At 72.3% G+C, this 57,083-nt stretch carries 47 protein-coding genes (1 of these 47 running past the window's edge); 27 read left to right on the top strand and 20 right to left on the bottom strand.

The features are described from left to right. Window positions 1-615: the 3' portion of a LacI family DNA-binding transcriptional regulator gene (locus tag ACGFNV_RS39940; protein WP_393629675.1), read on the top strand. 417 nt of this gene lie to the left of the window's left edge; 615 of the gene's 1,032 nt are visible here — the last part of the coding sequence; its start codon lies off the left edge, out of view; the stop codon is at window positions 613-615. 53 nt (window positions 616-668) lie between these two features. Here ACGFNV_RS39940 and ACGFNV_RS39935 read toward each other — a convergent pair whose 3' ends face one another. Then, on the bottom strand, window positions 669-1,460 hold the full coding sequence (locus ACGFNV_RS39935; RefSeq protein WP_393629673.1) for a VOC family protein: 792 nt from the start codon (window positions 1,458-1,460) through the stop codon (window positions 669-671). A gap of 271 nt (window positions 1,461-1,731) precedes the next feature. On the opposite strand from ACGFNV_RS39935, the gene ACGFNV_RS39930 reads away from it, so the two are divergent. Further along, window positions 1,732-2,256, top strand: a complete 525-nt coding sequence (locus ACGFNV_RS39930; RefSeq protein WP_393629671.1) for a hypothetical protein — start codon at window positions 1,732-1,734, stop codon at window positions 2,254-2,256. Window positions 2,257-2,301: 45 nt separating this feature from the next. On the opposite strand, the gene ACGFNV_RS39925 is transcribed toward ACGFNV_RS39930, so the two are convergent. Genes ACGFNV_RS39925 through ACGFNV_RS39910 form a run of 4 tightly spaced genes read right to left on the bottom strand, consistent with a single transcriptional unit; the run spans window position 2,302 to window position 7,206 of the window. Beyond that, a complete protein-coding gene (locus tag ACGFNV_RS39925) occupies window positions 2,302-3,855 on the bottom strand; it encodes an ABC transporter ATP-binding protein (protein ID WP_393629669.1) in 1,554 nt (517 codons plus the stop codon). Beyond that, window positions 3,852-4,691 (bottom strand): ABC transporter permease, encoded by an 840-nt coding sequence (locus ACGFNV_RS39920; RefSeq protein ID WP_393629667.1) that lies wholly within the window; start codon window positions 4,689-4,691, stop codon window positions 3,852-3,854. The genes ACGFNV_RS39925 and ACGFNV_RS39920 overlap by 4 nt, the downstream gene beginning before the upstream one ends. After that, entirely contained in the window at window positions 4,688-5,707 is a 1,020-nt protein-coding gene (locus ACGFNV_RS39915; RefSeq protein ID WP_393629665.1) for an ABC transporter permease, read from the bottom strand. The genes ACGFNV_RS39920 and ACGFNV_RS39915 overlap by 4 nt, the downstream gene beginning before the upstream one ends. Further along, window positions 5,692-7,206, bottom strand: a complete 1,515-nt coding sequence (locus ACGFNV_RS39910; protein WP_393629663.1) for an ABC transporter substrate-binding protein — start codon at window positions 7,204-7,206, stop codon at window positions 5,692-5,694. The genes ACGFNV_RS39915 and ACGFNV_RS39910 overlap by 16 nt, the downstream gene beginning before the upstream one ends. A gap of 304 nt (window positions 7,207-7,510) precedes the next feature. Here ACGFNV_RS39910 and ACGFNV_RS39905 point away from each other — a divergent pair, with 304 nt between their 5' ends. The 8 genes from ACGFNV_RS39905 to ACGFNV_RS39870 all read left to right on the top strand — a co-directional run bounded on the left by ACGFNV_RS39905 (window position 7,511) and on the right by ACGFNV_RS39870 (window position 17,066). Next, window positions 7,511-8,455 (top strand): TauD/TfdA family dioxygenase, encoded by a 945-nt coding sequence (locus ACGFNV_RS39905; RefSeq protein ID WP_393629661.1) that lies wholly within the window; start codon window positions 7,511-7,513, stop codon window positions 8,453-8,455. Further along, window positions 8,452-9,471 carry an ornithine cyclodeaminase family protein gene (locus ACGFNV_RS39900; RefSeq protein ID WP_393629659.1) on the top strand — a complete coding sequence of 340 codons (1,020 nt, stop codon included), beginning with the start codon at window positions 8,452-8,454 and terminating at the stop codon, window positions 9,469-9,471. Before ACGFNV_RS39905 ends, ACGFNV_RS39900 begins: the two co-directional genes overlap by 4 nt. After that, the gene (locus ACGFNV_RS39895; protein ID WP_393629657.1) at window positions 9,468-10,844 is read left to right on the top strand and encodes an alanine racemase; all 1,377 of its coding nucleotides are present in this window, start codon (window positions 9,468-9,470) and stop codon (window positions 10,842-10,844) included. Before ACGFNV_RS39900 ends, ACGFNV_RS39895 begins: the two co-directional genes overlap by 4 nt. A gap of 17 nt (window positions 10,845-10,861) precedes the next feature. Next, entirely contained in the window at window positions 10,862-11,920 is a 1,059-nt protein-coding gene (locus tag ACGFNV_RS39890) for a cysteine synthase family protein (RefSeq protein WP_393629655.1), read from the top strand. Next, on the top strand, window positions 11,920-13,314 hold the full coding sequence (locus tag ACGFNV_RS39885; protein ID WP_393629654.1) for an MATE family efflux transporter: 1,395 nt from the start codon (window positions 11,920-11,922) through the stop codon (window positions 13,312-13,314). The genes ACGFNV_RS39890 and ACGFNV_RS39885 overlap by 1 nt, the downstream gene beginning before the upstream one ends. 107 nt (window positions 13,315-13,421) lie before the next feature. After that, window positions 13,422-14,774, top strand: coding sequence for an MFS transporter (locus ACGFNV_RS39880; protein ID WP_393629653.1), 1,353 nt, complete (start codon window positions 13,422-13,424; stop codon window positions 14,772-14,774). Beyond that, a complete protein-coding gene (locus ACGFNV_RS39875; protein ID WP_393629651.1) occupies window positions 14,771-16,171 on the top strand; it encodes an alpha/beta hydrolase family protein in 1,401 nt (466 codons plus the stop codon). Before ACGFNV_RS39880 ends, ACGFNV_RS39875 begins: the two co-directional genes overlap by 4 nt. 112 nt (window positions 16,172-16,283) lie before the next feature. Continuing rightward, complete coding sequence (locus tag ACGFNV_RS39870; RefSeq protein ID WP_393629764.1) at window positions 16,284-17,066, top strand: PaaX family transcriptional regulator C-terminal domain-containing protein; 783 nt, start codon at window positions 16,284-16,286, stop codon at window positions 17,064-17,066. Between the two features lie 206 nt (window positions 17,067-17,272). Here ACGFNV_RS39870 and ACGFNV_RS39865 read toward each other — a convergent pair whose 3' ends face one another. Beyond that, window positions 17,273-18,448: a pyridoxal phosphate-dependent aminotransferase gene (locus ACGFNV_RS39865; protein ID WP_393629649.1), complete on the bottom strand. Its 1,176-nt coding sequence runs from the start codon at window positions 18,446-18,448 to the stop codon at window positions 17,273-17,275. 412 nt (window positions 18,449-18,860) lie between these two features. On the opposite strand from ACGFNV_RS39865, the gene ACGFNV_RS39860 reads away from it, so the two are divergent. From ACGFNV_RS39860 to ACGFNV_RS39850, 3 genes are all read left to right on the top strand, one after another. Next, complete coding sequence (locus tag ACGFNV_RS39860) at window positions 18,861-20,762, top strand: BTAD domain-containing putative transcriptional regulator (protein ID WP_393629647.1); 1,902 nt, start codon at window positions 18,861-18,863, stop codon at window positions 20,760-20,762. A 124-nt stretch (window positions 20,763-20,886) separates the two neighbouring features. Continuing rightward, entirely contained in the window at window positions 20,887-21,783 is an 897-nt protein-coding gene (locus ACGFNV_RS39855) for a helix-turn-helix domain-containing protein (protein ID WP_393629645.1), read from the top strand. After that, entirely contained in the window at window positions 21,755-25,549 is a 3,795-nt protein-coding gene (locus ACGFNV_RS39850; protein WP_393629643.1) for a CHAT domain-containing protein, read from the top strand. The genes ACGFNV_RS39855 and ACGFNV_RS39850 overlap by 29 nt, the downstream gene beginning before the upstream one ends. A gap of 18 nt (window positions 25,550-25,567) precedes the next feature. On the opposite strand, the gene ACGFNV_RS39845 is transcribed toward ACGFNV_RS39850, so the two are convergent. Genes ACGFNV_RS39845 through ACGFNV_RS39830 form a run of 4 tightly spaced genes read right to left on the bottom strand, consistent with a single transcriptional unit; the run spans window position 25,568 to window position 29,437 of the window. Next, the gene (locus tag ACGFNV_RS39845) at window positions 25,568-26,311 is read right to left on the bottom strand and encodes a YoaK family protein (protein WP_393629641.1); all 744 of its coding nucleotides are present in this window, start codon (window positions 26,309-26,311) and stop codon (window positions 25,568-25,570) included. Next, entirely contained in the window at window positions 26,292-26,816 is a 525-nt protein-coding gene (locus ACGFNV_RS39840) for a DoxX family protein (RefSeq protein ID WP_393629640.1), read from the bottom strand. The genes ACGFNV_RS39845 and ACGFNV_RS39840 overlap by 20 nt, the downstream gene beginning before the upstream one ends. Window positions 26,817-26,862: 46 nt before the next feature. Further along, window positions 26,863-27,525 carry a hydrolase gene (locus tag ACGFNV_RS39835; protein WP_393629638.1) on the bottom strand — a complete coding sequence of 221 codons (663 nt, stop codon included), beginning with the start codon at window positions 27,523-27,525 and terminating at the stop codon, window positions 26,863-26,865. 31 nt (window positions 27,526-27,556) lie between these two features. Beyond that, window positions 27,557-29,437: an amidohydrolase gene (locus tag ACGFNV_RS39830; protein WP_393629762.1), complete on the bottom strand. Its 1,881-nt coding sequence runs from the start codon at window positions 29,435-29,437 to the stop codon at window positions 27,557-27,559. A gap of 267 nt (window positions 29,438-29,704) precedes the next feature. On the opposite strand from ACGFNV_RS39830, the gene ACGFNV_RS39825 reads away from it, so the two are divergent. From ACGFNV_RS39825 to ACGFNV_RS39815, 3 genes are all read left to right on the top strand, one after another. After that, entirely contained in the window at window positions 29,705-30,685 is a 981-nt protein-coding gene (locus ACGFNV_RS39825) for an alpha/beta hydrolase (RefSeq protein ID WP_393629637.1), read from the top strand. 37 nt (window positions 30,686-30,722) lie between these two features. Beyond that, window positions 30,723-31,439, top strand: coding sequence for an alpha/beta fold hydrolase (locus tag ACGFNV_RS39820; RefSeq protein WP_393629635.1), 717 nt, complete (start codon window positions 30,723-30,725; stop codon window positions 31,437-31,439). Window positions 31,440-31,630: 191 nt separating this feature from the next. Then, window positions 31,631-32,209 (top strand): DNA starvation/stationary phase protection protein, encoded by a 579-nt coding sequence (locus ACGFNV_RS39815; protein ID WP_133932367.1) that lies wholly within the window; start codon window positions 31,631-31,633, stop codon window positions 32,207-32,209. 27 nt (window positions 32,210-32,236) lie between these two features. Here ACGFNV_RS39815 and ACGFNV_RS39810 read toward each other — a convergent pair whose 3' ends face one another. Then, complete coding sequence (locus ACGFNV_RS39810; protein WP_393629633.1) at window positions 32,237-33,754, bottom strand: hypothetical protein; 1,518 nt, start codon at window positions 33,752-33,754, stop codon at window positions 32,237-32,239. A gap of 201 nt (window positions 33,755-33,955) precedes the next feature. Between ACGFNV_RS39810 and ACGFNV_RS39805 the strand changes: the two genes are divergently transcribed. Continuing rightward, on the top strand, window positions 33,956-35,464 hold the full coding sequence (locus ACGFNV_RS39805; protein WP_393629760.1) for a family 43 glycosylhydrolase: 1,509 nt from the start codon (window positions 33,956-33,958) through the stop codon (window positions 35,462-35,464). 56 nt (window positions 35,465-35,520) lie between these two features. Further along, window positions 35,521-36,942 (top strand): family 43 glycosylhydrolase, encoded by a 1,422-nt coding sequence (locus ACGFNV_RS39800; RefSeq protein ID WP_393629758.1) that lies wholly within the window; start codon window positions 35,521-35,523, stop codon window positions 36,940-36,942. A gap of 51 nt (window positions 36,943-36,993) precedes the next feature. Here ACGFNV_RS39800 and ACGFNV_RS39795 read toward each other — a convergent pair whose 3' ends face one another. The 4 genes from ACGFNV_RS39795 to ACGFNV_RS39780 are packed head-to-tail and all read right to left on the bottom strand — an operon-like array spanning window position 36,994 to window position 40,043. After that, complete coding sequence (locus ACGFNV_RS39795) at window positions 36,994-38,211, bottom strand: glycosyltransferase (protein WP_393629631.1); 1,218 nt, start codon at window positions 38,209-38,211, stop codon at window positions 36,994-36,996. A 28-nt stretch (window positions 38,212-38,239) separates the two neighbouring features. Beyond that, the gene (locus tag ACGFNV_RS39790) at window positions 38,240-38,845 is read right to left on the bottom strand and encodes an HAD-IIIA family hydrolase (protein WP_393629629.1); all 606 of its coding nucleotides are present in this window, start codon (window positions 38,843-38,845) and stop codon (window positions 38,240-38,242) included. Then, window positions 38,842-39,843, bottom strand: coding sequence for a glycosyltransferase family 2 protein (locus ACGFNV_RS39785; protein WP_393629627.1), 1,002 nt, complete (start codon window positions 39,841-39,843; stop codon window positions 38,842-38,844). The genes ACGFNV_RS39790 and ACGFNV_RS39785 overlap by 4 nt, the downstream gene beginning before the upstream one ends. After that, a complete protein-coding gene (locus ACGFNV_RS39780) occupies window positions 39,840-40,043 on the bottom strand; it encodes a hypothetical protein (RefSeq protein WP_393629767.1) in 204 nt (67 codons plus the stop codon). The genes ACGFNV_RS39785 and ACGFNV_RS39780 overlap by 4 nt, the downstream gene beginning before the upstream one ends. Window positions 40,044-40,148: 105 nt before the next feature. On the opposite strand from ACGFNV_RS39780, the gene ACGFNV_RS39775 reads away from it, so the two are divergent. From ACGFNV_RS39775 to ACGFNV_RS39765, 3 genes are all read left to right on the top strand, one after another. Then, a complete protein-coding gene (locus ACGFNV_RS39775; protein ID WP_393629625.1) occupies window positions 40,149-40,928 on the top strand; it encodes a polysaccharide deacetylase family protein in 780 nt (259 codons plus the stop codon). Window positions 40,929-41,001: 73 nt separating this feature from the next. Then, window positions 41,002-41,442 (top strand): SRPBCC family protein, encoded by a 441-nt coding sequence (locus tag ACGFNV_RS39770; RefSeq protein WP_393629623.1) that lies wholly within the window; start codon window positions 41,002-41,004, stop codon window positions 41,440-41,442. Beyond that, window positions 41,442-42,032, top strand: a complete 591-nt coding sequence (locus ACGFNV_RS39765) for a class I SAM-dependent methyltransferase (protein ID WP_393629621.1) — start codon at window positions 41,442-41,444, stop codon at window positions 42,030-42,032. The genes ACGFNV_RS39770 and ACGFNV_RS39765 overlap by 1 nt, the downstream gene beginning before the upstream one ends. A gap of 10 nt (window positions 42,033-42,042) precedes the next feature. Here ACGFNV_RS39765 and ACGFNV_RS39760 read toward each other — a convergent pair whose 3' ends face one another. From ACGFNV_RS39760 to ACGFNV_RS39745, 4 genes are all read right to left on the bottom strand, one after another. Further along, complete coding sequence (locus ACGFNV_RS39760) at window positions 42,043-44,160, bottom strand: MMPL family transporter (protein ID WP_393629620.1); 2,118 nt, start codon at window positions 44,158-44,160, stop codon at window positions 42,043-42,045. A 28-nt stretch (window positions 44,161-44,188) separates the two neighbouring features. Continuing rightward, complete coding sequence (sigJ, locus tag ACGFNV_RS39755; RefSeq protein WP_393629618.1) at window positions 44,189-45,112, bottom strand: RNA polymerase sigma factor SigJ; 924 nt, start codon at window positions 45,110-45,112, stop codon at window positions 44,189-44,191. 113 nt (window positions 45,113-45,225) lie between these two features. After that, entirely contained in the window at window positions 45,226-45,999 is a 774-nt protein-coding gene (locus ACGFNV_RS39750) for a hypothetical protein (protein ID WP_393629617.1), read from the bottom strand. Between the two features lie 126 nt (window positions 46,000-46,125). Next, a complete protein-coding gene (locus tag ACGFNV_RS39745) occupies window positions 46,126-47,808 on the bottom strand; it encodes a PucR family transcriptional regulator (protein WP_393629615.1) in 1,683 nt (560 codons plus the stop codon). A gap of 292 nt (window positions 47,809-48,100) precedes the next feature. Between ACGFNV_RS39745 and ACGFNV_RS39740 the strand changes: the two genes are divergently transcribed. The 5 genes from ACGFNV_RS39740 (at window position 48,101) to ACGFNV_RS39720 (ending at window position 54,866) form a co-directional block, all read left to right on the top strand. Further along, entirely contained in the window at window positions 48,101-48,991 is an 891-nt protein-coding gene (locus ACGFNV_RS39740) for an FAD binding domain-containing protein (RefSeq protein WP_393629613.1), read from the top strand. Further along, window positions 48,991-49,545: a (2Fe-2S)-binding protein gene (locus ACGFNV_RS39735; RefSeq protein ID WP_393629612.1), complete on the top strand. Its 555-nt coding sequence runs from the start codon at window positions 48,991-48,993 to the stop codon at window positions 49,543-49,545. Before ACGFNV_RS39740 ends, ACGFNV_RS39735 begins: the two co-directional genes overlap by 1 nt. A 2-nt stretch (window positions 49,546-49,547) precedes the next feature. Continuing rightward, a complete protein-coding gene (locus tag ACGFNV_RS39730) occupies window positions 49,548-51,938 on the top strand; it encodes a xanthine dehydrogenase family protein molybdopterin-binding subunit (RefSeq protein ID WP_393629610.1) in 2,391 nt (796 codons plus the stop codon). 264 nt (window positions 51,939-52,202) lie between these two features. Then, on the top strand, window positions 52,203-53,666 hold the full coding sequence (locus ACGFNV_RS39725) for an NCS2 family permease (RefSeq protein WP_393629608.1): 1,464 nt from the start codon (window positions 52,203-52,205) through the stop codon (window positions 53,664-53,666). 48 nt (window positions 53,667-53,714) lie between these two features. Then, window positions 53,715-54,866 carry an XdhC family protein gene (locus tag ACGFNV_RS39720; RefSeq protein WP_393629606.1) on the top strand — a complete coding sequence of 384 codons (1,152 nt, stop codon included), beginning with the start codon at window positions 53,715-53,717 and terminating at the stop codon, window positions 54,864-54,866. A gap of 277 nt (window positions 54,867-55,143) precedes the next feature. On the opposite strand, the gene ACGFNV_RS39715 is transcribed toward ACGFNV_RS39720, so the two are convergent. Then, complete coding sequence (locus ACGFNV_RS39715) at window positions 55,144-55,965, bottom strand: GntR family transcriptional regulator (protein ID WP_393629604.1); 822 nt, start codon at window positions 55,963-55,965, stop codon at window positions 55,144-55,146. A gap of 167 nt (window positions 55,966-56,132) precedes the next feature. Between ACGFNV_RS39715 and ACGFNV_RS39710 the strand changes: the two genes are divergently transcribed. Continuing rightward, entirely contained in the window at window positions 56,133-56,972 is an 840-nt protein-coding gene (locus tag ACGFNV_RS39710) for a (2Fe-2S)-binding protein (RefSeq protein ID WP_393629603.1), read from the top strand. Window positions 56,973-57,083 lie beyond the last annotated feature (111 nt).

The raw sequence follows: 57,083 nt of genomic DNA, 5'->3' as shown, positions 1-57,083 counted from the left end.
ACGCATCGCGGCGCGGGCCTGCCCATCGTCTTCCTCGACCGTCCGGCGGTGGGCCTGGCCACGGACAGCGTCGTCAGCTCCAACCGCACGGGCGCGCACGACGGCGTCGCCCACCTGATCGCCCACGGACACCGACGCATCGGCTTCGTCGGCGACCTTCCCACCAGGCTGTACACGCGCCGCGAGCGCCTGGCCGGCTACCGCGCGGCCCTGCAGGAAGCGGGCCTGCCCCACGACCGCTCGCTGGTCACCAACGCCCATGACCAGCACGGGGCTTCGGCCGCCACCTCCCAGCTCCTGGGCCTGGCGGATCCGCCCACCGCCCTGTTCGCCGGCAACAACATCGTCGCGTTGGGCATCGTCACCGAGCTCGCCCGCAGCGACCGCAAGGACGTCGCGGTCGTCGCCTTCGACGACGTGGCGCTCGCCGAGGCACTCGAACCGGCCCTGACCGTCGTCGCCCAGGACCCCGAGGAGATCGGCAGGACGGCGGCCACCATTGCCCTGGCCCGCCTGGACGGCGACCGCTCCCGCACCCGCACGGTCACCGTCCCGACGCGGCTGATCGTTCGGGGCTCGGGCGAGCGCCCTGCTCCGGTTCTGCAGGAAGCCTGATCCGGCGTCCCCCGGAAGCCTGATCCGGCCTCCCCGTGGAACGCGGCGGGGCGTCAGCGCTGGGCCGGTGTGAGCACCACGAAGTCCGCGTTCGACGGGTCGAGACAGACAGCCAGCCGGCCCACGCCCTCCGCGTCCGCCGGTCCCATCTGCACGCTGCCGCCGTTCTCGGTGACCTTGGCGACCGCGGCGTCAGAGTCGGCGACGGCGAAGACCGGGTGCCAGTAGGGCCGCCCGTTCGTCAGGGAGAGGTCCTCCGCGCGGAGCTCCATGAGGCCGCCCTGCATGCGCTCCTCGGGAAGCCCGGCGGGGGTGATGAGGGTGTACGTGCCCCCGCCGCCCGGCAGGTCCATGTCGTTGAACTGCCAGCCGAAGACATCCCCGTAGAACTCCCTCGCGCCCGCGGCGTCGCTGGTGTACAGCTCGGTCCAGGACAGCGAGCCGGGCTCGTCCGCCAGTTCGAAGCCCGCGTTCTGCCCCGGCTGCCAGGCGGCGAACTGGGCCCCCGCCGGGTCGTTGTACTGCGCCATCCGGCCCCACTCGCCGAGGTCTCTCGGCGCCACCCGCACCGTGCCGCCCGCGCGCTCCACGGCCTGGGTGGTGGCGTCCGCGTCGGTGACGGTGTAGTAGATCATCCAGGCCGAGCGCGCGCCCTCCTCGGTGAGCTTGCCGAGGCCGGCGACGATCTTGCCGTCCTTCCGGAACATCCCGCCGTCCATGCCCTCGCCCATGGACTCGTACTCCCAGCCCAGCACCGCGGCGTAGAAGGCCGCGGCGGCCTGGACGTCAGGGGCTCCCAGGTCCAGCCAACAGGGGGTGCCGGGGGTGAGGTCAGTGGTGATCACGACGATGCCCTTTCGCAGATCCTGTGTTCGAGATCAGCTCTGTGACAACAGCGTGACACCCGGCACTGACAATCGCGCGTCGGCCGGCGCGCGGTGCGACCCGGTCAGGAGCCGTACGTGCCGGTGCGGCGCGGGAGGCGGCCGGAGAGGCGGTGGTGGGCGGCGCAGAGTATCGCCGCCTGGAACAGGGCGCCGATGACGACCCGGGCGGCCTGAGCAGCCGTACCCGAGTCCGCACGCGCGGCTGACCGGGCGAGGCTGCATTCGTGCTGTGGGCCATCCCGGTGTCCAGCAGTCGGTCCTCCAGGCCATCGGCGACACCCCCTGGTGCGGCTGCGTGACGTCGTACCGGACGGGGCCGCGCAGGTGCTGGTCACCCCTGTCGCTCGTGTCGTCGGACGCGTTCGCCCCCGCGCTCACCGGCTACGAGGAGCTGGGCCGGGAGATCCTGCGGCAGACGCGGAGCAGCGGTGTGACCGTGGACGTCTTCTGCGCGGGCGTCGGCACCGGCGGGATGCTCGCCGGGGTCTCCGGGGCACTGCGCGGGGACGGCGGCGGTACGCGTGTCGTCGATCTCGAGCCGGCCTCCTCTCCCATGCTGACCGCCGGCACGGCCGGTCCTCGCGTCGAGGGCCTCGCCACCCGGCGCGAGGGGGTCTTCACCGGCACGTCCGGTGCCCTCAACGTGGTCGGCGCGGTCCGGCTGGCCGGCGAGACAGGTGGAGGGCACACGGTCGTGACGGTCGCCCCGGACACCGGGCTCAAGTACCTCATGGGTGATCTGTTCGGCGGCTGAAGCCGTCGCTCGGGGAGGGGCGGTCACCGGCCGACGCGGTCGCTCTCAGGGGCGCGCCACCGGAGTGGGCGTGCCCAACAGGGCTCGGGTGGCCGCGTGTTGGGGTGCTGCGAAGAGGTCGGCGGTGGGGCCGGACTCCACGGCCCGGCCGGCGTGCAGGACGGTGACGGTGTCGGTGCGGTCGGCGATCAGGGGGAGGTCGTGGCTGATGAGGACGAGGGTGGTGCCGCGCCGCTCACGCAGGTCGGTGAGGAGGTCCATGAGGGAGCGGCCCGTCTCGGGGTCGAGGGCGGATGTGATCTCGTCGCAGATGAGGACGTCGGGCTCGGCGGCCAGCGCTCGCGCGACGGCGACCCGCTGGCGCTGTCCGCCGGACAGCTCGTGCGGGTAGCGGTCGGCGAACTCGGGCGGCAGACCCACCTGTTCGAGGAGGTCGGCCACCCGGTCCCGGACCTCCCCCGAGGCGCAACGGCGATGCAGACGCAGCGGCCGGCCCACGGCGGCGCCGACCGTTCGGCTGGGGTTCAGCGCGCCCAGCGGGTTCTGCGTGACGAGTTGCAGCCCGCGCCGCTGCTCACGGGTGCGGCCCCGCAGACCGGTGCTGAGGGCGGTGCCGGCCAGGTGCACCGTGCCGGAGGTGCCGCGTTGGAGTCCTACGACGGTACGGACGAGGGTGGTCTTGCCCGACCCGGAGACCCCGACGATGCCGACCGCGGAGCCCGCGGCGACGGTGAGCCCGACGCCGGTGAGGGCGGGTGTGCCGCGGAAGTGCACGTGCAGGTCCCGGACCTCGAGGATGGGTGAACCTGCCTCGGTGTTCGGGGCGTTGGTATTCAGGACTGTGGACGCGCGGCGCGGTACGGGCACCCCCTCCCCTTGCGGCCCGCCCCCGCCCCCGAGTTCCACCACCTCGTCCGCCACCCGTTCCACCACCGCCGGGTCGTGGCAGGAGAAGGCGACGGCGAGGTGGTGTTCGTGGGTGAGGTGGCGGAGCAAGTCTGCTATTTCGTCGCGGAGTTCGGGGTGGAGGCCGGCGGTCGGTTCGTCGAGGAGGAGGACGTCGGGGCGGCGGGCGAGGGCGCGGGCGAGGGCGACGCGGCGTTGCTGGCCTCCGGAGAGGGCGCCGGGGCGGCGGGCGGTGAGGCCTGCGTCGGTCGGGAGGCGGACTTCGGAGAGGAGTGCGGCGACGGCCTCCGGGCTGCGGTCGGCGGAGAGTTCGCGGACGAGGCTGCGGACCCGCATCCGGGGGTTGAGGCCGGATCCGGGGTCCTGTCCGACGTAGGCGAGGCGGGTGCCGCGCAGGGTGCGCAGGTCGCCCTCGGTGAGGGCGAAGACGTCGTGGCCCAGGACATCGACGTGGCCCGCGGTGCGGGTCGTGCCGGGCGGCAGGATGCCGGTCACGGCGCGCAGGAGTGTCGTCTTGCCGGCGCCGGAGGGTCCGGTCAGGGCGACCAGTCGGCCCGGGCGGACGGTCAGGGAGGCGTCCCGCAGCAGCAACCGGCCGTCCGGCGCGGTCACCGCGAGGTCCGTGACCCGTACGGCGGGTGTGTCGCCGGGCGGGCCCTCGGGCCTCGCGTACCGGTCGGGCACATGGCTCACAGGACGGTCACCGCCTTCCGGCCGGTCTGGGGGGCGAGGGCGGCGGCCGCGAGATTGACGCTCAGGGCGAGCAGGCCGATGGCGATGCTGGGTGCGACGACGGACCAGGGGTTGAGGAGGATGCCGGGAGAGTTCTCGCGGATCATCAACGCCCAGTCGGCGGCGGGGGGTTGGGGGCCGACCTGGAGGAATCCGGCGGTGGCGACGAGGTACACGGCGGCGACGAAGCGCAGGCCGAACAGGGCGAGCAGGGTGGCGCGCAGGTTGGGCAGGATCTCGCGGACGACCAGGTACCAGAGGCGTTCGCCGCCGGCGGCGGCCGCTTCGACGTAGCCCGCCTCGGCGACCGGGGCCGCCGCGCTCGCCGCGAGCCGGACGGCGTACGGCACTCCGAGGACGACGGCGGCGGCGATGACGGCGAGTCGGCCGCCGCCGGGCCAGGAGAGGGTGACCAGCAGGATCCCGAGGACGGCGGGGAGCAGCATCAGCACGTCGGCGGTCCGTTCCACGATCCGCCCGACGAACGGCCGTAGGGCGCCGATCGCGCCGAGGATCGCGGCGGCCGCCGTGACGAGCACCGCGACGAGCAACGAGGACAACACGAGTTCGCGCCCGCCGGCCAGCAGCCGGCTGAGCACGTCCCGGCCGAGCTGGTCGCCGCCGAGCAGGGCTTGGTCCGCCCCGGCCTCGGCGTACGGCGCGGCCACCGGGACGTCCACGGCGTGCGGCGCGATCCAGGGCCCGACCAGGGCGAGGCCGGTCAGGAGCAGGGCGGGCAGGACGCGCAGGACGACGCCCCTGCGACCGACCCCGGCGCGGGCGGTCTTCTCCCTCATCGTCGGCCTCCGGTCACCGTGTCGCGTACGAGGTCGGCCAGGAGCAGCACGCCGGTGATGACCGCGCCGGACAGCGCCGTGACCCCGGCGATGACCGGGCTGTCGCGGTCGGTGACCGCTGAGGTCAACACCGTACCGACGCCGGGGTAGTTGAAGATGGTCTCCACGACGACCGCGCCGCCCAGGAGCATGCCGGTGGAGGTTGCGAGGCCCGCGGCGACGGCGGGCAGGGCGCCGGGCAGCACGTGGTGGGTGAGGACGCGGCGGGGCGGGAGTCCGTCGAGGACGGCGGTCTCGACGTGCGGGGCGCGGGCCTCGTCGGCGAGGGCGGCCCGCACGATCCGGGTGTTCCAGCCGACCTGCGGAACGGTCAGGGCGAGGACGGGCAGCACGAGCATCTCCCAGGACGCGGGGGATCCGTCGGCGTCGGTGAGGGTCACCGCGGGCAGCCAGCCGGTCCACAGCGACAGCACCAGGACCAGGGCCACCGCGACGACGAACTCCGGCAGGGCGAGGATCGCGGTCGCGGTTCCTGACACTCCCCGGTCCAGGCGCCCGCCGGGCCGCAGGGCGGCCCAGCAGCCGAGGGCGAGGGAGAGCACAGCCGTGAGCAGCAGGGCGATGCCGCCGAGCAGCAGGGTGTTGGGGAACGCGGTGGAGAGCAGGTCGGTGACCTTCTCGCCGCGCGCCGAGGTGCCGAGGTCGCCCGTGGGCAGGCCGGTCATCCAGTCCCAGAAGCGTTCCAGGACGGGGCGGTTCAGCCCGAGCAGCTCTCGGCGTGCCGCGAGGTCGGCAGCGCTCTCGCCGCGTTCGGAGGTCGCCTTGGCGGCGTCGCCCGGGAGCAGTTCGACGGTGACGAAGACCAGCGCGAGCAGCAGCGCCAGGAAGGCGACCCGCTGGGCCAGTGTGGTGGCGACGCGGGCCAGGAGCAGGGCGGGGCCGCGGCCCGGCCTCCGCTCCGCGGGGAGCGGGGAGGAGGCCGGGGTGGCGGTGTCGGGTGTCAACTGGCCAGCCATGCGCCTTCGAGCTGGACCCTTCCGTATCCGGGCAGCGTGGGCAGTCCGCGTACCTTGGCGCCCGCGAGGTCGATGCCGTCGGCCATGCCCCACAGGAGGTAGCCGGAGCTGTCGTACTCGATCTGCTGGAGCTGCTTGAGGAGTTGGGTGCGCCGGGCAGCGTCGGCGGTGCCGATGGCCTTCTGGTAGGCCGCGTCGAACTCCTTGGACTTCCAGCCGGCTTCGTTCTGGCCGCTCTCGGAGACCATGGTCTTGCTGGCGAAGAAGACCACGGAGTCGTTGGTGCCCCAGTAGCTGGTGTAGAGGTCGCCCTTGAGCCAGGTCCTGTCCCAGAAGACGGCCGACTCCTGCTTGACGACCTTCACCTTCACACCGGCCTCGCGGACCTGGGTGGCGAAGAGGGTGGCCGACTCGGCGAGGCCGGATATGTCCTCGGTGGTGAGGAGTTCGTACGTCCTGGAGGTGTCGAACCCGGCCTCCTTCAGCAGCTTCTTGGCCTGCGCGAGGTCGCGGGTGCGCTGCGGGACGCCCTTGTCGTAGGCGGGGTCGCCGGTGCCGAGGATGTCGTTGGCGACGGTGCCGTAGCCGGAGAGGACCTGGTCGACCATGGCCTTGCGGTCGACGGCGAGGCGGAGCGCCTCACGCACCTTCGGGTCGGCGAACGGGCCGTCGGCGGTGCGCATGACGATCGGCATCGCCATGTCGTTGGGGCGGCGGACGGTCTGAACGTCCGTGCGGGCCTTGGCCGTTCGGGCGGCCACGGCGCCGACGTTGGAGGCGAGGTCGATCTGGCCGGCCAGCAGCGCATTGGCCATGGCCTGCGGGCTTTCGAAGATCTTCACCTCGATGGCGTCGAGGTGCACCTCGTCGCCGTACCAGTCGTCGTTGCGGACCAGGCGGGCGTTGCCGGAGCGGAACCAGTCGAGTTTGAAGGGGCCGGTGCCGGGGGCCTTCGCGATGTCCTTGTCGGTGGTGCCGTCGGGGACGACGAAGGTGGTGAGGCGGGTGAGCAGGGGCAGTTCGGCGTTGGCGTAGTCGGAGACCAGGACGACGGTGTCGGTGCCCTCGGCGGTGATGTTCTTCGCCTGGATGCCGGGCAGCCGGGAGGCACCGGACGGGGTGGCACGCAGGCGCTTGAGCGAGAAGACGACGTCTTTGGCGGTCACCGGGGAGCCGTCGTGGAACTTCGCCCCCGGGGCGATCTTGAACTTCCAGGTCTTCAGGTCCGCGGACGGCTGCCAACCGGCCGCGAGCCGGGGCTCGGTGTTCGGCTTGGCGCCGGGCACGGTGAGCGTGTCGTACACCAGGCTGATGATGAGGTAGTCGCTCTCGTTGGCCTGGGAGCCGTGCGGGTCGCGGGTGATGGCGCCGGGCCTGCCGAGGGCGCCGACGCGCAGGGTGCCGCCCTTGCGGGGCTTTTCGGACCCGCCGGTGGCGGACCCGGCCGGCTCGGCGTCATCGCCGCCGCCACAGGCGGCCAGCAGGGCGGTCGCGCCCATGGCGCCACCTGCCCACAGGAGTTGACGTCTGGTCAGGTCCACTTCGTCCTCGATTTCACACGCGGCTCGATTGCTTAGGTTTGCCTACCCTGATTCACACCGTGTGCACAAGGGGGCGCGCGGCGTGATCTAGATCAAACTTAGGTAAGCCTTGCCTACTACCTGTGGACTGGCTATGTTTCCGTCCGGTCCATGCGGCTTCCCTCTCCGGAAGCCCCACCGCCCGCACCCCCACCCGCACCGGAACGGACGGTTCACCATGCCGACGGCAGCCATGCCTGTACGTCAGCTTCACCCGCAGGCCGTGACCGAACTGCTCAGCACGGCCCGTACTCTGCTCGACGCCTTCGACGGCGTCTCCACCCACCCGGGGCTGCTCGCCCAAGTCCCCTCAGCCGCAGCAGCGTTGAGCGAAGAAGTCCGCCACGCCTGCCGCCCCGTCGACACCGCCGACGGCCTCTTCGTCCTGCGTGGCCTGCCGGTCGACGACGAGGCGATCGGCCCCACCCCGGACCACTGGTCGACCGCCCGGAACGCCGGCGCGCTCCACGACGTGGTCCTGCTCCTGCTCTCCACGGTGATGGGCACGCCGCTCGCCTGGGAGGGGCAGCAGGACGGCCGGTTCGTGCACAACATCGTGCCCTCGCCCGGCCACGAGGAGGAACAGACCGGCGCCAGCAGCAGCGTGCTGCTCAGCCCGCACACCGAGGACGCCTTCCACCCGGGCCGCGCCCATCTGCTGGTCCTGGGCTGCCTGCGCAACCCGGACGCCGTCGCCACCACGGCGGCCAGCGTTCGGCAGATCCAACTCGACTCCGCCGACCTGGAGTTGCTGGGCCGCCCGGTGCTGCCCATCCTGCCCGACGACGCCTACGCCGAGGCGCAGGGCTACCAGGGCGCCCCGCCGCGCGTGCCGACCGTGTGGCAGTCGCCGGACGGACCGACCCTGCGCTTCGACCCCGCCTACACCCCGCTGGACGAGGCGCCCGAGGAGCACCGCGCGGCCTACGGCCGGCTCGAGGCCGAACTCTCCCGGGTCTCCGTGGCGGTGGCCCTGACCCCGGGTGACGTCCTGGTCGTCGACAACGACCTCGTCGTCCACGGCCGGGTCCCCTTCAAGGCCCGCTACGACGGCACGGACCGCTGGCTGAAACGTTCCTCCGTGCGGGTGTCCGGCCGTCGTAGCCGCCCGCAGGCCGAGCGGTTCGAGCACGGCTACGGCCAGGCGGCCGTGGAGGCGTTCGCATGACCCACAACGACAGGACGGGGAGCACCACGGTGACCGACGACACGACCCTGCGCATCCTCAGCACCAGCGACGTGGCGGGTATCGACATCACGCTGTCCGACGTCGTCTCCGTGGTGGAGCAGGCGTACCGCACCCTGGCCGAGGGCAGGTCGGACAACCCGCGCAAGCTCACCGTCAAGCCGGAGGACGGCCACTCCGTCGCGTACGCGATGCTCGGCCGCGACGGGGTGCGGGGCGTGGTCGCGGTGAAGACGTCGTACAAGTACGGGCTGCACGAGGACCGCGACAAGCAGCACTACTACACGACGCTGACCCTGTACGACGACGAGACCGGGCTGCCCGTCGCGATGCTGGACTGCGGCCGCGTCGGCGCGCTGCGCACCCCGGCGGTCTCGGCGCTGCTGGCCCGTGAGCTGGCAGCACCGGACGCCCGCAGCGCGCTCGTCATAGGCACCGGTACCCAGGGGCGGCTCGCGCTGCCGTTCCTGCTGACCACGCTGCCGGACCTGGAGCGGCTGATGCTGTTCGGCACGCATCCGGACGGCATACGGGCGGTCCGCGAGCAGTTGCACGCCCACTTCCCCGACCGTGAGCTGGAGGTCGTGACCGACCTGCGCGCGGCCGCCGGGGACGCGGATGTCGTCCTCGCCACCGCCGGCCCCAACACCCCGGCCTCCGTGGACGCGGAGTGGCTCAAGCCCGCCGCGCTGTCCGTCCTCATCGGCTACGGCATCGCCCCCTCGACCCTGCACCGGGCCGACCGCGTGATCGCCACCAGCGCCGCCCAGATGCGCGTCACCGGCACCGACATGGCCGACGCCGACGGCCGACTGCGGGACGTGGACGCCGAGTTCCCCGAGGTGCTGGCCGGACGGGCCGCCGGGCGCACGGACGCGGGCCAGCGGATCTTCGCGTACAACAGCGGGCTGGTCGTCACCGACATCGCGCTCGGCCACCGGTTCGCCCAACTCGCCCTCGCCCAGGGGCTGGGCACGGCGGTCCCGCTGTGGAAGTGACGACGGCGCTCCCCTCGCACACCACGCCCGAGGTGCGCTCGCTCCTCGCCGGGACGTTGCCGCACGAGCTGAGCCACGGGCTCGGCGGCCCGTACCACGTGCTGTTCCCGGGGCGCTTCGACGCCAACGCGGCCGCGTTCCGCGCGGTGTTCACCGAGGCCGGCGTCGACGGCCGGGTGTACTTCGCGAAGAAGGCCAACAAGGCGGCCGTCTACGCCGAACGGGCCGCCGTGGCGGGCCTGGGCGTGGACGTGGCGAGCCAGGGGGAGCTGCGCGAGGCCCTGGCGGCCGGGGTGCGCGGCGAGGACCTGGTGGTGACCGGTCCCGCCAAGGGCGACGACCTGCTGCGCGTCGCCGTGCTCCAGGGCGCGCTGATCGCAGTGGACGGGCTCGACGAGCTCGACCGCCTGCTCACGCTGGCGACCGAACTCGACCGTACGCCACGGGTGTTGTTGCGCCGCCTGCCCCCGGAGCAGCCGCACAGCCGCTTCGGTCTGGACGAGGACGAGGTGCGGCGCGCCCTGCGGCGGTGCGCCGACGGGCGGGTCGACATGGAGGGCTTCAGCTTCCACCTCTCCGGCTACGACACCCGCCAACGCGCCGACTTGGCAGCCGAGTTGCTCAGTCTGTGCGCGGACGCCCGCACACTGGGCCTGCGCGCCGACCGGATCAGCATCGGCGGCGGCTTCGCCGTCGACTACGTGGATGCCGAGGACTGGCGGCGGTTCGAGGAGAGCAGGCGCCCCGAACACTTCCACGCGGGCAAGTCCTTCGGGGGCTTCTACCCGTACCACTCCCCCGTCGCGGGCGCCGACGCCCTGCGTACGATCCTGGCGGCCACCCCGGCCGGTGAGAGTACGGACCTCGCCGGGCTGTTGCGGGCGGCCGGTGTCGCCCTGCTCGTCGAGCCGGGCCGGGCCCTGCTGGACCAGGCCGGGTTCACGGTGTTCCGGGTGCGGGGCGTGAAGGAGCGCGACGGGTACGCGATCCTCACCGTGGACGGCAGCAGCCTCAGCCTGTCCGAGCAGTGGTTCGACAGCGAGTTCCTGCCGGACCCGGTGCTTGTGCCGGCCGGGTCCGGTCCGGTCGCCGACGCGGGCCCGTACCCGGCGTGCGTGGGCGCGGCCACCTGTCTGGAGTCGGACCTGCTGACCTGGCGCAAGATCCCCTTCCCCGTCCGGCCGGCCGTCGGCGACCTGCTGGTGTACCTCAACACGGCGGGCTACCAGATGGACTCCAACGAGTCGCCGTTCCACGAGCTTCCGCTGCCGCCGAAGGTCGTCGTGGAGCCCTCGGTCCCGGCCGGGGCCTCGCCCTCGGCCTCGTCTTCTTCGTCCGCCTTCCGCTGGCGCCTCGACCGCCGCCCCGTCTGAACCTTCCTGGAGCCTCCATGGACGACCCCCTGCACCGGCCGCCCGTCGTGCGGCAGGTCTCCGAACTCATCGGCGCCACCCCGCTGTTCGAGCTGTGCCGTACGGAGAGCGATGCCCGGCTGCTGCTGAAGCTGGAGCAGTTCAACCCCACCGGCACCGCCAAGATCCGGATGGCCCGGCAGATGGTCATCGACGCCGAGGAGCGCGGTCTGCTGCGCCCGGGCGGGCGGATCATCGAGTCGACCTCCGGCAACACCGGGCTCGGTCTGGCCGTCGTGGCCGCCGAGCGCGGCTACACCTTCACCGCCGTGGTCGACCACCACGCGGCCGTCGACAAGCTGCGCGCGATGAAGGCGCTCGGCGCCGAGCTGGTCTACGTCGCCGCGGGCGGGGACGAGGAACTGGCCACCGCCGCCCGCGAGGAGCTCGCGGAGAAGATGGCCGCCGAGTCCGACAACGCCTACTTCACCGAGCAGCACAACAACCCGGCGAACGGGGTGGGTTACCACCCGGTGGCCCGCGAGCTCGACGCCGCCCTGGACGGCCGTGTCGACATCCTGATCGGCGCCGTCGGCACCGGCGGCGGACTGTTCGGGACCGGGAGCGTGCTGCGCGAGACCGTGCCCGGGGTGCGGATCGTCGGGGTCGAGCCGAAGGGCTCGATCGCCTTCGGGCCGCCCGCGCACGACTACTACCAGTCCGGCACCGGCACGCCCGAGGGCGCGACGATCGGGGCGATGGTCGACTACTCGCTGCTGGACGAGGGGGCGAAGGTCGGGGACGTGGAGGCGTTCGCCACCGCCCGGGCCGTCGCCCGCCGCACCGGCCTGCTCCTGGGCGGCTCGGCGGGCGGGGTGGTGTACGAGGCCCTGGCCCGGATGTCCGCCCTGGCGCCGGGCACGACTATGGTCGCGTTGGTCAACGACGGCGGGGAGAAGTACATGGACACCGTCTTCGACGACGACTGGATGGCCGCACACGATCTCCTCTCTCCCCAAGTGGAGCGCGAGGTCGACGAGTTGCTGACCAAACTCCGCCGCACCACCGCGCCCGACTCCCCGCAGGCAACGAACTGATGCCGCCCGCCCTGACCCGCCTCCTCGTCGACGGCCGCGCCCTGGCCACGCTCGCCGTCCCGCTCGCGCTCACCCAGCTCGCCCAGGTCGCGCTCACCACCACCGACACGGTCATGATGGGCCTCATCGGCACCGAGGCCCTGGCCGCCGGCGGTCTCGCCATGGTCGTCTTCAACCAGCTGCGCACCATGGGCGTCGGCCTGGTCACCGCCGTCGGCAACCAGGTCGCCGCGGCGGACGCGCGCGCCGAGAAGGAGGGCGCCGACGCCGGGAGCGCCCACGAGGAGGTCCGGGACCTGGTCCGGGCGAGTCTGCTGCTGTCCACGCTCGCCGGTCTCGCGGGCGCGGTGCTGATGGTGCTGATCGGGCACGCCCTGGTGTTCCTCGGCCAGGACCCCGACGTCGTCGACGCGGCGAAGCCGGTGCTGTACGCGATGGCTCCGGGCCTGGTGCCCTGCCTGTGGTTCCAGGCGATCCGCCAGTTCACCGTCGGCATGCGCCGCCCGCAGGCCCTGCTGCGCATCACGATCGCCTCGATCGCGGTCAACGCGGGCCTCAACTTGGTTTTCATCCATGGCACTTGGGGGCTGCCCAAGCTGGGCCTGCCCGGCGTCGGACTGGCCACGACCTCGGTCCACGCGCTGTCGTTCCTGGCGTTGTACGTCTCCGCGCGCCGCGACCCCACGCTGGCACCGGTGCTGTCGCTGAGCATCTGGAGGACCCGCCCGGCGACCCTGCGCCGTCTCGCCGGTCTGGGCGCGCCGATCGCCGCGACCTACGGCTCGGAGGCGGGCTTCTTCTCCGTGGTCGCGCTGCTGGTGGGCAGCTTCGGCACGGCCGCGCTGGCCGCGCACACGGCCGTCAACCAGCTCGTGTACATCGTGTTCCAGATCGCGGTCGGCCTCTCCCACGCCGCCTCCCTCGGCGTCAGCCGCGAACTCGCCCTCGGCAACACGGCGGCGGCCCAGCGGCTGAAGTCGACCGCGCTGGCGTGCGCCGCCGCGGTGATGGCGGTGGTGGCCCTGATCTACGTCACCGTGCCGGACCTCGTACTGGCGCCGTTCTTCGAGAGCGAGAACAAGTCGGCCACCGACCTCGCCGCCCAACTCCTGCTGGTCGCCGCGGTGATGCAGTTCTTCGACTGCACCCAGAACATCGGCGTCGGTCTGCTGCGCGGCCTCGACGACACCAAGGGCGGCTTCCGGGTGACACTGGTCGGCTACTGGCTCGTCGGCCTGCCCGCCGCCGCGCTGCTCGGCTTCGCGGCCGGCTGGGACACCGTGGGCATCTGGCTGGGGCTGCTCATCGGACTGGCCACGACCGCGGTGCTTCTGCTGCGCCGGTTCGGGCGGGGGGTGGAGCGACGGCAGGAGGCCGCCGCCGTGGCGCTGTGAGGCGTGGCGGGCCCGCCCTCCCACCAGCCAATGTTGTGCACTTTCTTGACGCCGGTAGAAAGAGAGCCTAATTTCGCGGTGTCCTTCCCCCGTCAAGGGAGACCGCGATGCCCCCGTCCCCCCTCGCATCACCGCCCCCCGACCGCGAACGAAACCGGCAGTTGCGCCGAGTGGCCCTCTCCGGACTGCTCGGCACCGCCGTGGAGTTCTACGACTTCCTCGTCTACGGCACCGTCGCCGCCCTCGTCTTCGGCGAGCTGTTCTTCCCCGGCGCCGACCCCGCCGTGGGCACCGTCGCCGCGTTCGGCACCTTCGCCGCCGGCTATGTCGCCCGCCCGCTCGGCGGCATCCTCTTCGGTCACTTCGGCGACCGGCTCGGTCGCAAGTCCATGCTGCTGCTCACCATGGGCCTGATGGGCGGCGCCAGTTTCCTCATCGGCCTGCTGCCCACGTACGACACGATCGGCGTGTGGGCGCCGGTCCTGCTGATCACTTTGCGCGTCGTCCAGGGCGTCGCCATCGGCGGCGAGTGGGGCGGTGCCACCCTCATGGTCGTCGAGCACGCCGGAGAGCGGCGGCGCGGACTGTGGTCCAGCTTCACGCAGATGGGAGCACCGCTCGGCTCCCTGCTGTCCACCGCCGTCGTCACCTTCGTCGTCACCCTGCCCAAGGACGAGTTCGCGGCCTGGGGCTGGCGCGTGCCGTTCCTGCTGAGCGTGGTGCTGCTCGGCGTCGGGCTCTTCGTACGGCTGAAGGTGGTGGAGAGCCCGCTGTTCGCCGAGGTGAAGCAGGACCGCGCCGAGTCCCGGCTGCCGATCCTCGACGTGCTGCGCCACCCGCGTCCCGTGCTGCTCGCCTGCTGCGTCGGCATCGGCGCCTTCACCGCCCAGTCCCTGCTGACCAGTTACCTGATCGCGTACGCCACCGGCATCGGCTACGCCCGCCCGCAGGTGCTCACCGCGCTCACCGTCTCCGCCTGCGTCGCCCTCGTCGTCCTGCCCTGCGCCTCCGCGCTCTCCGACCGGGTCGGCCGCCGCCCGGTCGTCCTCGTCGGCGCCCTCGCCTCGGCCGCGCTCGCCTTCCCCGTGCTCGCGCTGGTCGACTCGAAGTCACCCGGTCTGCTGATCCTCGCCGTCGTCCTCGGCCACGGCATCGCCCAGTCGACGATGTACGGCCCGCTGGGCGCCCTGCTCACCGAGATGTTCGGCACCCGGGTCCGCTACACCGGCGCCTCGCTCGGCTACCAGGGCGCCACCCTCATCGGCGCCGGATTCTCCCCCATGATCGCCGGAAGCCTGGTGGCCGAGAGCGGCGGCGGCACGCCCGTCGCCCTGCTGGTGTGCGGGGGCTCCCTCGTCACCGCGCTGACGGTCTGCTTCGTACGCGAGACCAGCCGGACCTCCCTGGCCGGCACCGCCGAACGCCCCGCCTCCCCCCACTCCCAGGAGATCTCCGCATGACGCCCCGCACCCGCACCCGTACCGCACGACGCACCGCCTGCACGGCGGCCCTGCTGCTCGCCGTCACCGCCGTACCCACGTCGGCCGCGGCGGCCCCCTCCGACCCGAGCCACGTCGAGGGCCGACTCGCCTCGGGCGCCACGTACATGATGGACGTGCCCGCGGCCTGGAACGGCACCGTCCTGCTCTTCAGCCACGGCTACACCCAGGCCGGCGCGCCCAACCCCGCCCAGGACGCCCCGGACGACGCCACGAAGGCGCTCCTGCTCGCGCGGGGCTACGCGCTCGTCGGCTCCTCGTACGCCACCACGGGCTGGGCGGTGACGGACGCGGTCCCCGACCAGCTCGCCACACTGTCCGCCTTCACCGACCGCTTCGGCGCGGCCCGTCGCACCATCGCCTGGGGGAGGTCGTACGGCGGACTGGTCACCACCGCCATCGCCGAGCGCCACCCGGAGCGGATCGACGGCTCCCTCTCCCTGTGCGGGCTCGTGCACGGCGGTGTCGCCAACTGGAACAACACCCTCGACCCCGCCTTCGCCCTCAAGACGCTGCTCGCACCCGACTCCGACATCCCCCTGACCGGCCTGCCCGACCAGACGGCCGCCACCGACGCGGCCAACGCCCTGACATCCGTGGTCGACTCGGCGCAGTCGACGCCCGCCGGGCGGGCCCGCGTCGCCCTGGCCGCGGCCCTGCACAACATCCCGGTCTGGAACCAGCCGACACAGACCCGGCCCGCCGCGACCGACTGGGACGCTCAGCAGGCCAACCAGTACGACGCCGTCAAGGGCCTGCTCAAGATCGCCGCCTTCAACCGGCGGCAGGAGGCGGAGGTCCGGGCGGGCGGCAACATGTCCTGGAACACCGGGGTCGACTACGCGCAGCTGCTCGGCCGGTCGTCGGTCCGCAAGGAGGTCACCGAGCTGTACAAGAAGGCCGGGCTGTCCCTGAAGGCCGACCTCGCCACCCTCAACCGCGCTCCGCGCATCAGCGCCGACCCGGCCGCCGTCGCGTGGATGAGCCGCACCAGCTCCTTCACCGGCAGGCTGACCAAGCCGCAGTTCAGCGTCCACACCATCGGCGACGCCCTGGTCCCGGTCCAGACCGAGAGCGCCCTGCGCCGGGCCGTCACCGCCGCCGGTTCGGCACCCCTGCTGCGTCAGGCGTACACCGACAACGCCGGCCACTGCACCTTCAGCCCCGCCGAGCAGCTCGCCGCCCTGCACACCCTGGAGGACCGCCTCACCACCGGCAGGTGGCAGGGCACCGACCCCGAGTCCCTCAACGCCCGTGCCACGGCAGCTGATCCCTCCACCCCCACCCGCTACACCGCCTACCGCCCCACCCCGTACCTGCGGCCGTACGACCTTGCGCACCCCGCCGACGGCCAGTGACGGCGTACGGCCGCCCGCCGCGGTGTCGGTGGGCGGCCGTACTCTTGCCGTCGTGGAGAACGACGACATCCTGGACACCTCGGACGGCCCGCAGTCGCGTCCGCAGTCGCTCATGCTCGCCTTCTTCGGCAACCACGTCCTGGAGGAGGGGGACCTGTGCGTCTACTCCGGCAGCATCATCGACGTCCTCGGCCGCGCCGGGGTGGGTGAGCAGGCCGTACGGTCCACGCTGACCCGCATGGTCAACCGGGGGTTGCTGCGGCGCCAGCGCGAGGGCCGCAGGATGTACTTCGGCCTCACGCCTCAGGCGACCCGCGTCCTGGAGGACGGCCGTACGCGCATCTGGAGACAGGGCGCCGTCAACGACGACTGGGACGGCTCTTGGACCCTGCTGGGCTTCTCCCTCCCCGACTCCTGGAAGCGCCAGCGCCACGACCTGCGCTCACGGCTCACCTGGTCCGGATTCGGCGCGCTCTACAGCGGGCTGTGGATCGCCCCGGGCACCGTCGACGCCGCCGCCATCGTCTCCGAACTCGACCTCGCCGACCACGTCAAGATCTTCCACGCCCGGGCCGACGAGGCCACGAACATCGAGCTGATGGTTCGCGACACCTGGGACCTGGAGAGCATCGCCGCCCGCTACGTCACCTTCGACAAGCGCTGGACCACCCACCTGGGTGCGGGCTCCGGGGACGACCCGATCGGCACCCGGCTGCGCCTGGTCAGCGAATGGCTCTGGACCATCCGCACGGACCCTCGGCTCCCGGCCCGCCACCTCCCTCCGGCCTGGCCGGCCCGCCCCGCGCAGGACACCTTCCGCCGCGTCGCGGAGCAGACCGAGGCACCCGCGCGGGACATGGCCCGCGCACTGTTGGAAACCGCGCCGGTGCGCTAGGGCCGTGACCGAAAAGGTTCACCGGCTCGCGGCGCCCGGCACGGCTCCCCCACGCTCGGCTTCGCTCGCGCGGGAGGGGCCCCCACCGCCGCGTTGTCGCATCACCCGAGTACGTCCAGTACTCGGGCGATGCTCCGCCTTGCGATGCACCGCACCGGACGCCGCGAGCTTCCCGGCAAACCTTTCCGGTCACGGCACTAGCGCGGTCAGCGCAGGGTGGCCACGAACTTCCCCAGCCGGGTGATGCCCTCGCGCAGGTCGTCCGAAGAGGCCGCGTACGAGAGGCGGACGTGGGTGTCGGCCGTGGCCGTGCCGAAGTCGCGGCCCGGGGTGAGGGCGACGTGGGCCTCCTGGAGTGCTCGTTCGCAGAACTGCCAGGAGGTGAGGCCGGTGTCGCTGACGTCGAAGTAGACGTAGAACGCGCCGTCGGGCGGGACGGGGACCGGCAGGCCGATCGACGCGAGGCCGTCGAGGACGAGCGCGCGCCGCTCGGCGAACTCGGCGCGGCGGGCCTCGCAGACGGCGAGGGACTCGGGGGTGAAGCAGCTGAGGGCGGCGTGCTGGGCGGGAGCGGACGCGCAGAGGAAGTAGTTCTGGGCGAGGCGCTCCATCGCCGGCACGAGGGGCTCGGGGACGACGCACCAGCCGAGCCGCCAGCCGGTCATGCCGAAGTACTTCGAGAAGCTGTTGATGACGACGGCGTCGGGGTCCAGGGAGAGCGCGCTGCGCGGCGGTCGGCCGGCGGCGTCGTGGTCGCTGAGGTCGAGGTAGATCTCGTCGACGATGCGCCACGCGTCGCGGGCGCGGGCGAGGTCGCAGATCGCGGCGAGTTCGTCGGCCGGGACCGAGGTGCCCGTCGGGTTCGACGGGGTGGCGATCATGATGCCGCGCGTGGAGTCCGTCCAGTGCGCGCGCACGGATGCCGCGTCCAGCTGGTGGCGCGAGGCCGCGGTGGTGGGGACGAGGGTGACGCGGGCGCCGAAGCTCTCGACGATCTGCCGGTTGCAGGGGTAGGAGGGGTCACCGATGAGCACCTCGTCGCCGGGGTCGACCAGGGCGGCGGTGGCCAGGACCAGGGCGGCCGAGGCTCCCGCGGTCACGACGATGCGGGACGCGTCGACGTCGACGTCGTGCTGGACCTCGTAGAACCGCGCTATCGCCTGCCGCAGCGCGGGCAGTCCGAGGGCTGCGGTGTAGGCCATGGGCCGTCCGTCCATGGCCTCGCGCATCGCGTCGAGGACGGCCGGGGGTGCGCCGAAGTCCGGTTCGCCCAGGCTGAGTTTGACGACGTGGTGCCCCTGCGACTCCAGTGTCGCGGCATGCTTGCCGAACTCCATGGCGTAGAACGGGGCGACGGCCCCGGCGCGCTGCGAGATCCTCACGCGGCGACCTCCGACTCGATGGCACTGATCAGTGGGTTCATGGCGTCCTCGTCGTCCCCGGGTCTCACTCTTCGGGCCGGTCCACCCGGATCAGCGTCTGCCCTCCAGCCGGCACACGGCCCGGATGCGCTCCCGCACATCGAGGGTACGTCGGGTCAGGCCGGCCCGGCCGTGGTGCCGCGGCCGACGAGGTGGGGGGTGAGGACGACCTCGCGGGGGTCGGTGCGGTTCTGGCCCTGGCCGCCAAGAACCTGCACGGCGCCGCGGCAGCGCTGTAGCGCCTTCCCGTACGGGGATCCGACCCCGGTTCGGTTCACCGGTGGGCGGAGGCGTACGGGGCGCGGCGGGTCGTTCCGTCGGCCGGGCTCATTACCCTGCTGTCAGGGGGTCGACGGCAGGGGGTTGCGAACAGTTGACGCGGTTCGAGGTGCTGGGTCCGCTGCGGGTCTGCGAGGGGGAGCGGGAGCTCGATCTCGGGTTCCCCCAGCAGCGGGCCCTGCTGGGGCTGCTGCTGGTGGGGGCGGGGCGGCCCGTGCCGGTCGGCGAGATCGTGGAGGTGCTCTGGCCCGAGCGGCCGCCGGCCAGCGCGCTGAACGTGGTGCGCCGGTATGTCGGCGCGCTGCGGCGGCTGCTCGAACCCGATCTGCCGCCCCGGGCGCCCGGCCGTCGGTTGCTGCGCCGGGCGGGCGGCTATCTGCTGGAGGCGGACGAGGACGACGTCGACCTGCTGCGGTTCCGCGGTCTGACCAAGCGGGGCAAGCGGGCGGCCGCCACGGGCAGACCCGAGGTGGCGCTGCGGCACTTCGTGGAGGCGCTGAGCGAGTGGCGGGGCCCGGTGGCGATGGGGATCCCCTCCTCGGTGCGGGGGCATGCCGTGTTCGCCGCGGTGGAGCGCGAGCTGGTGCACACCACGGTGATGGCGGCGGACGCGGCCCTGCTGTGCGGCGGAACCGAGCCCGTGCTGCCCCGGCTGCGCCAGGCCGTGGAACTCGATCCGCTGAACGAGTCGCTGCACGCCCGCCTCGTCATGGCCCTCGCCGCCTGCGGGCTGCAGGCGGAGGCGCTGGCGGCGTACGAGGGCGTACGACGGCTGCTGGCCAAGGAGTTGGGGGTGTCGCCCGGCGCGGAGCTGGCCGCCGCCCACGGCCGGGTGCTGCGTCAGGAGCTGCGGCCGGGCGGACTGCCTTCCTGGCGGGGGACGTCGGCGGCAGGGTCGGTGGTGTCCGAGCCGGTGCGGCCTGCCCAACTGCCGCCGGATCTGGAGGTGTTCTCCGGCCGGAGGGCCGAACTGGGAAACCTGCGGGAGATCACGGAGGCGGCGGCCGGTGCCACCGGGGCGCCCGCGACGGTGCTGATCGGCGGGATGGCGGGCATCGGCAAGACCACGCTCGCGGTGCGCTGGGCGCACGAGGTCGCCGACCGGTTCCCGGACGGTCAGCTCTTCGTCGAGCTGCGGGGGTTCGCCCCGTCCCGGACGCCCCTGGAACCGGCCGAGGCGCTGCGCGGGATGCTCGGCGCGCTCGGGGTGCCCGCCGGTCGGCTCCCGGGGAGCCTGGACGCCCTCGCGGGGCTGTACCGGAGCGTGCTGCCCGGGCGCCGTGTGCTCGTCCTGCTGGACGACGCCTTCGACACCGACCAGGTACGGCCGCTGCTGCCCGCGTCGCCGGGCTGTCTGACGCTGGTGACCAGCCGCAACGGCCTGCCCGGACTGGTCGCCTCCGGTGCCCGTCCGCTGCGTCTGGACCTGCCGTCGGCCGCGGACGCGCGGGCCGTGCTGGCCCTGCGGACCGGGCCCGAGCGGCCGGCCGCGGAGCCCGCGGCGGCGGACGAGATCGTGGCGCGCTGCGGCCGGCTGCCGCTGGCCCTGGCCATCGTGGCCGCCCGGGTCGCGGGGCGCACGGGCTTGCCGCTCGCGGCGATCGCCGCGGAGCTGCGCGAGTCCCGGGGCAGTCTCGACGCGTTCGCGGGACCGGCGGGCGCCCCTGACGCCCGTCTGGCGTTCGCCGCCTCCTACCGGTGCCTGCCGCCCGGGAGCGCCCGGCTGTTCCGCCTGCTGTCCCTGCATCCCGGCCCGGACCTCACCCCGGCCACGGCCGCCGCCCTCGCCGCCGTGCCCCCGCGCACGGCACGGCTGATCCTCGACGACCTCGCCGAGGCCCACCTCGTCACGGAACACGCACCGGGCCGGTACGCGCCCCACGACCTGCTGCGCGCGTTCGCCGCCGAACTCAGCGCCGCACACGATTCCCTGACGGAGCGCCGGGCGGCACGGCAGCGGTTGCTCGACCACTTGGCGGCCACGGGCAGCGGGTAGTGCGGTGGTACGGCCGCCGCTGTCACTTCGCCGTCACTTCTTTTGCACATCCGCCCTTCTACGCTCCGTTCGCAGTGGACGTCGAGGTGAAGGGCGGTTTGTTCGGGTGGCCTCGGAGGCGACGATGATGAACGGGACGGTGTGCCGGATGCCGATGGGTCTGGACGTCGTCGTCACCGGTGCGGAGCCGGCCCGGCTGCCCGGCGACGGGCCGTGGTCACCGGGCCGCCGGCTGACCGCCCACGCGAGCGGCGAGTACCTCTTCGTCGCCATCCGCGGCGGCGGCCGGGCCGTGGACGGGCCGGAGCGCGCGACCGCTCTGCTGGAGCCCGGGGACATCTGCTTCTACGACGCGGACCGGCCGCCCGTGCTGGACTTCCCCGAGCGCTGCCGGCTGAAGGTCTTCCTCGTGCCGCGCGAGTCGCTGGGGCTTCAGGAACGTGACGTACGGCGGGTGATGGCCGCCCCGGTGAGCCGGTCGTCCCGGCTGGGCTCGCTGCTGTCGCCGTTCCTGTCGGAGCTCGCCGACACCGTCTCCTCGTCGGAGCCGTCGGTCGGCGAGATGCTCGCCTGGAACGCCGTGAACCTGCTCGCCACCCTGGCCGCGGACCAGCTGGGCCAGGACGCGGCGGGCATGCCCGAGGCCCGGTCGCCGCTGCTGTCACGCATCCTGCGGTTCATCGACCTGCATCTGGCCGACCCGGACCTCTCCCCCGAGGTGATCGCCGGGGCCCATCACATCTCGGTGCGCTACCTGCACAAGCTGTTCCAGGACGAGGGCACCACGGTCGGCCGCTGGATCCAGCGCCGCCGCCTGGAGGAGTGCCGCCGCGACCTCGTCAACCGGCTCCGCGGGCGGCAGACCATCGCCGCCGTCGCCGGCCGATGGGGCTTCCTCAGCGCCACCCACTTCAGCCGCGTCTTCCGCGCCGCCTATGGGCTGTCCCCCAGCGAGTGGCGAGAAAAGGCAAACATGCCTCATCTTACTGATTGTGCGACTAGTCTCACTTTGCGTGCATAGTCATTCAGGAGAGCGAGCGCAGTGGCTCGCCGCGGTGCAGGCACGGCTACGACGCATCAACGCCGGCGATCACGGGGCGGCACTGGAGCTGCAATCGTGGAGTGAGGCCCGACGACTCGCCCCGTTCCTGGCCGACGGCCTGGACCTCGAAGTCGGGCAGGCACTCGGCTGGTTGCACTGGTACCGGTATGCAGCACTCCCCGAAGGTGAAGGCGACGCGGACCTGGACACCGCGATCGAGTTGTTCACACCGTCTTTCCTCAACGGTGTCGACGCTCTGCCGGCAGCCTTGCTTCCCATCCTCCGCGACGCCATCGTGCCGTCGGCCGACCACGCGCTCTTACAAGCGATGTCCTCTGCCGAGCCGGCGTGGCTGTCCGCCGCGGTGAACCTGTGGCAGCGCATCCTCGCCACCACTCCCGCCGACGATCCCGGACGGGCGGGCACGCTGGCCAACCTGGGGATCGCGCTGCAGACCCGCTACGAGCGCGTCGGAGACGGGGCGGATCTGGACGAAGCCGTCCGTGTCAGCCGCGACGCCGTCCAGACCGCCTCCACCCGCGACCCCGGTCGAGAGAAGATCCTCGGCAACCTGGGTAACGCGTTGCGGTTGCGGTTCGAGCGCACCGCGGACCCGGCTGATCTGAACGAGGCCGTCGAGGCCTTGCAGGAGGTGGTCCGGGCCACTCCTCCCGACGCGCCCAACCGGGCAGGGCGCCTGAACAACCTGAGTATCGCGCTGCGCCTGCGAGGCGAGCGCAACGGAGACCGAGCGGACGCGGACGCGGCGGTCGACGCCGGCTGGGAGGCGGTCCGGCTCGCTCCCGCCGGCTCCCCCCACCGGGCGCTTTTCCAGTCCTCCTTGGGGAACGCCCTGTTGGCGCGGTTCAAGCACACCGACGGTCCGGCCGATCTGGACGCAGCCATCAGCGTCGGCCGGGAAGCGGTTCAAGGCACTCCCAGCAGCTCCCCCAACCGAGCCGGACGTTTGAATCACTTGGCGAACGCGCTGCATGCACGCTTCAAGCACACCGGCAACCTGGCCGATCTGGACGCGGCCATCGGCGTCCGCCGTGACGTGGTCCAGGTTGCCTCTGCCGACTCACCCCAATGGGCCGGGTACTTGGCGCATCTGGGGAGCGGGCTGCAGACCCAGTTCGATTTCCTCGGAGATCCCGCAGATCTGGACGAAGCCATCAGCCTCATCCGCGACGCGGTGCAGACTGCCAAGCCCGGCTATCGCGACCGGGAGAATTTCCTCAACAACCTGGGGAACGCACTGCGAACGCGGTTCGAGCGCACCGGAGACCAGGCAGACCTCGACGAAGCCATCAACTTCGGCCGGCAGGCGGTCCAAGCCACTCCCGCGGACAACCCGCGCGACCGAGCGTGGCACCTGAACCACCTGAGCGGCAGGCTACAGGCACGGTTCGAACGCACCGGAGACCAAGCAGACCTCGACGAGGCCATCGCCTTGGGTCGAGAGGCGGTACGGGTCACTCCGGCCGACTCCCCCGACCTGGCGTGGCACCTGAACAACGTGGGTGCCGCGCTGCACCGCCGGTCCCAGCGCACCGAAGACCGAGCAGACCTGGACGAAGCCATCCGCGTCGGCAGGGACGCCATCCGGGCCACACCCACCGACGACCCGCTCCGAGCAGGCTACCTCTCCAATCTGGCGCTCGCGCTGCGAGGCCGGTACGAGCGCAACGGAGATCGGTCGGACCTGGACGAAGCCATCCGCGTCGGCCGGGATGTCGACCGGGCCACGCCCACCGGTTCCCCCAACCGAGCCATGTTCCTGTCCAACTTGGGGATCGCTCTGCTCAGTCGATTCGACCACACGCCGGAAGAGGGAGACACAGCGGATCTCAACGCGGCCGTGGACGCTCTCCAAGAAGCGGTCGACGTCACCCCTTCCGGCCATTCCGACCGAGGCTACTACCTGAACAACCTGGGAAGCGCGCTGCAGAGGCGGTTCCGACAGTCGGCAGATCCCGCAGACCTGCGCCACGCCGCCTCCGTCCACGCCACCGCGTGCGAGTCTTCCTCGGCGCCGCCCTCAGCCCGCATCAGCGGGGCCCAGGAGGCAGCCCGTCTGCTCGCGACGTCACAAGTGAGGCGGGCGGTTGACCTGTTGGAGACCGCGGTACGGCTGCTGCCCGAGGTCGCTTCGCGCCGGTTGGGCCGCGATGACCAGCAGTTCGCGCTCGGCCGCTTCGCGGGCCTGGCCGGTGACGCCGCGGCGCTGGCCCTCGCCGACACCAGGGGGACGCGGGCAGAACGCGCCACCCGGGCTTTGAGACTGTTGGAGGGAGGCCGGGCGATTCTGCTGAGCCAGGCGATGGACACTCGCAGCGATCTCACCGATCTGCGCCAGGCAGCCCCCGAGTTGGCCACGCGGTTCGTCGACCTGCGCGAACAGCTCGACCAGCCCGTGGACACTTTCGCCAGGGCCCCGGAGCGGAGCGATCACTCGAAGACACAGCCCCGGGTTCAGAACGACCGCCGCGAGCCGGACCGCCAACGGCTGGCCCTCGACTTCGCCGCGACACTGAACGAGATCAGGACACGCGACGGATTCGCCTCCTTCGGGCTGCCGCCCACCACTGCCGCCCTTCTCGCCCAGGCGGACCAAGGCCCCGTCGTGGTCTTCAACACCAGCCGACACGGCAGCCACGCCCTCCTGCTGACCGCGAGCGGGATCGACGCCCTCTCCCTGCCCGAACTCGGCCGTGACACTCTGATCGACCAGGTCAACACCTTCCACCAGGCCCTCCACACCGCGGCGTCGGGCAAAGACGAATCCGAGCGGCGCGAAGCCCAGGCCACTCTCACCCAGATCCTCGAATGGCTGTGGGACGCCGCCACCGGGCCCGTCCTGTCCGCGTTGGGCCACCACGGCGTGCCCGCGCCGGAGACGACCTGGCCCCGGGTGTGGTGGGCACCGGGCGGACTGCTCGGCCTGCTGCCCGTCCACGCGGCCGGTTACCACACCGACCCGGCCGACGCCCCGGAACGGCGCACGGTCCTGGACCGGGTGGTGTCCTCCTACACTCCCACCGTGCGCGCGCTGCGCCACGCCCGTCAGCGTCCCCCGGCGCCTGCCGCACCGTCACGGGCGCTGGTCGTGGCCATGCCCACAACTCCGCACCTGAGGAAGAACGGGCGGCTGCACTACGTCGGCGCGGAAGTCGCTCGCCTGCGGCACCACGCCTCGGAGCTCGTCCTGCTCCTGGAGCCCGATCCACCTCATGACGAGTCCGTCGACGCGTCGCCGCAGACACCGACCAGGGACAACGTCCTCGCGCATCTGCCCAGTTGTCCGATCGCCCACTTCGCCTGCCACGGCCGGAGCCACCCCACCGACCCGTCGAAAAGCACGTTGTTGCTCCACGACCACAAGGACGCCCCGCTCACCGTCGCCAGCCTGTCCCCCGTCCTGCTCGACCAGGCCCAGTTGGCCTATCTGTCCGCATGTCGTACCGCGGCCATCGACACCGCGGACCTGGTCGACGAGGCCATCCATCTGACCTCGGCGTTCCAACTCGCCGGATACCCCCATGTCATCGGCACCCTGTGGGAGATCAACGACGGGATCGCGGTCGTCGTCGCCGACATGTTCTACACCCATCTGCGCACCGGCCCGCACACACTCGACTCCCGCCGCTCCGCCCTGGCCCTGCACAAGGCGGTCCGGGCGATCCGCGACATACGCCGCGGTAATCCCTCTCTGTGGGCCGCCTACCTGCACGCCGGCGCCTGATCTCCCGAGACGGAGGGGTCAGGACTGCGGCCTCGTCCAGGCCGGGGCGGCGGTCGAGAGGCGGTACACCGTCGCCGACACCGCCGTGAGGAGCAGCAGCGCCAGGGTCAGGGTGAGGGCGAGGGCGGTGTGGCGGAGGAGGGCGGTGCCGGTGAGGGCGCCCACGAGCATGGCGAGGACGGACAGGACGCGTCGGCCGGGGCGGGGGGACGCTCCGCCGGCTGTGGTGGAGTCGGCGGCGAGGCCCGTGAGGGTGAGGGTCAGGACGGTGGTGGTCAGGTCGGGGACGCCGAGGCGCCGGGCGACGGCGTTCTGCAGGCCCATGGCGAGGCCGAGGAGCACGATGAGGGCGTACCGGACCCGGGTGGTGACGTCGCCGTCGTCGTCGGGGACGAGCGCGACAGCGACGGTGACGGCGACCAGCACCGCCTGGAGGGCCGTGGCGGCGGCCAGCAGCCGTCCCCGGTGGGCGGCGAACCGGGTGCCGAACCGGCCGCCCGCCAGCGCCCCGGCGAGGAACGCGGTCATCGCGACGACGGAGGCGGTCGCGGACAGTCCCTCCGCGCCGGCCAGGGCGAAGCCGAGGAAGACCACGTTGCCGGTCATGTTGGCGACGAAGACGTGGCCGAGCGCCAGATAGCTCACGGCGTCGACCAGTCCGGTGACGACGGTCAGCGTCAGCAGGAGCGGCGGCAGCGGTCCGTGCGGGTCCTGCCGGGGCGGTGCGAGGGTGCGGGCCGCGTCAGTCAGCAGCTTGCGCATACGGCGTCCTCCTGCCGGGAACGGGCGGGCGGCGCAGCACCACACGGGTGAGCAGTCCGGCGGCCGGGCCGGTCACGAGGGCCGCGAGGGAGATCCACAGCGGCCACGGGGTCAGCCCGAGGGCGTGATCGGCGGACCAGCGACCGGGGCCGGTGAGCACCAGCACCGCGGCGACGACGACGAGGACCAGCGGATACTCGTAACCGTCGTTCTGCACCCACAGCCCGTTGTGCCACTTGACGGTGCCGGCGACCGTCATCACCCCCATGGCGGCCATGGCCGCCATGGGGGTGAGCAGGCCGGCCGCCAGGAACAGACCGGAGCCGATCTGGCCGGCGCCCGCGGCGAGCGCGGTGAGCCGGCCGCCGCGGAAGCCGTCGTGGCGGAACTCCTCGGTGCCGCCCGCGAGGCCGTTGCCGCCCAGCCGGAAACTGACCTTCTGCACTCCGTGCCCGGCGATGAGGAGACCCACCACCAGCCGGAGCACCAACAGTCCGGTGTCCATTGCGTTTGTGTTCCTGTCCGTTCCTGACGCTCTGGGATCAGCTGTCTCAGCCCGCCGCGTGGGCGCCGATGACGGCCTGCGCGTAGACGACACCGAGGCCGTAGGCGCCGGCGTGCTCCTTCACGACCTCCGTGGTGGCGGCGTACGTCTCGGTACGCGCCCAGTCGCGCTGGAGTTCCAGCAGCACCTGCACCCAGGTCACCGGGACGGCGCCGGCCTGGATCATGCGCTGGACGGCGTGCTCGTGGGCCTGGGGGCTGACGCCGCCGGAGGCGTCGGTGACGACGTAGACCTCGTAGCCCTGGGCGAGCGCGGACAGCGTGGGCAGGACGATGCAGACCTCGGTCCACAGGCCGGCGATGACGAGCTTCTTGCGGCCGGTCGCCTTGACCGCCTCGACGAAGGCGAGGTCCTCCCAGGCGTTCATCGTGGTGCGGTCGATGACCTTGTGGTCGGGGAAGACGTCCGCGAGCTGCGGCAGCAGCGGGCCGGAGAAGGACTCCGCGGCGACTGTGCTCAGGACCACCGGCACGTCGAAGACCTTGGCGGCCTTGGCCAGGCCGACGGTGGCGTTGATGATCGCGGTGCGGTCGCCGCTGCCGGTGCCGAAGAACATCTGCGGCTGGTGGTCCACGAACAGCACCGCGGCGTTGTCGGGGGTGAGGAGGTCGGGGCCGGGGGCGGCGGTGACGTTGTCGATGTCGACCATGGGAACGTGCCTTTCTCGGGGCGGGGTCGGGTCAGAGCGCGAAGCAGGGGTCGAGGGCGACCGGGTTCGCGTTCTCGGGGGCGAGCCCTCGGCGGGCCCGCCACTGGCGGTGCTGCTCGGACTCCAGGGCGGCCTGGCCGAGCAGTTCGGCCTGGCGGGGGCCCGTGCGGCCCGTGCGGGGTGCGGCCTGGTAGCCGCCGTAGTGCGCCACCGGGCTCCAGTCGGGGCTGACCGGCGGCAGTTCCTCGTCGAGGCCCTCGTACTCGGCGGCGGCGTACACGATGCGGCCGCCGACGACCGTCAGCAGGGACTCGATGTGGGCGATGTCCGGCTCGGGCACGGTGAAGTAGTCCTCGGAGAGGACGGCGAGGTCACCGAGGAAGCCGGGGCGCAGGACGCCCTTGACGTCCGACTCGCCGGTCAGCGCGGCACCGGCCTCGGTGAACATCGCGAGGGCCGTGCGCCGGTCCACCCGGTTGTGCGGCGGGCGGACCGTCAGGTCGCCGACGGTACGGCCGGTGACCAGCCAGTGCAGGGCGATCCACGGGTTGTACGTGGAGACGCGGGTGGCGTCCGTGCCGGCGCCCACGGTCAGGCCGCGGTCCAGCATGGCCCGGATCGGCGGGGCGTCCGCGGCGACCCCGAGGCCGTAGCGGCGTACGAACGCCTCACCCTGGAAGGACAGCCGGTTCTGCACGGACATGGCTCCGCCGAGGGCGGCGATCCGGTCGAGGCTGGCGGCGGAGACGGTCTCCGCGTGGTCGAACAGCCAGCGGTTGCCGGCCGGGAAGAGCCCCTCCGCGGCGAGTTTCTCGAACACGGCGAGATCGCGGCGGATGGTCTCGTCGTAGGTGGCGTGCAGCCGGAATCCCCAGCCGTTCTCCATGAGGAGCCGTACGGCCTTCTCGAATTCCGGCTCGTAGTCGGTGAGTTCGGGGCGCGGCTGGGTGAAGTTCTCGAAATCGGCGGCCGCCCAGGTGAGGTTCTCCCCCGCGCCGTTGAGGCGCAGCCATGCGTCGCCGTCGTCGGGGCTCGTCGACTCGATCCAGCGGGCGAGGTCGGCCGTCTCCTGGCCCGGGGTCTGCGGGAAGAGGTGATAGGCGATGCGCAGCGAGAGCTGGCCGGCTTCGGCCAGTTCGACGACCGTGCTGTAGTTGTCGGGGAAGTTCTGGAATCCGCCGGCCGCGTCGATCGCCGAGGTGAGTCCGAATCGGTTCAGTTCACGCAGGAAATGCCGGGTGGAGGTTTTCTTTTCCTCGCCCTGAAGAACCGGGGCCTTTGCGAGCGTCGAATAGAGAATGAGCGCGCTGGGGGCCGCCAGCAGCATTCCCGTGGGGTCGCCGTCGCGGCCGCGCACGATCTGGCCGGCCTTGGGGTCGGGGGTGTCCCGGGTGTATCCGGCGGCCTTGAGGGCGGCGCGGTTGAGGACGGCCGACTGGTACAGGTGCAGCACGAACACCGGGGTGTCGGGCGCGGCGGCGTTGAGTTCGGCGACGGTCGGCAGCCGGCGTTCGGCGAACTGCTCGGCCGACCAGCCGCCCACCACCCGCACCCACTGCCCCTTGGGCGTACGGGCCGCCTGCTCACGCAGCATCTCGAGGCCCTGGCGCAGGGTGGGAACGCCGTCCCAGCGCAGCTCCAGTACGTAGTTCAGGCCGCCGCGGATGACGTGCAGGTGGGCGTCGTTGAGGCCGGGCACCACGCGGCGGCCGAGCGCGTCGACGACCTTGGTGCCGGGGCCGACGAGGGGGGCCATGTCCTTGTCGTCGCCGACGGCCGTGACGACCCCGGCGCGGACGGCGAGGGCTCCGGCGTGCGGGCGGGACGGGTCTGCGGTGTGGATCTTCGCGTTGCGGACGACCAGGTCCGCGGCGGTGTCGGTGGCGCGGGGAACCAGCCCGCCGACCGGCATCGTGGACACCGTGGGCCTACCTCCTCGGGGCGAACGGCTTTCATCGGAGTCGTCACGCTATTCGGGAGCGATTCACCGCGGTGTCCTGTCGGCGCACCGAATGCGTACTGACAGTGCACTGGCGCTTTCCCAGCGGGGCGGATGTCCTTTTTCCGTGCGCTGTGAGGCCGGTTTCGGTGCACTCGCGGACCATTCCCCTCGACTTACCGGATTTACCGTGCTGCGCAACGCATACTCACCTCACACCCGAGATCTCAGGAGAACCACATGTCAGAAATCACCGAGCCCGTCCAGCCGGTCGTGCCGGTCCTGGAACCGGCGGCCGCCGCGTTCGCCGAGGCCACCGCCAACCCGCCCTACCTGTTCGACCTGGCGCCCGCCGAGGGCCGCAAGGCGGTCGACGAGGTGCAGTCCGGCGAGATCGACAAGCCGCGGATCGACGAGGAGTGGATCACCGTCGAGGGCGGTCCCACGGGCAGCGTCCGGGTGCGCGTCGTCAAGCCTGCCGGGGCCACGGGCACCCTGCCGGTGATCCTCTACATCCACGGCGCGGGCTGGGTGTTCGGCAACGCCCACACCCACGACCGGCTGGTGCGCGAGCTGGCCGTCGGCGCGAATGCCGCGGTGGTCTTCCCCGAGTACGACCTCTCCCCCGAGGCCCGCTACCCGGTCGCCATCGAGCAGAACTACACGGTGGCCCGGTGGGTCGTCGAGCAGGGCGCGTCGAAGGACCTGGACGGCTCCCGGCTGGCTGTGGCGGGCGACTCGGTCGGTGGCAACATGACGGCCGCGCTGACGCTGATGGCGAAGCAGCGCGGTGATGTGCCCCTGGTCCAGCAGGTGTTGTTCTACCCGGTGACGGACGCCGCGTTCGACACCGGCTCGTACCACCAGTTCGCCACCGGCTACTTCCTGCGCCGTGACGGCATGCAGTGGTTCTGGGACCAGTACACGACGGACGAGGCGGAGCGCGCCCAGATCACGGCCTCCCCGCTGCGCGCCACCACCGAGCAGCTCACGGGCCTGCCGCCGGCCCTCGTCATCACCGGCGAGGCGGACGTGCTGCGCGACGAGGGCGAGGCGTACGCCAACAAACTGCGCGAGGCGGGCGTCTCCGTGACCGCCGTCCGCTTCCAGGGCATCATCCACGACTTCGTGATGCTCAACGCGCTGCGCGAGACGCACGCCGCCGAGGCCGCGATCTCGATGGCCGTCGACACGCTGCGTACGTCGCTGCACGGCCGCTGACCCGGACGCGGACAGAGCCGAAGAGGAGAATCGAGCCATGCCCACCACCCCCACCGCGCTTCTCGTACACGGTGCCTTCGCGGACGCCGGCAGCTGGGCCGGCGTCGTCACGGAGTTGCGCGACGCGGGCGTCCCCGTCGTGGCACCGCCCAACCCGCTGCGCGGAGTCGCCTCCGACGCCGCGTACATAGCCTCCGTGACCGCCCAGATCGACGGGCCGGTCGTCCTGGTCGGCCACTCCTACGGCGGTGCGCTGATCTCCGTGGCCGGCACGGCGGAGAACGTCGTCGGGCTGGTCTACGTCGCGGCCTACGTCCCCGAAGAGGGCGAAAGCCTCGGCGAGTTGCAGGGCCGCTTCCCGCTGACGAAGCTCGTCGACAACTTGCGGGAGTGGACGTACCCGGTCGGCGGCGCCGAGCCCGCCGTCGAGGTCACCATCGCACCGGATGCCTTCCCCGGCATCTTCGCCGCGGACGTCCCGGCCGCGGTCACCGAGGTACTCGCCGTGTCCCAACGCCCGCTTGCCGCCGCCGCCTTCACCGAGCCCGCGTCGGTCGCCGCCTGGAAGTCGAAGCCCTCCTGGGTGATCGTGGCCGGTGCGGACCAGGCGATCAATCCGGAGGTGCAGCGCTTCGGCGCGAAGCGGGCCGGTTCGACGGTCGTGGAGATCGAGGGCGCCTCGCACGCGGTGGCCGTCTCCCGTCCCGCGGAGGTCGCCACCGTGGTCCTGGACGCGGTACGCGCGACCGGCTGACGCACACCGCCTGAACCCGCGCGGACGGACCCGAGCACGGCGTCCGTCCGCGCGGCCCTTTCTTCTGAGTCGCCCTCCGCCAAGTGCGCTACTGGGCACCTGCGCGTGCGCTGCCGGGCCACCCGGCTCCCGTCCCCGCGCCTAGCGTCACCGGAGTACGACCGGCACCACAGCACCGCAGGAGGCGGATCATGACCAGCAACTCCCAGCCCGTGAGCGGCAGCCAGCCCTGGCTGCATCAGAAGGGTGAGGTGATCCAGGAGTTCGGGACCGTCAAGCAGTTCCCGATCGGCCTGTCCTACGAGGCCCGCATGTACTCCTGCCAGCGCCTGAACAGGGTCCTGGCGGACACGCAGATCCTCTACGGGCTGTACAAGAAGCACCATTGGCTGATGCGCGGCGCGACCTTCTACCAGCTGCATCTGGTGCTGGACAAGCATGCGGGGGAACAACTCGCCATCGTCGACACCGTCGCCGAGCGCGTGCAGTCGCTGGGCGGCGTCGCGGTGGGCGACCCCCGGCACGTCGCCGAGATCACCTCGATCCCGCGCCCGCCGGACGGGGTGGAGGAGGTGCCCGCGATGCTGTCACGGCTCCTGGAGGCCCACGAGGCGATCCTCGTGGACGCGCACGACGCCGCCGCCCGCGCCGCCGAGCTGGGCGACGACGGCACCAACGACCTGCTGGTGTCCCAGGTGATCAGGACCGGCGAGCTCCAGGCGTGGTTCCTCGCGGAACACCTGGTCGACACCCCGCTGGTGCGCGCCTGAGCGAGCCCCGCCCGAGGGGAGCCGGTCTCATCCCTCGCGGAGAACGAACGGCGCCACATAAGCCGTCAGGTCGCCCGCCCGCCGCGCCGGCCAGGTGCGGGCGTAGGCGGGTGGGCGGGTGCCGGGCTCGGTGAGGACGGCGAGCGGGGTGGCGCGGGCGGCCCGCAGCAGACCGGCCTCGGTGATCGACGTGTCGTGACCGCGGGGCTGCCGGGAGGCGCAGCCGGTGTAGAAGGCGATCGGGACCGCCTCGTGGCCGGTGAGGACGCAAGGGGGCCGTACGCCGAGGCTGTGCAGGTCGGTGGCGGTGCGGTCCCAGGCGCGGTGGGCGGCGGTGGTGCGGTGCACGGTGCGTTCCAGGACCGTGAACTGGACGGCCAGGTGCCCGGCGAGTGCCAGCGCCATCCCGGTCACCGTCACGGGGCGCCAGGCGCCGCGCGCCGCGCTGACCAGGTGGACCAGCGCGTCGGCGACCGGGAGGACGAGCAGCGCGTAGGCGGGCAGCAGGAAGCGGGGGGCCGCGTAGCCGATCAGCAGGAGGTAGGGGACGGCGGCGGTGGCGGCGCAGGCGAGGGGCACGAGGGTGCGTGCCGTGCGCCGGGCGCGGACCGCGACGACCAGACCGAGGACGGCGAGCACGGGCAGGACGAACCACCACAAGGTGACGGCCGGGTGGGGCATGGAGCCCACGCAGGGCCGGCACAGGGTGCGTCCGCCCATGCTGCGCAGTTGGTCGTCGAAGGCGAGGTTCCAGCCGAGCCCGCCCTGGATGCGGGACGCGTCGGACAGCCGCTGCGCGAGGCCGCCGTAGTCGAGGTAGGCCTCGACGATCCACTGCGTCGCCCCGGCGGCCAGACCGACGAGGAGGGCCGCGAGCAGCCGGGGGCGCCTCCATCGCCGTACGGCGATCGAGAGGGCGAGCAGCGGGAGCGTGGTCCAGACGGCGTCCATCGGACGCATCAGGGCCATGAGGGCCGCGCCCGCGAAGACACCCCAGGGGGCCGCCCGGTCGCCCGGGGCGGCCCGGGCCCGCAGGTAGGAGCCCACGCAGATCAGGGCGCCGATCCCGACCCAGTAGTTGGGCATGGCCTGGGGGCCGTAGAAGAGGGTGATCCACAGGCTCGCGAACAGGGCGCCGCCGATCGCGACGACCCGGGTCGGGAACAGTCCCCGCCAGGCGCGCAGCGCAAGGAACAGGGCGAGGCCGGACAGGAGCGCCAGGTAGATCCGCAGCAGCGGGGTCGACGACGACCAGGCGGCCACCGGGGCCACCAGCAGCGGGACCCCTCGGGCGCGGGGCGCGCTGAAGAACGCGGCCGGGGCGTGGTCGGCGACCTGGCTGACGTAGACCGACTCGTCCCAGCCGAGGCCCATGCCGGGGCGGACCAGCGCGAGCTGGGCGAGGGTGAAGCCGGCCGCGACCAGGGCGAGCCACCCGTCGTTCCAGGATCGCCACGAGCGCCAAGGGCGCCGGGGCGTGATGTCGACCGCGCGTGTTCCGGGCCGCCGGGTACCGGCCGCGGTGGTGCGCACGCCGTGGGGCATCTTCCCTCCTCGTCTCTTCCGGCACCACGCTGAACGACTTCGTGAGCGAGGGCCCTGCGGACGAGGCCGAATGGCTCATAAGGCACCTCCTGTCCAAACCATTGACGCGAACATGCGGGCCCCCTATCTTCTGGCCGAAGTTACGAACTGTGTTCGAAATCACGAACTTGGCATGAACTAGGACGGTCATCTATGCCTCGGATGCGTCGGTTGCCTCGGTCGCCTCGCACGCACGGGAGCAGATCCCTGCTCGTCTGCGTGCTGGCCCTCCTCGTCGCCCTGGTCGCGGCGACCCAGCCGGTGTCCGCGGCCGACGGCCGCCCCTACACCAACCCCCTGAAGTCGTCGAAGGGCGCCGACCCCTGGCTGGAGTACTACGACGGCAACTACTACCTGATCACCACCACGTTCACCGGCATCCTCGGCATGCGGAAGTCGCCGACCCTGGCGGGTCTGGCCACCGCGCCCAACGTGCAGGTGTGGTCGGACACCACGTCCACCCGCAACACCAACATCTGGGCGCCGGAGATCCACCAGTTCAACGGCCACTGGTACCTGTACTACTCGGCCGGCCAGAGCGGCGTCGCCTGCTGCGACTCCCAGCGCACCCACGTCCTGGAGAGCGCCGGCACCGACCCGCTGGGCCCCTACACCTACAAGGGTTCGCTCACCGGCTCCAACCTCACACCGGGCGGCTGGCTGATCGACGCGACCGTGCTGCAGGCGAACAACAAGCTGTACCTCGTCGGCAGCGGGTTCACAGGCGGCAGCAAGCAGAGCCTGGTCATCGCGCCGATGAGCAATCCGTACACCCTCGCCAGCGACACCTTCACCGTCATCTCCAGCCCCACGCTGAGCTGGGAGACCTCCGGCGGCGCGGTCAACGAGGGGCCGGAACCGCTGTACCACGACGGCCGGACGTTCCTGACCTTCTCCGCCAGCTTCTGCGGCACCCCCGACTACAAGCTCGGCCAACTGGAGCTCACCGGTTCCGATCCGCTCGACCCCGCGTCCTGGACCAAGAAGCAGACGCCCGTCTTCCAGCGCAGTGACGCCAACAGCGTCTACGGCCCGGGACACAACGGCTTCTTCACCTCGCCGGACGGCACCGAGAACTGGATCGTCTACCACGCCAACTCCGCCTCGAACGGCGGCTGCGGCAACGGACGCACCACCAGGGCGCAGAAGTTCACCTGGAACGCCGACGGCACCCCGAACTTCGGCACGCCCGTCGCGCTCGGCACGTCACTGCCCGGTCCGTCCGGCGAGACCGCGGCGACCCCTACCTCGTACACCCTCGTCAACCGCAACAGCGGCAAGTGCCTGGACCTCGAGGGCGGCAACACCGCCAACGGCACCAACATCTTCCAGTGGACCTGCACCGGCGGGGCCAACCAGAAGTGGCGGATCGAGGACCTCGCCGACGACACCAACCGGCTGGTGAACGTGGCCACCGGAGGCGTGATGGACACGGCGTCCTGCTCCACGGCCGACGGCGCCGACATCCAGCAGTGGTCCTGGCTCAACAACAAGTGCCAGCGCTACCGCCTGGTGTTCACCGCGAGCGGCGACTACGTGCGCATCGTCAACGAGAACAGCGGCAAGGTCGCCGACGTGGCCAACTGCGGCACCGCGAACGGCACCGACGTACGGCAGTGGACGTGGCTGAACAACAACTGCCAGCAGTGGAAGCTCGTCCCCACCACCTGATCGCTCCCCCTCTGATCCGGAGAAACACCTTGAGACGCAACGCCGTTCGGCTGCTCATGGCCGTCCTGGTGGCCCTTGCCGCCGCTCTCGTCGGCCCGGCCTCCCCCGCTCAGGCCGCCGTGCCCGCCTCCCCCGCCGTGACCTACACCAACCCCATCGCCGAGAAGCGCGCCGACCCGCAGATCTTCAAGCACACCGACGGCTACTACTACTTCACCGCGACCGTCCCCGAGTACGACCGCATCGTGCTGCGCCGGGCGACGACCATCCAGGGCCTGTCGACGGCCCCGGAGGTCACCATCTGGACCAAGCACGCCAGCGGTGTGATGGGCGCCCACATCTGGGCGCCGGAGATCCACTTCATCGACGGCAAGTGGTACGTGTACTTCGCGGCCGGCGCCACCAACGACATCTGGGCGATCCGGATGTACGTCCTGGAGGGCACCGGCGCCAACCCGCTCACCGCCACCTGGACCGAGAAGGGCCAGATCAAGACCACGTGGGAGAGCTTCTCCCTCGACTCCACCACCTTCGTCGTGAACGGCGTGCGCTACCTGGCCTGGGCGCAGCGCAACCCGGCCGAGAACAACAACACGTCCCTGTTCATCGCGAAGATGGCCAACCCCTGGACGATCACCGGCACTCCGGCGGAGATCTCACAGCCCACGCTGTCCTGGGAGACGGTCGGCTACAAGGTCAACGAGGGCCCGGCGGTCATCCAGCACGGCGGCAAGGTCTTCATGACCTACTCGGCGAGCGCGACCGACGCCAACTACTGCCTGGGCATGCTGACCGCGTCGGCGAGCGCGGACCTGACCAACCCGGCGTCCTGGACGAAGGGTTCGCAGCCGGTGTTCCAGACCAGCGCCGCGACCTCACAGTACGGTCCGGGCCACAACTCCTTCACCGTCTCCGAGGACGGCAAGTCCGACATCCTCGTCTACCACGACCGCAGCTACAAGGACATCACCGGCGACCCGCTCAACGACCCCAACCGCCGCACCCGCGTCCAGAAGGTGTACTGGAAGGCCGACGGCACACCCGACTTCGGCATCCCGGTCGCCGACGGGGTCACCCCGCAGCGCTTCTCGTCGTACAACTTCGCCGACCGCTTCATCCGCCACTGGGAGTTCCGCGCCAAGATCGAGGCCGACGTCTCCCCGCTCGCCGACTCCCAGTTCCGCGTCGTTCCCGGTCTGACGGGCAGCGGCACGGTCTCCCTGGAGTCGGCCAACTTCCCCGGCTACTACCTGCGCAGCAAGAGCGGCGAGGTGTGGGTGGAGAAGAACGACGGCAGCACGCAGTTCGCCTCCGACGCCACCTTCTACAAGCGCGCCGGTCTGGCCGACTCCGCCGGGGTCTCCTACGAGTCGTACGGCACCGCCGGACGCTACATCCGCCACTACAACTACCTGTTGTACGTGCAGACGCCGAGCACGACCCTCGACAAGGCGGACGCGACCTTCTACGCCCAGTGAGGAACCTCTGGTGAGTGACGGTGCCCCGGGAACGTCCCGGGGCATCGTCGTTCACGCCACCCGCGACGGCGGCTCATGGCCCACGGCGACCTGCCGGTAGACGTGTTCCACGCCGTCCGCCACGCGCTGCCAGGTGAAGCGGGCGAGGACGCGTTCGCGGCCCGCCTCGCCGTAGCGGCGGCGCAGTTCGTCGTCGCCCAGCAGGTCGCGGACGGTGGAGGCGATCGCCCGGGTGTCCCCGGGCGGCACCAGCCGGCCGGTGCGCCGGTCGGCCACGGTGTCCCGGTGGCCGCCCACGTCGGTGGCGACGACGGGCACCCCGCACGCCATCGCCTCCAGGGGCACGATGCCGAAGGGCTCGTACGACGGGGTGCACAGGACCGCGTCGGCGCTGCCGAGCAGCGCGGGCATCCGGGCGGGATCCACGGCGCCGAGCAGCCGCACCCGGTCGGCGACGCCCGCCCGGTCGGACAGCCACAGCAGGCGTTCCGCCTCGGGGTCGGTCTCCAGCAGGTCGCCGGGCGGCCCGCCCGCGACGAGGAGTTCGGCGTCCGGGATCTCGGTGAGGGCGCGGACGGCCCGGTCGAAGCCCTTGCGGCGAACCAGCCGGCCGCAGGCGACCAGCCGGTGCCGGCGCTGCCGTTCCGGCACGTCGGAGTGGCGCGCGCCGGGACGGAAGTGCTCGACGTCCACTCCGCACGGCACGACGGACACCTGCCGGGGCGGTACCCCCAGCTCGGCCAGCTCGTACACCTCGTCGGTGCAGGTCGCCAGGACGCGCCCGCAGCTACGGCCCAACTGGCGTTCGGAGCCCAGGCGTTCGTAGGGGCTGGTGTCCCGTCGGCCCTGGTGGCGGCGCTCCACGGAGCCGAGGGCATGGAAGGTCTGCACGACGGGGATGCCGTGCGGGTGCGCGCCGATCCGCGCGGCCACGCCGGACATCCAGTAGTGGGCGTGCACGACGTCGGGCCGTTCGCGGTCCCAGGCGCGGGCGAGGTGGGCGCCGAAGCCGGTCATGTAGGGGTAGAGGTCGTCCTTCGGGAGGACGTCGGGCGGCCCGGCCGGCACGTGGTCCACCTCGCCGCCGCCGGGCAGGGGCACCCGGTCGGGCAGGTCGGTGGAGTCGCGCCGGGTGTGGACGGTGACGTCGTGGCCGCGCCGGGACAGTTCCTCGGCGAGCCGGGCGACGTACACGTTCTGGCCGCCGGCGTCGGTGCCGCCGGGCGCGGCGAGCGGGCTCGCGTGCTCGGACACCATGGCGATCCTCATCGGGCCCTCTCCTCGTGGTTGTCGCTGTTCACCGCGGCCCTCCCGGGCGTCCGGGTGCCCCGGTCCCGTACGCCTCCTCGATGGGCCGCTCGTCGACCAGGACGTGCCCGCGCGGCGGCCCCAGGAGCACCGCGCGGACGGCGGTCAGCAGGTCCGGCGCCACGTGTTCGGCGGCCGTCGTCTCCCGCGGGGGCGTGTGCGGTGCCGGTACGAGGATCCCGTGGGCGCCGACCCGGCGTGCGGCCTCGACGTCGGCGCCCCGGCCGCTGATCACGACGATCCCCTCGGGCCCGGTGCACACCCGGCCGGCGGCCCACAGCAGCAGGCCGGGTTCGGGGCTGCGGCAGTGGCAGCCGTCGTCGGGGCCGTGCGGGCAGACGCCCCGCACGTCGAACGGGCCGAGGAGTTCGTCGACCCTCGCGTCGACGCGGCGCACGTCGGCCTCGGTGAGGGTCCCGCGCTCGATGCCCGGCTGGTGGGTGAGGAAGCCGGTGGCAAGGCCCCGGTGGCGCAGCAGTTCCAGGGCCTGGCGGGCACCTGCTACGGGGTGGACCCGCTCGGGGTCGGCGTTGTCGGGGACGTTCTCGACGAGGGTGCCGTCACGGTCGAACAGCACGGCCCGCACCCGGGTCACGGCGCCACCTCCCGCCAGGGGGCGGTGCCGCGGTGCCGCCACCGCCCCCGCAGCCAGTGCCAGGTGGCCACGGGCGGGATGAGCACGCTGCTGGCGAGCATGGTGTCGACCTCGTAGCGGGTGCGCGGGCCGGGCTCGATGCGCGACCACGCGAACTCGGCGGTTCCCGCCGCCCAGACCAGCCCGGCCGTCACGGCCTCGCGGCGGCGTCCGGCCGCGCCGAGCGCGCAGGCGGCCGCGCCCGCGGCGGTGATCGCGACGTGGCTGCGCAGCCGGCCGCGCGGGGCGAGCGCGCGGTGCCACCAGTCGGGGCCGTGCAGGCTCCGCATGAGCGCGTCGTCGGCCTTGCAGCGCTGGACGCGCAGCGACACCCACCGGCCGGCGGGATGCACCGGGTGCAGGCTGGTCCGCCGTCCCTGCCGGATGCGCCAGCCGGCGTCGAGGACGCGCAGCGCGAGGTCGGCGTCCTCGCGGGAGGAGCGTTGGAAGCGTTCGTCGAAGCCGCCGACCTGTTTGAGGGCCTCGGTGCGGTAGGCCATGTCGGCGGTGACCCAGTGCGCCCGGGCGAGTCCGGCGGTGCCGCGTTCCCAGTCGGTGGGCCGGCGTTCGCCGGGCAGCGGTACGGCGAGCACGCCCTGGACGCCCGCGGTGTCGGGGGACGCGTCGGCGAGGTCGTGGACGAGTTGCTCGTACCAGTGCGGGCCGCACTGCACCTCGTCGTCGAGGAACACCACCCACGGCGAAGTGACCGCGCGCAGGCCGGTGTTGCGGGCCGCCGCGGGGCCGCGGCCGTCGCTGTGCAGCACGGTGGTGCGCTCGCGCAGGTCGCCGAGGACGCTCAACGGGTGCTCCAGCGGGCCCGGTTCGGGGTCGGGCCGGTCGTCGACCAGGATGATCTCCTCAGGGGGCGGCCCGGTGGCCGCGGCGAGCGCGGCGAGGCAGTCGGCGAGTGTGTCCCGCACGGAGGTCGGGATGACCACGGCGTAGTCCCTGTTCATGCGTGCCCCCTTCCGGTGCGCTCGGCGTACGGTCCGGTGGCGCGCCGGTCCACGTACGGTCCGGTGGCGCGCCGGTCCATGAGCGCGCGGGGCCGTTCCTTGATCGTGCGGAGCCGCTCCGGTCCGGCGATCACACGTCCGTCGACGACGAGGGCGGCGGCCGGGTCGTGGAACGGGGCGTCGAGGCCGAGGATGCGCATGGATACGCGGGTGCCGCGCGGGAAGCTGTCTCAAACGCTTGCCGACAGTTTGAGACAAAACACCCACTATACACTCCATATATACTCACTGTGTATAGTCCCGGCATGCTTTCTCCGACCAAGAAGACGAAGAAAACGGGGACCCCGTTCCGAGCCGCCGGGACGTTCTCGGCGGCCGTCGCCCTGGCGCTGGCGCTCACCGGCTGCGCGGGCCACGACACCACCGCGCCGAGCTCCGCGCGCGCCGCCGCCGCACAGGCCCGTTTCGGGACCGCCGACTGTCGCCAGGCCAAGTGCATAGCGCTGACCTTCGACGCCGGGCCCAGCGAGAACTCCGCCCGCCTGCTGGACATCCTGAAGGAGAGACAGGTGCCGGCGACGTTCTTCCTGCTGGGCAAACGCCACATCGAGAAGTACCCGGAGCTCGTCAGACGCATGGCGGACGAGGGCCACGAGGTGGCCAGCCACACCTGGGACCACAAGATCCTCACGCGGCTGAAGCCCGCGGAGATACGCGAGGAGCTGGAACGCCCCAACAAGGAGATAGAGCGCCTCACCGGCCGCCGCCCGACGCTGATGCGCCCGCCGCAGGGCCGCACCGACGACACCGTGCACGACGTCTGCCGCGAGCTGGGCATGGCGGAGGTCCTGTGGAGCGTGACCGCCAAGGACTACACGACGAACGACTCCGCGCTGATCCAGAAGCGCGTCCTCGCCCAGGCGTCCCGCGACGGGATCATCCTGCTGCACGACATCTACGACGGGACCGTGCCCGCGGTGCCCGGGATCATCGACGCGCTGAGGGAGCGCGGGTACGTGTTCGTGACCGTGCCGCAGCTGCTGGCCCCCGGCAAGGCGGAGCCGGGGAAGGTGTACCGGCCCTGACGACGGCGGGCCTGAGCGTTGTCGGCCCGAGCGTTGTCGGGCCGAGCGTTGTCGGGCCGCCTAATATCCTCCCGTGGTCACCTTCCTCCTGGAACGCACGGCACCGCTCCCCCTCGACGAGGCCTGGCGCAGGCTCACGGAGTGGCCCCGGCACGGCGACGTGGTCCCGTTGACCCGGGTCAGCGTGGTCACTCCCCCGCCCACGCGCGAGGGCACGGTGTTCGTGGCCCGCTCCGGCCTCGGCCCGCTCTCCTTCGACGACCGCATGGAGGTCACGGTGTGGCACCCTCCGGCGGACGGCGAGCCGGGCCTGTGCCGGCTGGAGAAGCGGGGCCGGGTCGTCCTGGGCTGGGCGGAGATCGAGGTACGCCCTGGCCCGGGTGGCCGTACCCGCGTGGTGTGGCGCGAGGAGCTGCGGGTCCGCTTCCTGCCCGGGTTCGCCGACCCGGTCCTCGAGGCGGCCGCGCGCTCGATGTTCGGCCGGGCGGCCAACGCCCTCCTGCGGCGCCCCTGATGCCCGCCGAACGGGCCCACTGGGAGGACCACTTCGCCGCGGGACACGGCTTCCTCGGCACGGACGACCACGAACTGCGCCTGCTCACCGAGGCCGTGGGTCCGGTCCGCCCCGACGCCCGTGCGCTCGACATCGGTTGCGGTCTGGGCACGTACTCCGCCGCCCTGGCCGCCCTCGGCTACCGCACCCTCGCCGTGGACTGGGCCGACTCGGCGGTCGCGGCGACCCGCGACCGGTACGCCGACCTCCAGCCCCGACTGCGCGCCCTCCGTGTGGACTTCACGGACCCCGCCGAGGTCGAGTCCCTGCTGCCGCCGGGAGCCTTCGACCTCGTGACGATGCGCCTGGTCCTCGCCTTCCTGCCCGACAAGGCGGCGATCGCGGACCTCGTACGACGCCTGCTGGCACCGGACGGCGTCTGGCTGGTGACGTCCTCGCTGGCCGATCGCCTGCCCGAGCAGCGCCGGCACATCGGTCTGACCCCTGATGACGTGGCGGCTCTGACGGGCGGCTGGGGGCGGGGCCACTGGTACGACCTGGAGCCGGGCGGCGTGCGCTGCTTCGTGCTGCCCGGCCGGGCCGTTTCCTAGTCCGCGGCCGTCACCTCGCTGCCCGTGCGAACCCCCGCTCGGCGTCGGACCTGCCCGTCGGCGCCTCGGGCGCGTCGGAGTGCCTGAACAGTGCGCTGGGCCACCACATCCAGCGGCCCACGTCCAGGGTCAGCGCGGTGACCAGGACCGAGCGGACGATCATGGTGTCCAGCAGGACGCCGAACGCCACCGCGAACCCCAGTTCGGCCGCGAACACCAGGGGCAGCGAGGCCATCGCCGCGAAGGTGCCGGCCAGCACCAGACCCGCCGAGGTGATCACACCGCCGGTGGCGGACAGGCCTGTCAGCGCGCCGCGCCGGGTGCCGTGCAGCAGTGCCTCCTCGCGCACCCGGGTGACCAGGAAGATGTTGTAGTCGATGCCGAGCGCGACCAGGAACACGAACGTCAGGAGCGGGAAGGACGCTTCCGCGCCGGCGAAGTGGAAGACATGGTTGAACATCAGACTGCTCACGCCGAGGGCCGCTCCGAACGACAGCACCACCGTCGCCATCAGCAGCAAGGGGGCGACGATCGCCCGCAGCAACAGCGTGAGGACGAGGAACACCACGACCAGCACGATGGGGATGATCACCTCGGAGTCGCGGGCGGCGGCCTCCTGCGTGTCGAGGACGATCGCCGTGTTGCCGCCGACCTGCGCGTCGGCGCCGTCGATCGCGTGGACCGCGGTTCTGGCCCGCTCGACGGTGCGCATCGCGGCCGTGCTGCTGGGATCGTCCCTGAGCTCCCCGAGCACCATGGCCTCCCCGTCCTTGACCATCGGCGTGGAGACGGCGGCGACTCCGGGGACGGCGGACAGCGCGGCCTTCACCTGCTCCGCCGAGTCGGCCCTCGCCACGACGTAGACGGGATCGCCGGACCCGGCCGGGAAGTGCCGGGACTGGATCTGCTCGCCGACGGCCATCTGCGGCTCGTCGGTGAACTGGTCCTTGTTGGCGAGTCCGTCGGCCCTGAGCCCGAACACCCCCAGCGCCATTGCGGCGAGGACCAGCGAGGTGCCGATCCACACGATCCGCGGCCGGCCGGAGACGCCGGTGCCGACCCGGGTCCAGACGCCCGCCTCGGCCGCCTCGGCCGATCCGTACGACGGCTTCACCGGCCAGAAGACCCAGCGGCCGCAGATGACCAGCAGGGCCGGCATCAGCGTGACCATGGCGAGCAGTCCGACGAGGACGCCGACGGCGCAGGCCGGCCCGAGCCCCTGCGTGGAGTTGAGGTCGGCCAGCATCAGCAGCATCAGGCTGACCGCGACGGTCGCGGCGCTGGCGATGATCGCGGGACCGGAGCGGTGCAGGGCCTCCGTCATCGCCTCGTGCCGGTCCTCGTGCCGCCGCAGCTCCTCCCGGTACCGCGAGATGAGCAGGAGGGCGTAGTCGGTTGCGGCGCCGAACACCAGGACCGTCAGGATGAAGCTGGTCTGCTTGTTGACGGTGAGGCCGGCGTTCCTGGCCAGCAGGTAGATCACCGCTTCCGACGTGACCAGGGCGCCGCCCACGGTCAGCAGGGGAAGCAACGGCAGCAGTGGACTGCGGTAGGTGAGCAGCAGGATCACGACCACGACCGCCGCGGTGATCGTCGTCAGGGCGCCGCCCCCGCTGAAGGCCTTGATCGAGTCGGACGCGTATCCGGCCGGCCCGGTGACATGGAACCCGAGACCGTCCGCGTTCTCCTCGCCGACCTCGGTCATCGCGTCGACGACCTTGCCGATCCCCTCCCAGCCCGTCCTGTCCTTGTGCACCTGGACCACGGTCTGGATGGCCTTGCCGTCCTGGGACTTCAGGGGGCCCTGGGGGCGGCCCACGACACCGTCGACGCCCGTGAATGCCTCGGCGTCGGCCCGGGCCTTGGTCAGATCGGCGGCGGTGACGCCCTCGGGCCGGTCGTAGACCACGATCGCGGGCAGCGTGTCGGCGGGCTGGAACCTCTCTGCGCGCTCGACGACGCGGGTCGACTCCGCGTTGCCCGGCAGCCAGGCCGAGTTGTCGTTCTCCTCGACGTCGCCGAGCTTGCCGGCCAGCAGGAGGGCCGGGACCAGCAGGGCAGCCCAGAGGGCGAGGACGACCCATTTCGTCACCCGGCCACTGGGCAGGGAGGAAAGCTTTCTCACCATGCGGATTCCTCAGTGGTCAGTCGAGCGGTCAGTTGACGTGGGAGAGCTTGTCGGGATTGGCGACGGTGTAGATGCCGCACACCTGGTCACCGTCCGGAGTGAGGTCCAGGACGAGAACGGCGTAGGGGGAGCCGTCGGCGCACAGCAGGGCCGACGGGGCGCCGTTGACGCTGCGGTAGGCGATGTCGAGGCCCTTGCCGGAGCGGGGGACGAGACCGGCGATCAGGCGGACGACGTTGTCCCGGCCGTGGATCGGCCGCAGGCCGGCCCGGGCCTTGCCGCCGCCGTCGCTCCACAGGGTCACGTCCGGCGCCAGGATCGACAGGAGGGCGTCCAGGTCACCGCCGAGCGCGGCGGCGAGGAACCGTTCGGTCACCTGCTGCCGGACGTGCGGCTCGGGCTCGTAGCGGGGGCGCCGGGCGTGGACGTGCTCGCGGGCGCGATGGGCGAGCTGGCGGATCGCCGAGGGGCTGCGGCCGAGGATCTCCGCGATCTCGGTGTGGGCGTATCCGAACACCTCGTGCAGGACGAACACCCCGCGTTCCAGCGGGGTGAGGGTCTCCAGGACCACCAGCAGCGCCATCGACACCGACTCGGCGCGCACCGCCGCGTCGGCGGCGTCATCGGGGGCCGGGGTGTCGGTGAGGGGGCCGACGAGCGGTTCGGGCAGCCACGGGCCGACGTAGGTCTCACGGCGGCGGCTGACGGTGGCCTGGTGGGCGAGGGCCCGGTTGACCGCGATCCGCACCAGGTAGGCGCGCGGGTTGTCGATCCGCTCGACGCTCGGCGCCTGATGCCTGGTCGTCCACGACAGCCAGGTCTCCTGGAGCACGTCCTCGGTGTCGGCGACGGTGCCGCGCATGTTGTAGACGATGGAGAACAGCAGCTCACGGTGGTCGTGGAACACCTGTGTGGTGGTGTTCGCCGATGGGTCTGGCGGGGTGTCGGACATCGCGGGGCCTCTCGTCACTGATGCGTTCGCAACTGAGAGCGCCCCGGGCATCGAGGTGTGACATCCGCACCCCCGAATGTGGTCTACGTCACTCTAAGGGCTCGCGCGGCACCTCACGCCGTCGCCGCCGGTGGGGCCAACTGGCGGGCCAGCCACGTCGGTACGCCCCCCAGGAGGCGGAACAGGCGGCGGGCCTCCTCCCGCAGGCGTGACGCCTCGGGTTCCACCTCCGCGTCCGCCAGGGACGCCAGTGCCGGGGCCGTGCCGACCAGGTAGCCCAACTCCTCGCGGATACGGAGGGATTCGGCGAAGCCGTGCCGGGCCTCGGTCAACTCGCCGTCGCGCAGGGCGAGTCCGGCGAGGTGACGCCAGGTGAAGGAGAGGAGCAGGGCGTCGGAGTGCGCGGCGGCACCCGTGTGGGCGCGGCGGTACGCGGCGCGGGCCGCCTGCGGGGAGTCGGCCAGGTTCTCCGCGAGCAGGCCCCGCCGGAAGTCGAGCAGCGCCCGCCCAGGCGCCCCCGGAGCGATCAGCGCCGCCGCCCGTCCCAGCGCGGCGCGCGCCTCGTCGGCCCGGTCGCGCACCCCGTGCAGTGTGGCGGCGTAGGCCAGTTGGCCGCGCTCGCAGGCCGCGGCGCCCCGTTCCTCGTCGGTGTGGGCCAGCGCCTCCGCCGTACGCAGCGCGTCCTCGGCCTCCTCCCAGCCCCGCTCGGTGTACAGGCACCGTTCGACGAGCAGCGCGGTCCGCTGCACCGCGGCCGCCGCCGTGACCGGTTGGAGCAGGGCCGCCGCGTCGGCCCAGCAGGCCCGCGAGCGCAACCGCCATACCGCGGTCTGGAGGGGATCGTCACCTGCGGTCGTTCCGGTACCAGACACGGCAGGATGCGCCACATTGCCCTCCCGAGCACGCCATCGAGCTTTGAGTGGTGGCGGCATCTCAACACGGATCGACCAGCCCGGCCAAGAGGGTGGGTGAAGGATTTCACAAAGTCGTGGGACTCATCGGCGCCGGAGGTTTCAGCTCATGCGCAGGGCCAGGAAGAAATCCAGCTTGTCCTCGAGCCGCGACAGGTCCCGACCCGTCAACTGCTCGATGCGTCCCACCCGGTAGCGCAGCGTGTTGACGTGCAGGTGGAGACGGGAGGCGCAGCGCGTCCAGGAGCCGTCGCAGTCGAGGAACGCCTCCAGGGTCGGGATCAGCTCGGCGCGGTGGCGGCGGTCGTACTCGCGCAGCGGGTCCAGGAGCCGGGCCGTGAAGGCGCGGCGGACGTCGTCCGGGACGAACGGGAGCAGCAGCACGTGCGACGCCAGTTCGTGGTGGCCGGCCGCGCACACCCGGCCGGAGCGCGCCGCGGCGACCCGCCGCGCGTGCCGTGCCTCCTCCAGCGCTCCGCGCAGCCCCTCCGCGGAGTGCACGGCCGCGCTGATGCCGAGCGTGAGCCGGCCGTCGTCGTCCAGCCCGGCCGTCAGCGGGTCCCGTACGGCCTCCAGGAGCGCGTCGGCGAGGATGCCCGTCCCGGAACCGTCGTGCTCGGTGGACACGGCGGGCAGGGGGACGAGCGCGATCGCCTCGTCGCCGGTGTGGGCCACGGCGATGCGGTCGGAGGGCTCGGGGCCGGTGGCGAGCGGATCGACGAGGATCTCCTCCAGGAGGGACTGGGCGACCGGTCCGCCCTCGAGCCCCGCGGCGTCCCCGTCGTCCCACTCCACGCGGGCCACGACCACCTGCCAGTGCGGGGCGGATCCGAGGCCGGGCAGCAGGACGGGAGCGGCGACCCGCAGGCGCGCGGCGATCTCGGCGGGCGCGGCGCCCGTCTGCACCAGCTCCAGGACCTCCTGGGCGAGCCGCCGCCGGACCGTGCGGGCCGCGTCCCGGCGGTCGCGTTCGACCGCGATCAGCTGGGTGACGCCCTGGAGGAGGTCCAGACGCTCATCGGGCCAGTCACCGGCGTCCGCCTCGACGGCCAGCAGCCAGTCCGACAGCACCGTCTCGCGCACGTCCCGGGCGGCCTGCGGGGAGCGGCCGCTGCTGCGGATCGGGAAGAGGCTGTACGTCGTCGGGCCCAGCGTCAGCCGGTGCGGTCCGCGCCGGCCCGTGCGGGTGGCGGACAGGTGCTCGGCGGCGAGCCGGGCGCACACGTCGGCGGGCAGGGCGGCCCCCGCCTCCTTGGGCCCCGCGATGAGGCGGCCCGCGGGCGAGAGAACCCAGGCGCGCAGGTCCAGGTCGGAGCCGAGCAGGTCCAGGACGACGTCGGGGCCGCCGCCCGCCGGGCCCGAGGTCATCATCCGCCGGTGCCGGTCCACGACGGCCGCGAGGTCACCGGCGCGCTCGCCGGACACCTGGCGTACGACGTGCTCGGTGATCGTCGCGAACGCCACCGACTCGTGCACCGCGAACAGCGGCAGCCGGTGCCGGGCGCAGGCCACGACCAGGTCCTCCGGCACGTCACCGAGCTCCGCCTCGCCGGCGGCCAGCGCGGTGACGCCGGCCTGCACCAGGAGCCGTACGAAGGACTCGGAGTCCGCGTCGTCCCTGCGCCAGGCCAGACCGGTCAGGACCAGTTCCCCGCCCGAGAGGTAGCGGCTGGGGTCTCTGAGGTCGGTGGTCATCACACCCCGCACGGTGCGGTCCAGCTCGTCCTCGCCACCGAGCAGCCGCAGGCCCAGCGCATCGGTGTCCAGCAGTGCGCGCAGCCGCATTCTCGTCGCCGCCGTTCTGTGTCTCGAAATCTGCGTTGAAGCGTGAGGGCGCTGTTTCCGCGGGAAAACAGTGGGGTTACCGGTGACCTCCGTTCATACGAATCTACAAGATGCCCGCCCTGGCCAGCCAACTCCTTCATGGTTTCCGTGACTGACCCGGTCGGAGCACCACGCTGTGTACTGACCTCACTCCACGTGAACAGTGCATGAAGCGAGCCGGCCCCGCCGCACCCGATCTGGCTCGATCCGTACGACTACGAGTACGACCACGAGACGAAGAAGAGAGCCGGTCATGGACTTCCTTCGCCCCGCCAGCTGGGAGGAAGCGCTCGCCGCCAAGGCAGCGCATCCCACCGCTGTGCCGATCGCGGGTGGCACCGACGTGATGGTCGAGATCAACTTCGACCACCGGCGGCCCGAGTACCTCCTCGACCTGAACCGCGTCGGTGACCTCTACGAGTGGGAGGTCGGCGAGGACAGCGTGCGGCTCGGAGCCTCCGTCCCGTACACGCGGATCATGGAGAACCTGCGCACCGAACTGCCCGGCCTGGCCATCGCCTCCCACACCGTGGCCTCCCCGCAGATCCGCAACCGCGGCGGCGTCGGCGGCAACCTCGGCACCGCCTCCCCGGCCGGCGACGCCCACCCCGCCCTCCTCGCGGCGGGCGCCGAGGTCGAGGCGGAGTCCGTACGGGGCTCGCGGCGCATCCCGATCGACGCGTTCTACACCGGCGTGAAGCGCAACGCGCTGGCGCCCGACGAGCTGATCCGCGCCGTTCACATCAAGAAGGCCGACGGCCCGCAACAGTTCTCGAAGGTGGGTACCCGCAACGCCATGGTCATCGCCGTGTGCGCCTTCGGTCTCGCCCTGCACCCCGAGACCCGCACGGTCCGCACCGGCATCGGCTCGGCCGCGCCCACCCCCGTGCGGGCGAAGGCCGCCGAGGAGTTCCTGAACGCCGCCCTCGACGAGGGCGGCTTCTGGAACAACGGACGGATCATCACCCCGTCGGTCGCCAAGCAGTTCGCGGACCTGTGCTCCGCCGCCTGCAACCCCATCGACGACGTCCGGGGCACCGCGAACTACCGCCGCCACGCGGTCGGGGTCATGGCCCGCCGCACGCTGACCTGGACCTGGGAGTCGTACCGCGGCGCCCGCCGCCTCTCGGAGGGAGCTGCGTAATGCGCGTCAACTTCACGGTCAACGGACGCCCCCAGGAGGCCGACGACGTCTGGGAGGGCGAGTCGCTGCTGTACGTGCTGCGGGAGCGGCTCGGGCTGCCGGGTTCGAAGAACGCCTGTGAGCAGGGCGAATGCGGGTCGTGCACGGTTCGGCTGGATGGCGTGCCGGTGTGTTCCTGCCTGGTGGCGGCGGGTCAGGTGGAGGGCAGGGACGTCATCACGGTCGAGGGCCTGGCCGACTACGCCAGACAGCGTGCCTGCGGTACGTCGGCAGCCCACGGCACCGACTCGCAGACCGGCGAGGGCACCGGCTCATCCGCGCGCGAAGCGCTCTCTCCCGTCCAGCAGGCGTTCATCGACGCCGGCGCCGTCCAGTGCGGCTTCTGCACGCCGGGGCTGCTCGTCGCCGCCGACGAGATGCTGGAACGCAACCCGAACCCGTCCGACGCGGACATCCGCGAGGCCCTCTCGGGGAACCTGTGCCGCTGCACCGGCTACGAGAAGATCATGGACGCGGTCCGCCTGGCGGCCGCCCGGCAGGGAGAGGCGGTCTGAGGATGCCGACGAACGGCGCTCCCACGAAGATCACCCAGGGGTCCCAAAGCAAGGGCGGCATCGGCGAGTCCACGCTCCGCCCGGACGGCACCCTCAAGGTCACCGGCGAGTTCGCGTACTCCTCCGACATGTGGCACGAGGACATGCTCTGGGGCCAGATCCTGCGCTCCCCGGTCGCCCACGCCGAGATCGTCTCCATCGACACCGGCGAGGCCCTGGCCACGCCCGGCGTGTACGCCGTCCTGACGTACGACGACCTGCCGACCGAGGTGAAGAACTACGGACTGGAGATCCAGGACACCCCTGTCCTCGCCCACGGCAAGGTCCGCCACCACGGCGAGCCGGTGGCCGTCGTCGCCGCCGACCACCCGGAGACCGCGCGCCGCGCCGCCGCGAAGATCAAGGTGGAGTACCGCGAACTCCCGGTCATCACCGACGAGGCCTCCGCGACCGCCCCCGACGCGATCCTCGTCCACGAGCACCGCACCGACCACCACATCGGCCACGTCCCGCACCCGAACATCGTCCACCGCCAGCCGATCGTCCGCGGCGACGTGGCCGCGGCCCGGGAGCGCGCGGACGTGATCGTCGAGGGCGAGTACACCTTCGGCATGCAGGACCAGGCCTTCCTCGGCCCCGAGTCCGGCCTCGCCGTGCCCGAGGAGGACGGCGGCGTCCACCTCTACATCGCCACCCAGTGGCTGCACAGCGACCTGCGGCAGATCGCCCCCGTGCTCGGTCTCCCACCGGAGAAGGTGCGCATGACGCTGGCCGGCGTCGGCGGCGCCTTCGGCGGCCGCGAGGACCTGTCGATGCAGATCCACGCCTGCCTGCTCGCCCTGCGCACCGGCAAGCCCGTCAAGATCGTCTACAACCGCTTCGAGTCCTTCTTCGGCCACGTCCACCGCCACCCCGCGAAGCTGTACTACGAGCACGGCGCGACCCGCGACGGCAAGCTCACCCACGTCAAGTGCCGGATCGTCCTGGACGGCGGTGCGTACGCCTCCGCCAGCCCGGCCGTGGTCGGCAACGCCTCCTCGCTCGGCGTCGGCCCGTACGTCGTCGACGACGTCGACATCGAGGCCATCGCCCTCTACACCAACAACCCGCCCTGCGGCGCCATGCGCGGCTTCGGCGCGGTCCAGGCGTGCTTCGCGTACGAGGCGCAGATGGACAAGGTGGCGAAGGAACTCGGCATGGACCCGGTGGAGTTCCGGCAGCTCAACGCCATGGAACAGGGCACCCTCATGCCGACCGGGCAGCCGGTCGACTCCCCCGCGCCGGTCGCCGAACTCCTGCGCCGTGTCAAGGCGATGCCGATGCCGCCGGAGCGCCAGTGGGAGAGCAGCGAGGGCGCGGACGTACGGCAGTTGCCCGGCGGTCTGTCCAACACCACGCACGGCGAGGGCGTCGTACGCGGAGTGGGCTACGCGGTCGGCATCAAGAACGTCGGCTTCTCCGAGGGCTTCGACGACTACTCCACCGCGCGCGTGCGCCTGGAGGTCGTCGCCGGTGAGCCGGCCGCCACCGTGCACACGGCCATGGCGGAGGTCGGCCAGGGCGGTGTCACCGTCCACGCGCAGATCGCCCGGACGGAGCTGGGCGTCGCCCAGGTGACGATCCATCCGGCCAACACGGAGGTGGGCAGCGCGGGTTCGACGTCCGCGTCCCGGCAGACGTACGTGACCGGCGGCGCCGTGAAGAACGCCTGCGAGCTGGTGCGGGAGAAGGTGCTGGAGCTCGGGCGCCGCGCATTCGGCTCGTACCACCCGGCCTGGGCGACGGCGGAGCTGCTGCTCGAGGGCGGCAAGGTCGTCACCGACGGCGGGGAGGTGCTCGCCGACCTCGTGGACGTCCTCGGCGACGAGGCCGTGGAGGTCGAGGAGGAGTGGCGGCACCGGCCGACCGAGCCCTTCGACCTGCGCACCGGCCAGGGCAACGGCCACGTCCAGTACTCCTTCGCCGCGCACCGGGCCGTCGTCGAGGTCGACACCGAGCTGGGGCTGGTCAAGGTCGTCGAGCTGGCCTGCGCCCAGGACGTCGGCAAGGCCCTCAACCCGCTGTCCGTGCTCGGCCAGATCCAGGGCGGGACCACACAGGGCCTGGGCGTGGCGGTCATGGAGGAGATCGTCGTCGACCCGAAGACCGCGAAGGTGAAGAACCCGTCCTTCACGGACTACCTCATCCCCACCATCCTCGACACCCCCACCATCCCCGTCGACGTTCTCGAACTCGCCGACACCCACGCCCCCTACGGCCTCCGCGGCATCGGCGAGGCCCCCACCCTGTCGTCGACTCCGGCAGTCCTGTCAGCCATCCGCAACGCGACGGGCCTGGAGCTGAACAGAACACCGGTCAGGCCCGAGCACCTCACGGACACGGCGCAGCACTGAACAGCGCTGCCGCTGCCGTGGCGGGCGCCTCACATCGCCGCTGCCGTTGCGCCGCTGCCGTTCCGGGCATCTCACAACGCCACTGCCGTTGCGGGCAGTCGTGCCGCAGGGCGGCACGGGTGGGCGCAACGGCACCCCCGACGCCGGGCAACCTCGCACCCGACGGCCGCACCGGCGCCGACAGCAGCACAACACACGTTCGCCTCGGGCCGTCCCCCGGGTCGTACACATCCCAACCCCCTGTGAAACTTGGGAGACGACCCCATGCCCCACCCGTCACTCCGACCCAGCACCACAGCCGAGGACGCGGCCAACCGCACCGCCACCCGCGCCCCGTCCGGCAGGACCGCGCTCGACCGCTACTTCCACATATCCCAAAGAGGATCCACCGTCGCGCGCGAAGTGCGCGGCGGCGTCACCACCTTCATGGCGATGGCGTACATCCTCCTCCTCAACCCGCTCATCCTGTCCGGCAAGGACGCCGCGGGCGACACCCTGTCCCAGAAGGCCCTGATCACCGCGACCGCGTTCGCCGCGGCCCTCACCACCCTGCTGATGGGCTTCCTCGGCAAGGCGCCCCTCGCCCTCGCCGCCGGCCTCTCCGTCTCGGGCGTACTGTCCTCCCAGGTCGCCCCGCAGATGACCTGGCCGCAGGCGATGGGCATGTGTGTGATCTACGGGGTGGTCATCATGCTGCTCGTCGTCACCGGCCTACGCGAGATGATCATGAACGCGATGCCGCTCGCGCTCAAGCACGCCATCACCATGGGCATCGGCCTGTTCGTCGCCCTGATCGGCTTCTACAAGGCCGGCTTCGTGCACCAGGGCAAGGCGACCCCGGTCACCCTCGGCCCGGCCGGCGAGCTGGCCGGCTGGCCGGTGCTGCTCTTCGCCGCCACCCTCCTCGCCGTCTTCGTGCTCCAGGCACGGGGCGTGCCCGGCGCGATCCTGATCGGCATCGTCGGCGGCACCGTACTGGCCGTCGTTCTCAACGCACTTGGCTTCATCGACCCGAAGCAGTGGGCGAGCGGCGCTCCCGAACTGCACGGCAGCGCGGTGTCGATGCCGGACTTCTCGCTGTTCGGGCACGTCGAGTTCGGCGGCTGGGGCGAGGTCGGCGCGATGATGGTCGGCATGATCGTGTTCACGCTGGTGCTGGCCGGGTTCTTCGACGCGATGGCCACCATCATCGGCGTCGGCACCGAGGCGGGACTCGCCGACGACAAGGGCCGGATGCCGGGCCTGTCCAAGGCGCTGTTCATCGACGGCGCGGGCGGCGCGATCGGCGGCGTCTCCGGTGCCTCCGGCCAGACGGTGTTCGTCGAGTCGGCGACGGGTGTGGGCGAGGGAGCCCGGACGGGCCTCTCCTCCGTCGTCACCGGGCTCTTCTTCGCGGCCTGTCTGTTCTTCACCCCGCTGACGGCGATCGTGCCGGGCGAGGTCGCCGCCGCGGCGCTGGTGGTGATCGGCGCGATGATGATGATGAACGCGCGGCACGTGGACTGGGCCGACCGGGCCACCGCGATCCCCGTCTTCCTGACGGTCGTGATCATGCCGTTCACGTACTCGATCACGGCGGGCGTCGCGGCGGGCGTCGTCTCGTACGTCGCGATCAAGGCCGGCCAGGGCCGGGCGCGGGAGATCGGGGCGTTCATGTGGGCCCTCACAGGCATCTTCCTGGTCTATTTCGCCCTCAGTCCCATTGAGGGCTGGCTGGGCGTGCACTAGCCCCCTCCGAACCGCCTTCCACACAACCGTCGTCAAGGAGACCGAGAGATGCTGGACATCGCCGAAGAACTGCACCGGTGGGTCGAGCAGGGCCGTGACTTCGCCGTCGCCACCGTGGTGGCCGTCGGCGGCAGCGCGCCCCGCAGGCCCGGCGCCGCCCTCGCGGTGGACGCCGACGGCACGGCGATCGGCTCGGTCTCCGGCGGGTGCGTGGAGGGCGCGGTCTACGACCTGTGCCAACAGGCTCTGGAGGACGGGGAGTCGGTCGTCGAGCGGTTCGGCTACAGCGACGACGACGCCTTCGCCGTCGGCCTGACGTGCGGCGGCGTCATCGACGTCCTGGTCACCCCGGTGCGGGTCTGCGACCCGGTCCGCCCGGTGGTCGCCGCCGCGCTGGCCGCCGCGGCGCGCGGTGGGACGGCGGCGGTGGCGCGGATCGTGGCGGGCCCGGCGGACCTCACCGGGCGCGCGTTGCTCGTCCGCTCCGACGGCTCCTACGACGGCGGCTTCGGCGCCCACCCCGAACTGGACCGCACGGTCGCCGCCGAGGCCGGCGCCTTCCTGGACGCCGGCCGCACCGGCACCCTGGAGATCGGTGAGCAGGGCTCACGCTGCGGAGCCCCGCTCACGGTGCTGGTCGAGTCCTCCGTGCCCCCGCCCCGGATGATCGTCTTCGGTGCGATCGACTTCGCGTCGGCGCTGGTCCGCGTCGGCAAGTTCCTCAACTACCGCGTGACGGTGTGCGACGCCCGCCCGGTGTTCGCGACGAAGGCCCGCTTCCCGGAGGCCGACGAGATCGTCGTGGAGTGGCCGCACCGGTACCTGGAGCACACGGAGGTGGACGCGCGGACCGTCCTGTGCGTCCTCACCCACGACGCCAAGTTCGACGTACCGCTGCTGAAGCTCGCGCTGCGGCTGCCGGTGGCGTACGTCGGCGCGATGGGCTCCCGGCGCACCCACCTCGACCGCAACGAGAGGCTCCGCGAAGTCGGTGTCACCGAGCTGGAGTTGGCCCGCCTGCGCTCCCCCATCGGCCTCGACCTCGGCGCCCGCACCCCGGAGGAGACGGCCCTGTCGATCGCGTCGGAGATCGTCGCCGACCGGCGGGGCGGCAGCGGCGTCTCCCTGACCGGCGCGCACACCCCGATCCACCACGACACGGAGCCGGGGCCGGTGGGCCGGATCGGGTCGGTGGCCTGAACGTCGGGGCCGCGTGGTCGCCCCCGGGGCACGGGAGCACCACCGCGAGGTCAGCACAACAACGCCCCCGATTGCCTGGGCAACAGCGGCGGCCCGTCCCGCGCCCGGCCCGGAGGCCGCCCGCGCCGACTTCCCGCCCAAACTGACGGCCCGCCCCAGCCCCCACACTCGGCCTCACCCCGATACCCCCGGCGACCCCCGCCCCGCCCTCCCGGCAAAGCCGACCGACCACCTGGCCGGGCGTGGCCGGACAGCCGCGCCAACGCCGGTCCACCGCTCAACGGGCCCCGGTGAAGTGCTCCCCCACCAGCGCCCGTACCGCGTCCAGCTCTCCCGCGGCCAGCGCCTCCAGCAGTGCCAGGTGTTCCGCCGCGTCCGCCACCAGGTCCGCGCGCCCCCGGGCGATCGGGCCGCCCGCGAGGGGCCACTGGGCCCGGCGGTGCAGGTCCTCCGCGATCCGCACCAGCTGTTCGTTGCCCGAGAGGTCCAGCAGCGCGCGGTGGAAGGCCCGGTCGGACTCCGCGTAGGTGGCCCGGCACCCGGTGGACGCCGCGCGGACGGTCGCCTCGGCGAGGGGGCGCAGTTCGGCCCAGCGCTCGGCCGGCACCGTCCGCGCCAGCCGCAGCATCACCGGCACCTCGATCAGCGCCCGCACCTCCGCCAGCTCCGCCAGCTCCCGCGTCCCGCGCTCGACCACCCGGAAGCCCCGGTTGGGGACGACCTCGACGGCGCCCTCCAGCGCGAGCTGCTGCATCGCCTCGCGCACGGGTGTGGCGGAGACGCCGAACCGCTCGCCCAGCACCGGCGCCGAGTACACCTCGCCCGGCTTGAGCTCCCCTCCGACCAGCGCGGAACGCAGCGCGTCGAGGATCTGGCCACGCACGGAGGAACGCTGCACCACGGGGGGACGGGGGCGCGACAGGGGCGGCTCGCTGTGCGTGTGCTCGCCCCGGACGGCACCCTCCGCGGCCCGGCGCCCGCCCTCCATGTCCGCCGCCGTCGCCTGCGCAGGCACCCGGACGGCCCCCGTCCCGCCCGCGCGCGGTGCGCCCGCCGTGCCCGCTCCCGCGCCGGCGGGGCCCTGCGCACCCTGCTTCACGGGTCCTCCTGACGGGGTTGTCAGCACTTGGGGTCATTACGAGCGGTTGTTACTCACCCGTCAAGCACCTTAGGCGTATCGAGCGCCAGTTCAAATCCCACAGTCAACAGGTAAGGTATGCCTTACCTTTCATTGCCGCACCGTCGCCCGAGAATCGGTGGTCCCGCATGCCTCTGCCCGGCTCGCCCCTCGCGGACGCGTACGCCCGCCTCACCAGCGCGTATCCCGGACTCACGGTCACCGAGCGGGGCCCGCGCGATCCCGCTCCGGCCGGCCCCGGCTGGGTGGACGCTGCCGAGCTCGCGCGGGGTGGAGCCGCCCTGGAGGCGTTCCTGGCCTGGGACGACGCCCAGGTGCTGCGCGACTACGGCCAGCAGGCCCGCCCCGACGTGATCGCGAGCTTCGGTCTGCACCGGTACGCCTGGCCGGCCTGCCTGCTGATCACCGTCCCCTGGTTCACGCACCGCCGGGTCCCCCGCTTCCCCGTGACGCACGTCTCGTACGACCGGAGCACTCCCGGCGAGATGCGCCTGGCCGTACGACCCACCGCGTTCGCCTGCCTGCCGGACGACCCGGCGGGCGTGCTGCCCGGTGCCCGGGTGGTCCCGGACGAGGAGGCGCTGCGGGACGAGGTGCGGGCCGCCGCGGCGGAGCACCTGGAGCCGGTGCTCGCCGGGTTCGGGCCCCGGATGCGGCGGCGCGGCCGGGCGCTCTGGGGCATGGCCACCGACGAGGTCGTGGAGGGGCTCTGGTACGTCGCCCACCTCCTCGGCGAGGAGGCGCGGGCCCAGCGCGAACTGGAGCTGCTGCTGCCGGGTGCGACCAAGCCGTACGTCGGCTCGGCGGCCTTCCGCGAGCTGACCGGACCGGACGGCGAGTCGCTGCCCACCCGGGACCGGGCCAGCTGCTGCATGTTCTACACGGTGCGACCCGAGGACACCTGCGCCACCTGCCCGCGCACCTGTGACACGGAGAGGGTCACCAGACTGCTGGCCGCCGCGAGTTGAGGACCCCGCGGGAAGAATCACCCGGACGGCCCCATAGGATCACCCGCGAGTGGGACACCCCGTCGAGTTACAGGCGATTCACAACTTCCTCACCTGCCACGGGAACTTTCC

This window comes from Streptomyces sp. NPDC048751 (genome assembly GCF_043198595.1).
Classification (GTDB): domain Bacteria; phylum Actinomycetota; class Actinomycetes; order Streptomycetales; family Streptomycetaceae; genus Streptomyces.
Note: the sequence above shows the minus strand (reverse complement) of the source record. Positions and strands in the feature narration are given on the sequence as shown.

What these genes read in the sequence shown, in the direction of transcription:
- ACGFNV_RS39880 (WP_393629653.1), top strand. Translation starts at nt 13,422, where the DNA reads ATGCCCCCGTCCCCCCTCGCATCACCGCCCCCCGACCGCGAACGAAAC.
- ACGFNV_RS39805 (WP_393629760.1), top strand. Translation starts at nt 33,956, where the DNA reads ATGCGTCGGTTGCCTCGGTCGCCTCGCACGCACGGGAGCAGATCCCTG.
- ACGFNV_RS39840 (WP_393629640.1), bottom strand. Translation starts at nt 26,816, where the DNA reads ATGGACACCGGACTGTTGGTGCTCCGGCTGGTGGTGGGTCTCCTCATC.
- ACGFNV_RS39875 (WP_393629651.1), top strand. Translation starts at nt 14,771, where the DNA reads ATGACGCCCCGCACCCGCACCCGTACCGCACGACGCACCGCCTGCACG.
- ACGFNV_RS39830 (WP_393629762.1), bottom strand. Translation starts at nt 29,437, where the DNA reads ATGCCGGTCGGCGGGCTGGTTCCCCGCGCCACCGACACCGCCGCGGAC.
- ACGFNV_RS39745 (WP_393629615.1), bottom strand. Translation starts at nt 47,808, where the DNA reads ATGCGGCTGCGCGCACTGCTGGACACCGATGCGCTGGGCCTGCGGCTG.
- ACGFNV_RS39735 (WP_393629612.1), top strand. Translation starts at nt 48,991, where the DNA reads ATGCGCGTCAACTTCACGGTCAACGGACGCCCCCAGGAGGCCGACGAC.
- ACGFNV_RS39910 (WP_393629663.1), bottom strand. Translation starts at nt 7,206, where the DNA reads ATGGGCGCGACCGCCCTGCTGGCCGCCTGTGGCGGCGGCGATGACGCC.
- ACGFNV_RS39775 (WP_393629625.1), top strand. Translation starts at nt 40,149, where the DNA reads ATGCTTTCTCCGACCAAGAAGACGAAGAAAACGGGGACCCCGTTCCGA.
- ACGFNV_RS39800 (WP_393629758.1), top strand. Translation starts at nt 35,521, where the DNA reads ATGGCCGTCCTGGTGGCCCTTGCCGCCGCTCTCGTCGGCCCGGCCTCC.
- ACGFNV_RS39815 (WP_133932367.1), top strand. Translation starts at nt 31,631, where the DNA reads ATGACCAGCAACTCCCAGCCCGTGAGCGGCAGCCAGCCCTGGCTGCAT.
- ACGFNV_RS39890 (WP_393629655.1), top strand. Translation starts at nt 10,862, where the DNA reads ATGGACGACCCCCTGCACCGGCCGCCCGTCGTGCGGCAGGTCTCCGAA.
- ACGFNV_RS39885 (WP_393629654.1), top strand. Translation starts at nt 11,920, where the DNA reads ATGCCGCCCGCCCTGACCCGCCTCCTCGTCGACGGCCGCGCCCTGGCC.
- ACGFNV_RS39845 (WP_393629641.1), bottom strand. Translation starts at nt 26,311, where the DNA reads ATGCGCAAGCTGCTGACTGACGCGGCCCGCACCCTCGCACCGCCCCGG.
- ACGFNV_RS39920 (WP_393629667.1), bottom strand. Translation starts at nt 4,691, where the DNA reads ATGAGGGAGAAGACCGCCCGCGCCGGGGTCGGTCGCAGGGGCGTCGTC.
- ACGFNV_RS39785 (WP_393629627.1), bottom strand. Translation starts at nt 39,843, where the DNA reads ATGAACAGGGACTACGCCGTGGTCATCCCGACCTCCGTGCGGGACACA.
- sigJ (WP_393629618.1), bottom strand. Translation starts at nt 45,112, where the DNA reads ATGTCCGACACCCCGCCAGACCCATCGGCGAACACCACCACACAGGTG.
- ACGFNV_RS39795 (WP_393629631.1), bottom strand. Translation starts at nt 38,211, where the DNA reads ATGAGGATCGCCATGGTGTCCGAGCACGCGAGCCCGCTCGCCGCGCCC.
- ACGFNV_RS39900 (WP_393629659.1), top strand. Translation starts at nt 8,452, where the DNA reads ATGACCCACAACGACAGGACGGGGAGCACCACGGTGACCGACGACACG.
- ACGFNV_RS39915 (WP_393629665.1), bottom strand. Translation starts at nt 5,707, where the DNA reads ATGGCTGGCCAGTTGACACCCGACACCGCCACCCCGGCCTCCTCCCCG.
- ACGFNV_RS39760 (WP_393629620.1), bottom strand. Translation starts at nt 44,160, where the DNA reads ATGGTGAGAAAGCTTTCCTCCCTGCCCAGTGGCCGGGTGACGAAATGG.
- ACGFNV_RS39825 (WP_393629637.1), top strand. Translation starts at nt 29,705, where the DNA reads ATGTCAGAAATCACCGAGCCCGTCCAGCCGGTCGTGCCGGTCCTGGAA.
- ACGFNV_RS39780 (WP_393629767.1), bottom strand. Translation starts at nt 40,043, where the DNA reads ATGCGCATCCTCGGCCTCGACGCCCCGTTCCACGACCCGGCCGCCGCC.
- ACGFNV_RS39720 (WP_393629606.1), top strand. Translation starts at nt 53,715, where the DNA reads ATGCTGGACATCGCCGAAGAACTGCACCGGTGGGTCGAGCAGGGCCGT.
- ACGFNV_RS39765 (WP_393629621.1), top strand. Translation starts at nt 41,442, where the DNA reads ATGCCCGCCGAACGGGCCCACTGGGAGGACCACTTCGCCGCGGGACAC.
- ACGFNV_RS39855 (WP_393629645.1), top strand. Translation starts at nt 20,887, where the DNA reads ATGATGAACGGGACGGTGTGCCGGATGCCGATGGGTCTGGACGTCGTC.
- ACGFNV_RS39730 (WP_393629610.1), top strand. Translation starts at nt 49,548, where the DNA reads ATGCCGACGAACGGCGCTCCCACGAAGATCACCCAGGGGTCCCAAAGC.
- ACGFNV_RS39835 (WP_393629638.1), bottom strand. Translation starts at nt 27,525, where the DNA reads ATGGTCGACATCGACAACGTCACCGCCGCCCCCGGCCCCGACCTCCTC.
- ACGFNV_RS39870 (WP_393629764.1), top strand. Translation starts at nt 16,284, where the DNA reads ATGCTCGCCTTCTTCGGCAACCACGTCCTGGAGGAGGGGGACCTGTGC.
- ACGFNV_RS39820 (WP_393629635.1), top strand. Translation starts at nt 30,723, where the DNA reads ATGCCCACCACCCCCACCGCGCTTCTCGTACACGGTGCCTTCGCGGAC.
- ACGFNV_RS39740 (WP_393629613.1), top strand. Translation starts at nt 48,101, where the DNA reads ATGGACTTCCTTCGCCCCGCCAGCTGGGAGGAAGCGCTCGCCGCCAAG.
- ACGFNV_RS39810 (WP_393629633.1), bottom strand. Translation starts at nt 33,754, where the DNA reads ATGCCCCACGGCGTGCGCACCACCGCGGCCGGTACCCGGCGGCCCGGA.
- ACGFNV_RS39710 (WP_393629603.1), top strand. Translation starts at nt 56,133, where the DNA reads ATGCCTCTGCCCGGCTCGCCCCTCGCGGACGCGTACGCCCGCCTCACC.
- ACGFNV_RS39725 (WP_393629608.1), top strand. Translation starts at nt 52,203, where the DNA reads ATGCCCCACCCGTCACTCCGACCCAGCACCACAGCCGAGGACGCGGCC.